At 61.2% G+C, this 57,671-nt stretch carries 50 protein-coding genes and 1 pseudogene (2 of these 51 running past the window's edge); 40 read left to right on the top strand and 11 right to left on the bottom strand.

What is annotated here, in order from left to right; all coding sequences use genetic code 11:
* Both Q8O69_RS08465 and Q8O69_RS08460 read right to left on the bottom strand, forming a co-directional pair.
* Positions 1–369: the beginning of an ABC transporter permease subunit gene (locus Q8O69_RS08465; protein WP_305591222.1), read on the bottom strand. 1,917 nt of this gene lie to the left of the window's left edge; only the first 369 of its 2,286 coding nucleotides appear in the window; its start codon is at positions 367–369; its stop codon lies beyond the left edge, outside the window.
* Between the two features lie 254 nt (positions 370–623).
* On the bottom strand, positions 624–1,595 hold the full coding sequence (locus Q8O69_RS08460) for a PstS family phosphate ABC transporter substrate-binding protein (RefSeq protein WP_305591220.1): 972 nt from the start codon (positions 1,593–1,595) through the stop codon (positions 624–626).
* A gap of 310 nt (positions 1,596–1,905) precedes the next feature.
* Here Q8O69_RS08460 and Q8O69_RS08455 point away from each other — a divergent pair, with 310 nt between their 5' ends.
* Positions 1,906–2,307 carry an acyl-CoA thioesterase gene (locus tag Q8O69_RS08455; RefSeq protein WP_160342913.1) on the top strand — a complete coding sequence of 134 codons (402 nt, stop codon included), beginning with the start codon at positions 1,906–1,908 and terminating at the stop codon, positions 2,305–2,307.
* A 201-nt stretch (positions 2,308–2,508) separates the two neighbouring features.
* Here Q8O69_RS08455 and Q8O69_RS08450 read toward each other — a convergent pair whose 3' ends face one another.
* A complete protein-coding gene (locus Q8O69_RS08450) occupies positions 2,509–3,609 on the bottom strand; it encodes a TRAP transporter substrate-binding protein (RefSeq protein ID WP_305591218.1) in 1,101 nt (366 codons plus the stop codon).
* Between the two features lie 196 nt (positions 3,610–3,805).
* Here Q8O69_RS08450 and Q8O69_RS08445 point away from each other — a divergent pair, with 196 nt between their 5' ends.
* From Q8O69_RS08445 to Q8O69_RS08310, 29 genes and pseudogenes are all read left to right on the top strand, one after another.
* On the top strand, positions 3,806–4,351 hold the full coding sequence (locus Q8O69_RS08445; protein WP_305591216.1) for a TRAP transporter small permease subunit: 546 nt from the start codon (positions 3,806–3,808) through the stop codon (positions 4,349–4,351).
* Positions 4,344–5,720 (top strand): TRAP transporter large permease subunit, encoded by a 1,377-nt coding sequence (locus Q8O69_RS08440; RefSeq protein WP_275960181.1) that lies wholly within the window; start codon positions 4,344–4,346, stop codon positions 5,718–5,720. Before Q8O69_RS08445 ends, Q8O69_RS08440 begins: the two co-directional genes overlap by 8 nt.
* 105 nt (positions 5,721–5,825) lie before the next feature.
* Positions 5,826–6,731: a D-hexose-6-phosphate mutarotase gene (locus tag Q8O69_RS08435; RefSeq protein WP_305591214.1), complete on the top strand. Its 906-nt coding sequence runs from the start codon at positions 5,826–5,828 to the stop codon at positions 6,729–6,731.
* A gap of 468 nt (positions 6,732–7,199) precedes the next feature.
* Complete coding sequence (tssA, locus tag Q8O69_RS08430) at positions 7,200–8,762, top strand: type VI secretion system protein TssA (RefSeq protein WP_305591212.1); 1,563 nt, start codon at positions 7,200–7,202, stop codon at positions 8,760–8,762.
* Between the two features lie 33 nt (positions 8,763–8,795).
* Positions 8,796–9,302: a type VI secretion system contractile sheath small subunit gene (gene tssB, locus Q8O69_RS08425; RefSeq protein ID WP_090379617.1), complete on the top strand. Its 507-nt coding sequence runs from the start codon at positions 8,796–8,798 to the stop codon at positions 9,300–9,302.
* 24 nt (positions 9,303–9,326) lie between these two features.
* The gene (gene tssC / locus Q8O69_RS08420) at positions 9,327–10,802 is read left to right on the top strand and encodes a type VI secretion system contractile sheath large subunit (protein ID WP_108489172.1); all 1,476 of its coding nucleotides are present in this window, start codon (positions 9,327–9,329) and stop codon (positions 10,800–10,802) included.
* An 8-nt stretch (positions 10,803–10,810) separates the two neighbouring features.
* Positions 10,811–11,218, top strand: coding sequence for a type VI secretion system baseplate subunit TssE (gene tssE / locus Q8O69_RS08415; RefSeq protein WP_305591209.1), 408 nt, complete (start codon positions 10,811–10,813; stop codon positions 11,216–11,218).
* A 9-nt stretch (positions 11,219–11,227) separates the two neighbouring features.
* Positions 11,228–11,503, top strand: coding sequence for a PAAR domain-containing protein (locus Q8O69_RS08410; RefSeq protein WP_305591207.1), 276 nt, complete (start codon positions 11,228–11,230; stop codon positions 11,501–11,503).
* Between the two features lie 30 nt (positions 11,504–11,533).
* Positions 11,534–13,324, top strand: coding sequence for a type VI secretion system baseplate subunit TssF (tssF, locus tag Q8O69_RS08405; RefSeq protein WP_305591205.1), 1,791 nt, complete (start codon positions 11,534–11,536; stop codon positions 13,322–13,324).
* A complete protein-coding gene (tssG, locus tag Q8O69_RS08400) occupies positions 13,288–14,295 on the top strand; it encodes a type VI secretion system baseplate subunit TssG (RefSeq protein WP_305591203.1) in 1,008 nt (335 codons plus the stop codon). The genes tssF and tssG overlap by 37 nt, the downstream gene beginning before the upstream one ends.
* Positions 14,296–14,300: 5 nt before the next feature.
* Positions 14,301–16,910, top strand: coding sequence for a type VI secretion system ATPase TssH (gene tssH / locus Q8O69_RS08395; protein ID WP_305591201.1), 2,610 nt, complete (start codon positions 14,301–14,303; stop codon positions 16,908–16,910).
* A gap of 10 nt (positions 16,911–16,920) precedes the next feature.
* A complete protein-coding gene (locus Q8O69_RS08390) occupies positions 16,921–18,432 on the top strand; it encodes a sigma-54-dependent Fis family transcriptional regulator (protein ID WP_305591240.1) in 1,512 nt (503 codons plus the stop codon).
* A 103-nt stretch (positions 18,433–18,535) separates the two neighbouring features.
* A pseudogene (locus Q8O69_RS22160) lies at positions 18,536–18,994 on the top strand (putative adhesin); the annotation flags it as partial.
* 168 nt (positions 18,995–19,162) lie between these two features.
* Positions 19,163–21,442 (top strand): type VI secretion system tip protein VgrG, encoded by a 2,280-nt coding sequence (locus tag Q8O69_RS08385; RefSeq protein ID WP_305591238.1) that lies wholly within the window; start codon positions 19,163–19,165, stop codon positions 21,440–21,442.
* On the top strand, positions 21,439–22,992 hold the full coding sequence (locus tag Q8O69_RS08380; protein ID WP_305591199.1) for a hypothetical protein: 1,554 nt from the start codon (positions 21,439–21,441) through the stop codon (positions 22,990–22,992). Before Q8O69_RS08385 ends, Q8O69_RS08380 begins: the two co-directional genes overlap by 4 nt.
* Position 22,993: 1 nt before the next feature.
* Positions 22,994–23,956, top strand: a complete 963-nt coding sequence (locus Q8O69_RS08375) for a PoNe immunity protein domain-containing protein (RefSeq protein WP_305591197.1) — start codon at positions 22,994–22,996, stop codon at positions 23,954–23,956.
* A 44-nt stretch (positions 23,957–24,000) separates the two neighbouring features.
* Entirely contained in the window at positions 24,001–24,144 is a 144-nt protein-coding gene (locus Q8O69_RS08370) for a type VI secretion protein (RefSeq protein ID WP_305591196.1), read from the top strand.
* A 19-nt stretch (positions 24,145–24,163) separates the two neighbouring features.
* Complete coding sequence (gene tagH / locus Q8O69_RS08365; protein ID WP_305591194.1) at positions 24,164–25,360, top strand: type VI secretion system-associated FHA domain protein TagH; 1,197 nt, start codon at positions 24,164–24,166, stop codon at positions 25,358–25,360.
* 5 nt (positions 25,361–25,365) lie between these two features.
* A complete protein-coding gene (tssJ, locus tag Q8O69_RS08360) occupies positions 25,366–25,848 on the top strand; it encodes a type VI secretion system lipoprotein TssJ (RefSeq protein ID WP_305591192.1) in 483 nt (160 codons plus the stop codon).
* 3 nt (positions 25,849–25,851) lie between these two features.
* On the top strand, positions 25,852–27,183 hold the full coding sequence (tssK, locus tag Q8O69_RS08355; RefSeq protein WP_160086100.1) for a type VI secretion system baseplate subunit TssK: 1,332 nt from the start codon (positions 25,852–25,854) through the stop codon (positions 27,181–27,183).
* A 2-nt stretch (positions 27,184–27,185) separates the two neighbouring features.
* Positions 27,186–28,067 (top strand): type IVB secretion system protein IcmH/DotU, encoded by an 882-nt coding sequence (gene icmH / locus Q8O69_RS08350; protein WP_305591190.1) that lies wholly within the window; start codon positions 27,186–27,188, stop codon positions 28,065–28,067.
* Positions 28,064–31,603 (top strand): type VI secretion system membrane subunit TssM, encoded by a 3,540-nt coding sequence (tssM, locus tag Q8O69_RS08345; RefSeq protein WP_305591188.1) that lies wholly within the window; start codon positions 28,064–28,066, stop codon positions 31,601–31,603. Before icmH ends, tssM begins: the two co-directional genes overlap by 4 nt.
* Positions 31,603–32,331: a PP2C family serine/threonine-protein phosphatase gene (locus Q8O69_RS08340; RefSeq protein WP_090379571.1), complete on the top strand. Its 729-nt coding sequence runs from the start codon at positions 31,603–31,605 to the stop codon at positions 32,329–32,331. Before tssM ends, Q8O69_RS08340 begins: the two co-directional genes overlap by 1 nt.
* Before the next feature lie 10 nt (positions 32,332–32,341).
* Positions 32,342–33,337, top strand: a complete 996-nt coding sequence (locus Q8O69_RS08335) for a serine/threonine-protein kinase (protein ID WP_305591186.1) — start codon at positions 32,342–32,344, stop codon at positions 33,335–33,337.
* A gap of 54 nt (positions 33,338–33,391) precedes the next feature.
* Entirely contained in the window at positions 33,392–35,440 is a 2,049-nt protein-coding gene (tssI, locus tag Q8O69_RS08330) for a type VI secretion system tip protein TssI/VgrG (protein ID WP_305591184.1), read from the top strand.
* Positions 35,441–35,457: 17 nt separating this feature from the next.
* Complete coding sequence (locus Q8O69_RS08325) at positions 35,458–35,928, top strand: hypothetical protein (RefSeq protein ID WP_305591182.1); 471 nt, start codon at positions 35,458–35,460, stop codon at positions 35,926–35,928.
* A gap of 38 nt (positions 35,929–35,966) precedes the next feature.
* Positions 35,967–38,804 carry a hypothetical protein gene (locus Q8O69_RS08320; protein WP_305591180.1) on the top strand — a complete coding sequence of 946 codons (2,838 nt, stop codon included), beginning with the start codon at positions 35,967–35,969 and terminating at the stop codon, positions 38,802–38,804.
* 10 nt (positions 38,805–38,814) lie between these two features.
* Positions 38,815–39,216 (top strand): lysozyme inhibitor LprI family protein, encoded by a 402-nt coding sequence (locus tag Q8O69_RS08315; protein WP_305591179.1) that lies wholly within the window; start codon positions 38,815–38,817, stop codon positions 39,214–39,216.
* A gap of 88 nt (positions 39,217–39,304) precedes the next feature.
* Positions 39,305–40,348 (top strand): tetratricopeptide repeat protein, encoded by a 1,044-nt coding sequence (locus Q8O69_RS08310; protein WP_305591177.1) that lies wholly within the window; start codon positions 39,305–39,307, stop codon positions 40,346–40,348.
* 39 nt (positions 40,349–40,387) lie between these two features.
* On the opposite strand, the gene Q8O69_RS08305 is transcribed toward Q8O69_RS08310, so the two are convergent.
* From Q8O69_RS08305 to purE, 5 genes are all read right to left on the bottom strand, one after another.
* Positions 40,388–40,921, bottom strand: coding sequence for a DUF3299 domain-containing protein (locus Q8O69_RS08305; RefSeq protein ID WP_305591175.1), 534 nt, complete (start codon positions 40,919–40,921; stop codon positions 40,388–40,390).
* A 34-nt stretch (positions 40,922–40,955) separates the two neighbouring features.
* Entirely contained in the window at positions 40,956–41,201 is a 246-nt protein-coding gene (locus Q8O69_RS08300) for a GlsB/YeaQ/YmgE family stress response membrane protein (RefSeq protein WP_275960155.1), read from the bottom strand.
* Between the two features lie 68 nt (positions 41,202–41,269).
* Complete coding sequence (locus Q8O69_RS08295; protein ID WP_305591173.1) at positions 41,270–42,028, bottom strand: ABC transporter substrate-binding protein; 759 nt, start codon at positions 42,026–42,028, stop codon at positions 41,270–41,272.
* Between the two features lie 51 nt (positions 42,029–42,079).
* Positions 42,080–43,165, bottom strand: a complete 1,086-nt coding sequence (locus tag Q8O69_RS08290; RefSeq protein ID WP_305591171.1) for a 5-(carboxyamino)imidazole ribonucleotide synthase — start codon at positions 43,163–43,165, stop codon at positions 42,080–42,082.
* A 146-nt stretch (positions 43,166–43,311) separates the two neighbouring features.
* Positions 43,312–43,803 (bottom strand): 5-(carboxyamino)imidazole ribonucleotide mutase, encoded by a 492-nt coding sequence (gene purE / locus Q8O69_RS08285; RefSeq protein ID WP_305591169.1) that lies wholly within the window; start codon positions 43,801–43,803, stop codon positions 43,312–43,314.
* Positions 43,804–44,107: 304 nt separating this feature from the next.
* Between purE and Q8O69_RS08280 the strand changes: the two genes are divergently transcribed.
* The 4 genes from Q8O69_RS08280 to Q8O69_RS08265 all read left to right on the top strand — a co-directional run bounded on the left by Q8O69_RS08280 (position 44,108) and on the right by Q8O69_RS08265 (position 48,667).
* Positions 44,108–44,902 (top strand): hypothetical protein, encoded by a 795-nt coding sequence (locus Q8O69_RS08280; RefSeq protein WP_305591167.1) that lies wholly within the window; start codon positions 44,108–44,110, stop codon positions 44,900–44,902.
* 101 nt (positions 44,903–45,003) lie between these two features.
* Positions 45,004–45,996 carry an AraC family transcriptional regulator gene (locus Q8O69_RS08275; protein WP_305591165.1) on the top strand — a complete coding sequence of 331 codons (993 nt, stop codon included), beginning with the start codon at positions 45,004–45,006 and terminating at the stop codon, positions 45,994–45,996.
* Between the two features lie 386 nt (positions 45,997–46,382).
* Positions 46,383–47,417 (top strand): histone deacetylase family protein, encoded by a 1,035-nt coding sequence (locus tag Q8O69_RS08270; protein WP_305591163.1) that lies wholly within the window; start codon positions 46,383–46,385, stop codon positions 47,415–47,417.
* Between the two features lie 131 nt (positions 47,418–47,548).
* Complete coding sequence (locus tag Q8O69_RS08265; RefSeq protein ID WP_305591161.1) at positions 47,549–48,667, top strand: polyamine ABC transporter substrate-binding protein; 1,119 nt, start codon at positions 47,549–47,551, stop codon at positions 48,665–48,667.
* An 80-nt stretch (positions 48,668–48,747) separates the two neighbouring features.
* Here the strand turns inward: Q8O69_RS08265 and Q8O69_RS08260 are convergent, their stop codons facing one another.
* Positions 48,748–49,653 carry a LysR substrate-binding domain-containing protein gene (locus tag Q8O69_RS08260; RefSeq protein WP_275960146.1) on the bottom strand — a complete coding sequence of 302 codons (906 nt, stop codon included), beginning with the start codon at positions 49,651–49,653 and terminating at the stop codon, positions 48,748–48,750.
* Between the two features lie 246 nt (positions 49,654–49,899).
* On the opposite strand from Q8O69_RS08260, the gene Q8O69_RS08255 reads away from it, so the two are divergent.
* The 3 genes from Q8O69_RS08255 to Q8O69_RS08245 all read left to right on the top strand — a co-directional run bounded on the left by Q8O69_RS08255 (position 49,900) and on the right by Q8O69_RS08245 (position 53,820).
* Complete coding sequence (locus Q8O69_RS08255) at positions 49,900–51,327, top strand: aspartate ammonia-lyase (RefSeq protein ID WP_305591158.1); 1,428 nt, start codon at positions 49,900–49,902, stop codon at positions 51,325–51,327.
* Between the two features lie 159 nt (positions 51,328–51,486).
* Positions 51,487–52,740: a dicarboxylate/amino acid:cation symporter gene (locus Q8O69_RS08250; RefSeq protein WP_305591156.1), complete on the top strand. Its 1,254-nt coding sequence runs from the start codon at positions 51,487–51,489 to the stop codon at positions 52,738–52,740.
* Positions 52,741–53,034: 294 nt separating this feature from the next.
* Positions 53,035–53,820: an ABC transporter substrate-binding protein gene (locus Q8O69_RS08245; protein ID WP_305591154.1), complete on the top strand. Its 786-nt coding sequence runs from the start codon at positions 53,035–53,037 to the stop codon at positions 53,818–53,820.
* A 149-nt stretch (positions 53,821–53,969) separates the two neighbouring features.
* Here Q8O69_RS08245 and Q8O69_RS08240 read toward each other — a convergent pair whose 3' ends face one another.
* Positions 53,970–55,451, bottom strand: a complete 1,482-nt coding sequence (locus Q8O69_RS08240; RefSeq protein ID WP_305591152.1) for a PLP-dependent aminotransferase family protein — start codon at positions 55,449–55,451, stop codon at positions 53,970–53,972.
* 91 nt (positions 55,452–55,542) lie between these two features.
* Between Q8O69_RS08240 and Q8O69_RS08235 the strand changes: the two genes are divergently transcribed.
* Genes Q8O69_RS08235 through Q8O69_RS08225 form a run of 3 tightly spaced genes read left to right on the top strand, consistent with a single transcriptional unit; the run spans position 55,543 to position 57,304 of the window.
* Positions 55,543–56,193, top strand: coding sequence for an FMN-binding negative transcriptional regulator (locus Q8O69_RS08235; protein ID WP_305591150.1), 651 nt, complete (start codon positions 55,543–55,545; stop codon positions 56,191–56,193).
* On the top strand, positions 56,190–56,633 hold the full coding sequence (locus tag Q8O69_RS08230) for a GNAT family N-acetyltransferase (RefSeq protein ID WP_305591148.1): 444 nt from the start codon (positions 56,190–56,192) through the stop codon (positions 56,631–56,633). Before Q8O69_RS08235 ends, Q8O69_RS08230 begins: the two co-directional genes overlap by 4 nt.
* Positions 56,633–57,304: a GNAT family N-acetyltransferase gene (locus Q8O69_RS08225; protein ID WP_305591146.1), complete on the top strand. Its 672-nt coding sequence runs from the start codon at positions 56,633–56,635 to the stop codon at positions 57,302–57,304. The genes Q8O69_RS08230 and Q8O69_RS08225 overlap by 1 nt, the downstream gene beginning before the upstream one ends.
* Positions 57,305–57,386: 82 nt before the next feature.
* On the opposite strand, the gene Q8O69_RS08220 is transcribed toward Q8O69_RS08225, so the two are convergent.
* Positions 57,387–57,671: the 3' portion of a helix-turn-helix transcriptional regulator gene (locus Q8O69_RS08220; protein WP_305591144.1), read on the bottom strand. It continues 534 nt past the right edge of the window; 285 of the gene's 819 nt are visible here — the last part of the coding sequence; its start codon lies off the right edge, out of view; it ends in the stop codon at positions 57,387–57,389.

The raw sequence follows: 57,671 nt of genomic DNA, 5'->3' as shown, positions 1-57,671 counted from the left end.
CAGCGGCTGCATCTTCTTCGCATCGAAGAACTGCACCTTACCGCTCTGATCCAGGCGCATGCCCATCTGGTTCTGTTCTTCCAGGGTCAGCAGCAGCGGCGCGGCGGCTTCATTCAGCCAGGCGACCTGCACCGGTTTGCGGCTTTCCAGGCTGGCGCCCTGGAACATCGGCATAACCACATAAGCCAGGTAAAAGAAGATCAGGGTGATGGCGCCGAGTACGGCCATACCACCGATGGATACCGCCCAGCGGGCGAAACGATCTTTCAGCGCGCGGATACGCCGCTTGCGCTGCAGGGCCGGGGTGTTGAAGTCCAGCCCGAGGGATTTCGATGTGGCGGTCATGGTTTCACTAGCCAAGTCATTCATAGGTAAGAGCGTCTCTGCGCAGCCATGAGCGCGCCATAGTGATTTCTGTCGCTATACGAGGCGCTAACTCTAGCCGCCCTATGTGACAGAAAAGTTACAGCGCTTTGACAAAGCAACGCCCACCTGTCGTAAACGGAGGTGGGCGTGCGACTTCTTTATGGTCTGCCATCCCTGGCGACCACCCTTCGGGCCGTCGCTGCGCGACGTTAAAAAGGGCTCCCGACCATTTTTTGGCGTCCTTGCCTGTACCGGGATTACTCCAGGCCCAGCTCCTTCAGGGTTTTCGCAGCCACTTTGCTTGGCAGCGGGATGTAGCCGTCTTTCACGACCACTTCCTGACCTTGCTTGGACAGCACCAGCTTGACGAACTCGGCGTCCAGCGGGCTCAGCGGCTTGTTCGGCGCCTTGTTGACGTAAACGTAGAAGAAGCGAGCCAGCGGGAACTTGCCAGCCAGGGCGTTTTCTTCGTTGGCGTCAAAGGCTTCGCCGCCTTTCTTCGACAGAGGCACAGTCTTCACGCTGGAAGTCTTGTAGCCGATGCCCGAGTAACCGATGGCGTTGATGGTGCTGGAGATCGACTGCACCACAGAAGCCGAACCCGGCTGCTCGTTGACGTTGGCCTTGAAGTCACCTTTGCACAGGGCTTCTTCTTTGAAGTAACCGTAGGTGCCGGATACCGAGTTACGACCGAACAACTGGATCGGCTTGGCCGCCCACTCGCCGGTCATGCCCAGGTCACCCCAGGTTTTGATATCGGTAGCGCCACCGCACAGACGGGTGCTGGAGAAGATCGCGTCAACCTGAGCCATGTCCAGGGATTTGATCGGGTTGTCTTTGTGCACGAATACCGCCAGGGCGTCGATGGCCACCGGCACGGCAGTCGGCTTGTAGCCGTATTTCTCTTCGAACGCCTGGATCTCGGCATCCTTCATCGCACGGCTCATCGGGCCCATGCTGGCGGTGCCTTCAGTCAGCGCGGGTGGCGCGGTGCTCGAGCCGGCGGCCTGAATCTGGATGTTGACGTTCGGGTATTCCTTTTTGAACTCTTCAGCCCACAGAGTCATCAGGTTGGCCAGAGAGTCGGAACCGACGCTGGACAGGTTGCCCGATACGCCGGAGGTCTTGGTGTAGCTCGGCAGAGCCGGGTCGACAGCAGCAACCGCAGTGGCGGTAGCCACGCCAGCGGCGACAAAAGTCATGGCCGCCATCAAACGCTTAAGTTTCATGCCTTACTCCTAGCAGACTAGTGTTGGATTGAACGGGGCCAAGTATCTGTAGGCCGCATGACGACTGTATGTAAGCAATGTGACAGTTAGATGAACGCTGCCGATGTTTTGCCGCAGTCGATGAAATGACTACAAAGTCCAGGCGGCCAAGTGCCATGGTCGCCCTGCGACTGCCGAGTCGCTATACTCGCTGCGCCCGCACTCCCGCGGGCCTGCTGGGCCGACCCGCGATAGCCGCAGAGCCTAACTCGCCGCCACCGCCAAGCCCCGCACCGCGCCAATAAAAACAACCGCGCCGCGAGCCTATCCGATGCACGATTTCGAACAGGAAGACCCCATTCCGCAAGGCGACCTGGCTTTGCAGATCACCGCACTGCCGCGTGAAACCAACGGTTTTGGCGATATCTACGGCGGCTGGCTGGTATCGCAGATGGACCTGGCGGGCACCGCCATGGCCAGCAAGGTGGCGGGCGGCCGCGTGGCCACCGTGGCCATCGACCGCATGGCCTTTCTGGTGCCGGTGGCGGTTGGCGCGCAACTTTCCTTCTATACGCAAACCGTGGAAGTGGGCCGCAGCTCGATCCAGATGCTGGTCGAGGTATGGAGCGATGACCCGCTGTCCAGCGAATGGCGCAAGGTCACCGAAGCAGTCTTCGTCTTCGTCGCCATCGACGGCAGCGGCCGCACTCGACCGGTGCCTGCGCGGCGCTGATAGCGGATGGTGAAACGAAAACGCCGGCTCAAGAGCCGGCGTTTTGCTGTGCGCTAAGAACCTGTTTCTGATCTCGCGAGCTAGAGCGAGACAAGGCAAAAACAGCCGAGGAAGCGGAGTTTACTGGTTGTAAATGAGCATTCCGAGGCTGTTTTTAACGCAGTATCGCCGACGCGCAGCAGATCCGAGACAGGTTCTAGATTAGCCGCGGATGTTGTAGATATCCTTCTCGTTCAGCTCGGCGTATTCGTACAGACGCTGCAGATAAGCCTTCTGCTGCGCCCACACCTTGCTCGCTACCGGATCGGCGGCGGCGCTGGCGTCGACCACTTCGGCGGCCACTTCCTTGAGCTTGGCCAGCACTTCGTCTGGCAGACGGCGCACTTCCACGCCTTCGCCTTTGAGCTGCTCCAGGGCTTCCATGTTCTTCGCGTTGTAATCGTCGAGCATGTCGCCGTTCACATCACGAGCGGCGGCACGGACGATGGCCTGCAGATCAGCCGGCAGGGTTTCCCAGGCCTTGATGTTGATATCCAGTTCGAAGGTGACGTTCGGCTCTTGCCAGCCCGGGGTGTAGTAGTACTTGGCGGCTTTATGCAGGCCCAGGGCCTGGTCGTTGTATGGACCGATCCACTCGGTGGCGTCGATGGCGCCGGTCTGCAGCGCGGTGAAGATCTCACCGGCCGGCATGTTGACCACGGTGCCGCCCATCTTGGTCAGCACTTCGCCGCCCAGACCTGGGGTACGCATCTTCAGGCCCTGGAAGTCGGCCACGCCGTTGATTTCCTTGTTGAACCAACCCGCGGTTTGCACGCCGGTCGCACCACAGGCAATCGGCAGTACGCCGAACGGTTTGTAGGTTTCTTCCCACAGCTGCATGCCGCCGCCTTTGTGCAGCCAGGCATTCATTTCCTGGGCATTGGGGCCAAATGGCAGGGCGCAGAAGAACTGCGCGGCCGGTACTTTGCCCTTCCAGTAGTAAGGCGCACCGTGGCCCATTTCGGCGGTGCCACGGCTCACTGCATCGAATACTTCCAGCGCCGGCACCAGCTCGCCAGCGGCGTAGACCTTGACCTTCAAGCGGCCGTTACTCATTTCTTCAACCAGCTTGGCGAAGCGCTCGGCACCGACGCCTACGCCGGGGAAGTTCTTCGGCCAGGAGGTGACCATTTTCCAGTTGAAGGTTTGGCTGCTCGCGCCTTCTTGGGGCTTACCAGCGGTTTCAGCTTCTTGTTTGCAACCGGCCAGTGCCGTGGCTGCAAGGCCTACGCCTGCTGCTGCGAGAATTTGACGACGTTTCATGCAAAGCTCCTTTATTGTTGTAGTGGTCTGACCACAGGATCACTGCGGACCCACCGCGCCTGAGTAACATAGGGGTAAGTGACTCTCAAGCCTAGCGGATACGACTAAAGTTGTAGTGCCATTGCCGCACGCGTACAGGCCTGCCTAGAATCGCCGGCCTGCCTGCCCACAAAGCCCATAACCATAAGGACTCATAATGTCCGATAAACCTCCTCTGCTGCTCAGCCTTGCCCGTCTGATCGATTCATTCAACGCCCATTTCGGCAAGGCCTGCGCCTGGCTGACCCTGTTTCTGGTGCTTGGCACCGCCATCGTGGTGGTCCTGCGTTACGGTTTCGGCATCGGCGCTACCGCCCTGCAGGAAGCTGTGCTGTACGCCCACGCACTGGTATTCATGGGCGCCGCCGCCTGGGTGTTGCAATGCAACGGCCATGTGCGCGTCGACATCTTCTACCAGAAGTTCAGCGCCAAACGTAAAGCCCTGGTCGACAGCCTCGGCACCCTGCTATTTCTGCTGCCGGTGTGCCTGTTCCTCGGTTGGGCCAGCTGGGATTACGTGAGTAATTCCTGGTCGACCCTGGAAGGTTCCAGCGAGTCCGGCGGGCTGAAATTCGTCTACCTGCAGAAGAGCATCATCCTGGTGCTGGTAGTCAGCCTGGTATTACAAGGAATCTCCGACTTGATCAAATTCGCCAATATCCTCACCGGCCGCATGCCAGCCGTGGAGGTGAACCATGGCTGAGTTGATGGCGATTCTGCTGTTTATCAGCATCTGCGCGGCTCTGATGGCCGGCTACCCGGTGGCCTTTACCCTGGGCGGTGTGTCGCTGCTGTTTGCCGGCATTGGCATCCTCACCGGCACCTTCGATGGCGGCTACCTGAGCGCCCTGCCCAACCGCCTGTTCGGCATCATGAACAACCAGACCATGCTGGCGGTGCCGCTGTTCGTGTTCATGGGCGTGATGCTGGAAAAGTCGCGGGTCGCTGAAGACCTGCTCGAATCCATGTCACGGCTGTTCGGCACCCTGCGCGGCGGCCTGGCGATTTCCGTGTGTGTGGTCGGCGCGCTGCTGGCGGCATCCACCGGGATCGTCGGCGCCACCGTGGTGACCATGGGCCTGCTGGCCCTGCCAACCATGCTGCGCCGTGGCTATGACCCGGCGATTGCCACCGGCACCCTGGCCGCCACCGGCACCTTGGGGCAGATCATCCCGCCGTCCATCGTGCTGGTGCTGCTGGGCGACGTGATGTCCAGCGCCTACCAACAGGCGCAGCTGAAGATGGGCATCTTCTCGCCGAAGACCGTCTCGGTCGGTGACCTGTTCGTCGGTGCGCTGATCCCCGGCTTGATGCTGGTGGGCATGTATATCCTCTACATCATCGGCGTGGCGATCCTGCAACCGAAGAAGCTGCCGGCCCTGCCGCAGGAAGAGCTGGGCCCGATCGAGTGGGGCAAGCTGATCAACGCCCTGGTACCGCCGCTGCTGTTGATCGGCGCGGTACTCGGCTCGATCCTCGCCGGCTACGCCACCCCGACCGAAGCCGCTGCACTCGGCGCCCTCGGCGCGATGCTGCTGGCCTTCTACAAGGGCAAGCTGAACTTCGGCCAACTGCGCCAAGTGGCCTACGGCACCACCGAAATCAGCGCCATGGTGTTCCTCATCCTGATCGGCGCCTCGCTGTTCTCCCTGGTGTTCCGCGGCTTCGGCGGCGAAGCGATGATCGAGGACATCTTTGCCCAGTTGCCCGGCGGCGTGCTTGGTGCGTTCTTCCTGGTGATGGTGGTGATCTTCCTGCTCGGCTTTATCCTCGACTTTATCGAGATCACCTTCGTGGTGGTGCCGATTGTCGGCCCGGTATTGCTGGCCATGGGATTGGACCCAGTGTGGCTCGGCGTGATGATCGCGCTGAACCTGCAGACCTCCTTCCTCACGCCGCCGTTTGGCTTTGCGCTGTTCTACCTGCGCGGCGTCACCCCGGCATCGGTGCCCACCAGCACCATCTATAAGGGTGTGCTGCCGTTTATCATGATCCAGATCCTGCTGCTGGTGATTGCCTACCAGTTCCCGGGGCTGATCACCTGGCTGCCGGAACAGGTCTACGGCAAGTAAGCCTGACTCCAGCCAAAAAACGCCCGTCACTGACGGGCGTTTTGCTTTCTGCGCGCAAGCTGGGCTCCAATAGCCTTCTTTATTCTTCCTTCTACGAGTACGCCGATGGCCAGATCCCATGTTGAACGCCTTGAACTGGACGAGCTGACCTGCTGGCGCGCGCGCTATGGCGCCTATGAACTACTGATCAGCCAGCAAGGCGCGCAAATCCTCAGCTACCAGACGGATGATCAACCGCCGCTGATCTGGCTCAGCGAGCAAGCGGCCTACAAGCGCGGCCAGGGCGTGCGCGGCGGCGTGCCGGTGTGCTGGCCCTGGTTCGGCAGCCTGCAACGCAACCCGCCGGCAGTGCAGGCCATGCATCTACAGCCAGAAACTGCGCCTGCCCACGGTCTGGTGCGCAACCTCGACTGGCAGCTGCAAGGCATCGATAGCCGCGATGACGGCATCCACCTGGAATTTGTCTACAACAGCGCCACCCAGCCACTGGCCGACTGGCCCCACGCCGCCGAACTGCGCTTCTCCATTCGCCTGGATGAGCGTCTGCATATCCAGCTGAGCAGCCGCAACCTGGGCGACACGCCGCTGGCGATCAGCCAAGCGCTGCACAGCTATTTTGCCGTCAGCGATGTCCGCAACGTCGCGGTCGAAGGCCTGCACGGCTGCCGCTATATCGAAACCCTGGAAGACTGGCAGCAACGCCAGCAGGACGGCCTGCTGCAGTTCAGCGGCGAGACCGACCGTATCTACCTCGATACCCCGGCGCAGCTGAGCATCCTCGACCGTGCCTGGCGGCGGCGCATCCAGCTGCACAGCAGTGGCTCGAATTCGGCCGTGCTGTGGAACCCCTGGACCGACAAGGCGCAACGCCTCTCACAATTCGCCGCCGACGCCTGGCCCGGCATGCTCTGTATCGAACACGCCAATGTGCTGGACGACATCCGCGTGCTGGCGGTGGGCGAGCAGCACCAGCTCGATGTGAGCCTCTGGGCTGAACCCAGCAGCGCTTAACCGACCAACGGCTCACCCCTTCCCCGCGCCGAGCCCGTTCGGGCTCGGCCTCAGCGCAGCCGTCACAGACCAATCCGGCAAAACCTGCACTGCATCACACTAACTTGCAGCAACCAGACAACTTTTGTGACGTGCCACTAATTTGCCAGTAAGCAATTACTTACATATATAGAGCCATATCCCTACATAACTTTTCAGACCCGTCTTATTGTGACGAAATACTCACAATTTTTAGGAACTATCGTTCCAGTTATTAATCGTCGAATATCGCTCACTGTTACATATTTCACACTTTCAACGGTTGTCCGACACTCTTCATGGGGCTAGGATGCCCACCTCACTAGGACGTGCGCAACTTGTTGCACATTTAAGTGCGCAACTCCTTGCGCACCCACAGCGCGGCAAGATGGTATTCAGAAGCACCACCTGCTTCTTCGAAGTTACCCGCAGCGATAATCGAGTCATGGAATGACCTATTCAAACAAACTCACGGCTCATTATTTAGAGCTGGCCAAACTTCCTATTAATGAAGGGAACTTTGCCGGTAATGACGTGCGTTATTCCAGCGAATACGAAGTTCTCGAAAATGAGCTGGGCAAGGCCACGGCGCTGCACGAAACGGCGGCGATTGACTGGCAAAAAGTCCGCGAAAACAGCGAGATACTGCTTAGCGGCCACTCCAAGGATTTGCGCGTCGCCGCCTGGCTGATCTGGGGGCTTTACCAACGCGAATCCTTCCCCGGCCTGCAAGCCGGTTTCAGCCTGCTGCACTACCTGTGCCTCAATCACTGGGTCGAACTGCACCCCCGCAAACCGCGCACCCGCGCCGCCGCCATCAGCTGGCTGATTCCACGCCTGGAGCAGGCGCTGGCCGAGCACGTACCAATTGGCGAGCAACTGGCGCTGTTCCGCAGTCTGGCCGAACAACTGCGCGCCCTGGAAGCCTGCCTGGCCGAACATCTGGGTGAAGATGCGCCACTGCTGCTGCCGCTGTGCCGTCGCCTGGATGAGCTGGTCAAGCGCGCCAGCCAGGGTCAGCCAGAGCCCGGCTCGGTCGGTGCGGCGATTGCTCAGGTCAAGCAGGCTGCCAGCCAGATGCTCACCCCCGGCGCGCCGGTGGAAAGCGAAAAGGAAGCGCACAAGAGCCTGCGTAGCCTGCAAGACCAGGCCCGTCCGCTCTGCGCTTATTGGCTCAAGCAGAAAGCCAGCGACCTGCGCGCCCTGCGCCTGGCGCGCACCCTGCTCTGGCTACCCATCGACAGCCTGCCGGAACGCAATGCCGAACAGATAACCGCGCTGCGCGGTCTGCCGGCGGACAAGCTGGCCAGCTATCAGGAGCGCTACCAAAACGGCCAATACGCCGATCTGCTGGTCGACCTGGAAGCCAGCATCGCCCGCGCGCCGTTCTGGCTCGACGGCCAGCATCTGGTCTGGCAGTGCCTGCACGAGCTGGACGCCGAGCAGGCGATGCGTGAAGTGGAAATCCAGCTCGCACTGTTTATGCAGCGCATGAGCGGCCTGGAAGAACTGCGCTTCCACGACGGCAGCGCCTTCGCCGATGCACAGACCCGCGCCTGGCTCAGCTCCCACGTGATGCCGCATGTGCAGGCCCCGGTCAGCGACAACGCCCCCGTAGCCAACGACGGCAACGCACTACCGGCCTGGGATATCGCCCTGCAGGAAACCCTGCCCAAGCTGCGCAAGGACGGCCTGAAATCCGCCGTGCAGCAACTCAAGCTCGGCCTGGCCAAGGCGCGCGGTGGCCGCGAACGCTTCTTCTGGCAGCTGACCCTGGCGCGCCTGTGCTACAGCGCAAAGAAATACGAACTGGCCAAAACCCAACTCGAATCGCTCGACCAGACGCTACAGGCCACCGGCCTCGGCGACTGGGAACCCGATCTCGCCCTGGACGTACTGCGCATGCTGCACAGCTGTTGTGAGCTGTTGCCGCAGAACCACGCGGTACGTGAAAGCAAGGAAGAGATCTACCGCAGGTTGTGCCACCTCGATCTTGAAGTGGTACTGGACTAGGCCCTCGGGCCATAACCGTAACGGAGAATGACCATGGCCAAAGAAGGCTCGGTAGCCCCCAAGGAACGCATCAACGTCACTTTCAAACCCGCCACCGGCGGTGCTCAGGAAGAGATCGAACTGCCACTGAAACTGATGGTTCTGGGTGACTTCACCCAACGCGCCGACGATCGCAAGATCGAAGACCGCAAGCCGATCAGCATCGACAAAAACAGCTTCGACGAAGTGCTGGCCAAGCAGGAACTCAACCTGACCTTCGCCGTGCCTAATCGCCTGCAAGACGACGCCGAAGGCGACGACATGGCGGTGCAGCTGCGCATCAACTCGATGAAGGACTTCAACCCGGCCAATGTGGTCGATCAGGTCCCTGAGCTGAAAAAACTAATGGAACTGCGCGACGCCCTGGTTGCTCTGAAAGGTCCACTGGGCAACGCCCCGGCCTTCCGCAAGGCAATCGAAAGCGTGCTGGCTGACGACGACTCGCGTGACCGCGTACTCGGCGAACTCGGCCTGGCTGCCCAAGGCAAGCTGGACTCCTGATTCAATTAACAAGGAAGCTAATTCATGAGCACTAGTGCAGCAGTAGAAAGCGGTCGCAGCGCCGCCGACCTCGGCATCCTCGACCGCATCATTGCCGAGACCAAACTGACTCCGGACGACGAAGCCTATGACATCGCCAAGCGTGGCGTGTCGGCCTTTATCGAAGAGTTGCTGAAGCCGCAGAACGAAAATGAGCCCGTGAAAAAGGCCATGGTCGACCGCATGATCGCGGAGATCGACGCCAAGCTCAGCCGGCAGATGGACGAAATCCTCCACAACGCTGAATTCCAGGCGCTGGAATCCTCCTGGCGTGGCCTCAAGCTGCTGGTGGATCGCACCAATTTCCGCGAAAACATCAAGCTGGAGATCATCAACGCCTCCAAGCAAGATCTGCTTGATGACTTCGAAGACAGCCCGGAAATCACCCAGTCCGGCCTGTACAAGCACATCTACACCGCCGAATACGGCCAGTTCGGTGGCCAGCCGGTCGGCGCACTGATCGCCAACTACTTCTTCGACCCGAGCGCTCCGGACGTCAAGACCCTGCAATACGTTGCCAGCGTCGCCAGCATGTCCCACGCACCGTTTATCGCCGCTGCCGGTCCGAAATTCTTCGGCCTGGAAAGCTTCACCGGCCTGCCGGACCTGAAGGATCTGAAAGATCACTTCGAAGGCCCGCAGTTCGCCAAATGGCAGAGCTTCCGCGAGCAGGAAGATGCTCGCTACGTCGGCCTGACCGTACCGCGCTTCCTCCTGCGCAACCCGTACGACCCAGAAGACAACCCGGTGAAGACCTTCGTCTACAAAGAGAACGTCGCCAACAGCCACGAGCACTACCTGTGGGGCAACACTGCCTACACCTTTGCTTCCAAGCTAACCGACAGCTTCGCCAAGTTCCGCTGGTGCCCGAACATCATCGGCCCGCAGAGCGGTGGCGCGGTAGAAGACCTGCCGCTGCACCACTTCGAAAGCATGGGCGAGATCGAAACCAAGATCCCGACCGAAGTGCTGGTCTCCGACCGTCGTGAATACGAACTGGCCGAAGAAGGCTTTATCGCCCTGACCATGCGCAAAGGCAGCGACAACGCCGCGTTCTTCTCCGCCAACTCGGCGCAGAAGCCAAAGTTCTTCGGCATCAGCGAAGAAGGCAAGACCGCTGAACTGAACTACAAGCTCGGCACCCAGCTGCCGTACATGTTCATCATCAACCGTCTGGCCCACTACCTGAAAGTGCTGCAGCGCGAGCAGATTGGCGCCTGGAAAGAGCGCACCGACCTGGAACTGGAACTCAACAAGTGGATTCGCCAGTTCGTTGCCGATCAGGAAAACCCGAGCTCCGAAGTACGTAGCCGTCGTCCGCTGCGCGCCGCTCAGGTGATCGTCAGTGATGTAGATGGTGAGCCGGGCTGGTACCGCGTCAGCCTCAACGTGCGCCCGCACTTCAAGTACATGGGTGCCGATTTCACCCTGTCGCTCGTCGGCAAGCTGGACAAGGAATAAGCATCCTTATGTCAGGTTACGGAAGCCTATTCGAACGCCTCGGCGGTGAAGCCAGCCAGCGCGCTGGCTGGAGCCGCGAGGTCGCCGCCATGGCGTCGGTGGCTACCCACCTGGCGAAAATGCTCAGCACCCGGGCGGGCAGCGTGCAAACGCTGCCCGACTACGGGTTGCCCGATCTCAACGATATGCGCCTGTCGCTGCACGATTCGCTGCAGCAGGCGCGTATCGCCATCGAACGCTTTATCGAAGCGTACGAACCGCGTTTAAGCGACGTGCGGGTGATTTCCCTGCCCCGCGATAACAACCCACTGAGCCTGGCCTTTGCCATCGAAGGCCTGCTGGAAGTGGACGGCCTTAAACGCCAAGTCAGTTTCTCCGCGCGCCTGGACGGCAGCGGACAGGTCAAGGTCAATTAAGGAGAGCCCATGTCCGGTAAACCCGCAGCCCGCGTCAGCGACCCAACCGCCTGCCCGATCCCCGGCCACGGCCCCAATCCGATTGTCGCCGGCTCCCCCGACGTGCTGTTCGACAGCCTGCCGGCCGCGCGCATGGGCGACCCCACTGGCTGCGGCAGCACGCTGGCCAGCGCGGTCATCCCCACCGTGCTGATCAACAACAAGCCCGCCACCGTGCTCGGCACCGTGGGTAGCCATGGCAATCCGGTGATCGCCGGTTCCGGCACCGTGCTGATTGGCGGCTAAGCCGACACAGCCACAAGGACGAACTGCTGAATGTCTTTTAACCACTACTACCAGAGCGAACTCACCGCCCTGCGCCAACTCGGCAAGCGCTTTGCCGAGCGCAGCCCGGCGTTGGCGCCGTTTCTTGGGCAGAGCGGGCGCGACCCGGATGTCGAGCGGCTGCTGGAAGGCTTCGCCTTTCTGACTGGGCGCCTGCGGCAGAAGCTTGATGACGAGCTGCCGGAGCTGACCCATTCGCTGATGCACTTGCTGTGGCCGAACTATATGCGCCCGCTGCCGGCGTTCAGCATGTTGCAGTTCGACCCGCTTAAACGCCCTGGCGGTGCCTTGCTGGTGCCACGCCATACGCCGGTGGAATCCAAGCCGATCCAGGGCGTGACCTGCCGCTTCCGCACCGCCTTTGCCACCGAAGTGCTGCCACTGGCCCTGAATGGCCTGGATTACTCGGTCAAGGGTGATGGTGCGCTGCTCAGCCTGCGCCTGGCGATGAGTGCCGATGGCCATCTGGGTGATCTCGACCTCAAGCAGTTGCGTCTGCACCTGTCCGGTGAGCGCTATATCAGTCAGCTGCTGTACCTAAGCCTGCTGCGCCACCTCGGCGGTGTGCAGCTGGTGTTGCTGAATGCGGCCGGCAAGCCCTTACAGGGCGCGGATGATCGCCCATTGCTGCCACTGCAGCTGCCGGCCAGCAACGTTCAGCCGGTGGGTTTTGCCGAAGATCAGGCGCTGATTCCCTACCCGCTGAACACCTTCCGTGGCTACCGCTACCTGCAGGAATATTTCGCCTTCCAGGACAAGTTCCTGTTTGTCGACCTGCTCGGCCTGGATGTGCTCAAGCGCGTGCCCGAAGACGTGCTCAAGCAGGCGCGCGGCATCGAGCTGCGTTTCGATATCCACAAGGCCGGCGTGCAACGTATCCGCCCGACCCTGGATAACGTGCGCCTGTACTGCACGCCGGTGGTCAACCTATTCGCCCATGACGCCATCCCGATTCGTCTGGACGGCAAGCAGGATCAGTACCTGCTGCTGCCCTCAGAGCTCGACTCCGAGCATTGCGGGGTGTTCTCGGTGGATCGCGTCACCGGCTGGAAGCCCGGCGGCAAGGGCTATGAAGAGTACGTGCCGTTCGAATCCTTCGAGCACGACGCCAGCTTCGATGTGCCCCTGGCGCGCCCGCACTACAGCGTGCGCCAGCAACCTTCGCTGCTCGGCGACGGTCTGGAAACCTACCTGAGCTTCGGCCTGCGCAACCTCGATCAGCACGAAACGCTGTCGATCGAGCTGACCTGCACCAACCAGAACCTGCCACGTCAGCTGGGCCTCGGCGATATCTGCATGCCCTGCGAGGACACCCCGGACTTCCTCACCTTCCGCAATATCAGCGCGGTCACGCCGAGCTATGCGCCGCCGCTGCACCGCGACTTTCTCTGGAAGCTGATCAGCAATATGTCGCTGAACTACCTGTCGCTGGCCAACGTCGACGCGCTCAAGGTGATCCTCGAAACCTACGACCTGCCGCGCTACTACGACCAGCACGCTGAGAAGGTCAGCAAGCGCCTGCTCGACGGCCTGAAAAGCATCAGCCACCAGCACGTCGACCGCCTGCACCGCGGCCTGCCGGTACGCGGCGTACGCACGCAATTGACGATCAACCCCGAGGGTTATGTGGGCGAGGGTGACCTGTTCCTCTTCGCCACCGTACTCAATGAATTTTTCGCCCTGTATGCCAGCTTGAACTCGTACCACGAGCTGCGCGTACAGAGCACACAGGGAGAGGTGTACCAATGGACGCCGCGCATGGGGCTACAGCCCCTGCTCTAAACCGGCTTAGCCGGGGCATCCGCGAGTACAGCCTGTTTCAGGGTGTGCAGCTGGTGCTGGAACGCTTGCACGCTGCCCATCCTGAACTGGATGAGGAGGCGCTGTATCAGCGACTGGAACTGCAGGCCAACCCGAGCATGGGGTTCCCCGGTAGCGATATTGATCGCGTGCAATTCTTCGAAGAGCACGGCGAACTGCGCGCCCGCTTGCGCATCAACCTGGTCAGCCTGTTTGGTGCCGGCTCGCCACTGCCAGCGTTCTATGGCGAGCAGGCGCTGGGCGACAGCGAAGATGGCAACCCGACCCGCGACTTCCTCGACCTGTTCAACAACCGCCTGCAGCGTCTGTTGCTGCCGACCTGGCAGAAATACCGCTACCACACACGCTTCCAGAGCGGCGCGGTCGACCCATTCTCCGCGCACCTGTTTGCCCTGATCGGCCTGGGCGGCGAAACCATTCGCAGCGCCTCCGAGCTGAACTGGAAGCGCCTGCTGCCCTACCTCGGCCTGCTCAGCCTGCGCGCCCACTCGGCTGCGCTGATCGAGTCGGTGCTGCGCTACTACTTCAAGCACGCCGACCTGCATATCGAACAGTGCCTGGAGCGCCAGGTGGAAATCCTCGGCGAGCAGCGCAACCGCCTCGGCCTGGCCAACAGCCAGCTGGGTGAAAGCCTGGTGCTCGGTGAGTTCGTGCGTGACCGCGGTGGCAAGTTCCGCATCCATGTACGCCAGCTGAACTGGGATCGCTTCCATGAATTTCTGCCCATCGGCAGCGGCTACCAACCGCTCTGCGCGCTGGTGCGCTTCACCCTGCGCGACCCGCTGGATTACGACATCCGCCTGGAACTGCGCCAGGACGAAATACGCGAATTGCGCCTCGGCGCGGACAACCCCTGCCTGCTCGGCTGGACCACTTGGCTGGGGCGTGAAAACGCCGACGGCGTGGTCACCCTCGGCAGCAAAGCTCATTAAGGAAGATGGAAATGATCAACGTCGATTTACAGCAACTGGTTCAAGCCCTCGACGCTGCCAGCAAATATGACCTGGAATGCGCCGCCGAGCGTTGCGTAGTTCGCGGTGGCAGCAAGATTCTGGTGGAAGACCTGTTGCTCGGCCTGCTTGAGCGTCCTGAAGGCTTGCTGCCCCGCGCCTTGCAAGATGCCGAAGTGGACGCCGGCGAGCTGACCCGCGCGCTGCAACCGCGTGGCGAACACAGCGAATCGCGCAACCCGGTGTTTGCCACCGAACTGGTGCAATGGCTGCAGGACGCCCTGCTGGTTGCCAGCCTGGAGCTCGGCCAGAGCCAGGTCGATGAAGCCGCGCTGATCCTCGCCCTGCTGCGCAATCCGATGCGCTACGCCGGCAGCCACTATCAACCACTGCTGGCCAAGCTGAATGCCGAGCGCCTGCGCGAATTCGCCATGGCCCAGCAGCCGCAAACCGCCGCTGGCAAACCTGCAGCCGGTGGCGAATCGAACCTCTCGCGCTTCACCCACAACTTCACCCAGCAAGCCCGTGACGGCAAGCTCGACCCGGTGCTGTGCCGCGATGGCGCGATCCGCCAGATGATCGACATCCTCGCCCGCCGGCGTAAAAGCAACCCAATCGTGGTCGGCGAAGCCGGTGTCGGCAAAACCGCCATCGTCGAAGGCCTGGCCCTGCGCATCGCCGCCGGTGAAGTGCCGGCCGCACTCAAGGGTGTCGAACTGCTATGCCTGGACCTCGGCCTGCTGCAAGCCGGCGCCAGTGTCAAAGGTGAATTCGAACGCCGCCTGCAGGGCGTGATTGATGAAGTGAAGGGTTCGCCCAAGCCGATCATCCTGTTTATCGATGAAGCCCATACCCTGATCGGTGCCGGTGGCCAGGCTGGCAGTGGCGACGCGGCCAACCTGCTCAAGCCCGCCTTGGCGCGTGGTGAGCTGCGCACCATCGCCGCCACCACCTGGAGCGAATACAAGAAGTACTTCGAGAAGGACCCAGCCCTGGCCCGTCGCTTCCAGCCGGTACAGCTGCATGAGCCGACCGTCGATGAAGCCGTGACCATCCTGCGTGGCCTGGCGCCTGTTTACGAGAAAAGCCACGGTATCTACCTGCGTGATGACGCCGTGGTCGCTGCCGCCGAACTCTCTGCGCGCTACCTGGCTGGCCGTCAGCTACCGGACAAAGCCGTCGATGTACTCGACACCGCCTGCGCCCGTGTACGCATCAGCCTGGCCGCCGCCCCGGAAGCACTGGAGCGTCTGCGCGGCGAAATCGCCGAAGGTGAACGGCAGAGCGAGGCCATGGGCCGCGATATGGAAGCCGGCCTGAAAATCGACAGCGAAATCCTCGAACAACTCGAAGCACGCCTGAGCCAGGCCCGCGCCGAACTGGAGCAGATCGAAACCCGTTGGGCGGTGCAGCGCGAGCTGGCCGAACGCCTGCTGGAATTGCGCAAGCAGTGCGCCAGCCTGCGCCAAAACCCTACCGAAGCCGAGAACAGTGACGGCCAGGCCGTACAGCTGGAGCAACTGGAAGGCGAACTGCGCGCCGTGCAAGCCGAGCTGGCCAGCGCTCAGGTGAATGAACGCCTGGTCAGTTTTGAAGTCTGCCCACGCCTAGTAGCCGAAGTGATCAGCCACTGGACCGGCGTGCCGCTGAGCCAGCTGGCCCGCGAGCACAACAGCAAGGTGCTGACCTTCGCCAGCGACCTTCGCCAGCGAGTACGCGGCCAGGAGCAAGCCATCGCTGCGCTGGACCGCTCGATGCGCGCCACCGCCGCTGGCCTCAACCGCGCCGATGCGCCGGTCGGCGTATTCCTGCTGGTCGGCCCCAGCGGCGTCGGTAAAACCGAAACCGCACTGGCCCTGGCGGATCTGCTGTATGGCGGTGAGCGCTTCCTCACCACCATCAACATGTCCGAGTTCCAGGAGAAGCACACCGTTTCCCGGCTGATCGGCGCACCGCCCGGCTACGTCGGCTATGGCGAAGGCGGCATGCTCACCGAAGCCGTGCGGCAGAAGCCCTATTCGGTGGTGCTGCTCGATGAAGTGGAAAAAGCCGATCCAGACGTGATGAACGTCTTCTATCAGATCTTCGACAAGGGCGTGGCCAACGACGGTGAAGGCCGCGAGATCAACTTCCGCAACTGCCTGATCCTGATGACCAGCAACCTCGCCAGCGAGCGCATCGCCAGCCTCTGCCAGGGCGGCCAGCGCCCGGATGCAGAAGACCTGGAGCAGGCGATTCGCCAGACCCTGACTCAGCATTTCAAGCCGGCACTGCTCGGTCGCATGCGCGTGGTGCCGTACTACCCGATCAATGGCGAGGTGCTCAACGAGCTGGTCGGCCTCAAGCTCGCGCGTTTCGGCGAGCGCCTGCAGCGCCGTCAGCTGCAGTTCAGCCATTGCCCGGCGCTGCTGGAAAATCTCGCCGAACGTTGCAGCCACAGCGACAGCGGCGCGCGCCTGATCGATCACCTGATCGACCAGCACCTGCAACCGCTGGTGGTCGATCGCCTGCTCGACGCCATGGCCAGCGGCGAAAGCCTGCAACGCGTGCACGCCACCCTGGACGGCGAAGGGACGGTGGTCTGTGAGTTCGCTTAATGTGTCGCTGATGTTCAGCCAGGTGCCGCAGCCACTGCGCTATGCCGAAGCGTTGTTGCAACGCTTCGCCACGCTGGCGCGCGCGGCCAATAGCGACGCCCTGCTCGGCGGCCTGGTGGAAAGCGCCGCGCAGCTGTCGGGCAGCGAATTGAGCCAGCTGTACCTACTCGACGACACCCACACCCGCCTGACCCTATCCGCCGAATGGCAGGACGGCCTGCTGCAGCCGCGCGCGGATGCCAGCCTGTCCAGCGACTACGACGGCGAACAACTGCTGCAGTACTGCCTGTGCCAGAACCAGACGCTCAGTCTCAATGAACTGGACAGCAGCCTGCACCAGACCGGCTTCCTCCCCGAGGCACAAAAACCTTGGCGCAGCCTGCTGTGCCAACCGCTACTGGATGAGCAGAAAGGCGTCACCGGCCTGCTGTTGATTGCCAGCCAGCGCTCGAGTGAGCTGCAGGGCTTTGCCGACTCGCTCGGCCATCTGGGCAGCTTTGTTGTCGCCCAACTGCATCTGCTGCAACGCCTGCGTTCACCGCGCAGCGAGCAGCCGGTTGCCGTGGTCAGCACGCCCTGCGCCAGCGGCTATGGCTTGATTGGCGACAGCCCGGCGATGCGCAGCGTTTACCAGCTGATCAGCAAAGTGCTGCACAACCCGGTCAGCGTTTTGCTGGCGGGCGAAACCGGCACCGGCAAGGAACTGGTGGCCCGCGCCATCCACGATTGTGGTTTCCGCCGCAGCAAAGCCTTTGTCGTGCAGAACTGCGCCTCGCTGCCGGAAAACCTGCTGGAAAGCGAGCTGTTCGGCTACCGCAAAGGCGCCTTCAGCGGCGCTGACCGCGACCATCAGGGCCTGTTCGATGCGGCCAATGGCGGCACCCTGTTTCTCGATGAAATCGGCGATATGCCGCTGAGCCTGCAAGCCAAACTGCTGCGCGTATTGCAGGAAGGCGAAGTGCGCCCACTGGGCTCCACCGCTACGCACAAGGTCGACGTGCGCATCGTCGCCGCTACTCACCACAACCTGCGCAACCTGGTGGAGGAAGGCCGTTTCCGCGAGGACCTGTTCTATCGCCTGGCGCAGTTCCCCATCGAACTGCCGGCCCTGCGTGAGCGCGATCAGGACATCCTCACTCTGGCGCGCTACTTCGCCGACAAGGCCAGCAGCTTTCTGCAGCGCAATCAATGCCGCTGGGCCGACAGCACCCTCGATCACCTGGCCCGCTACCCCTTCCCCGGCAACGTGCGCGAGCTCAAAGGCCTGGTCGAACGCGCCGTGCTGCTGTGCGAAGGCGGCGAGCTGCTGCCGGAGCACTTCGACCTGCGCCAGGCCGGCAGCAACGATGACCCCGGCATGAACCTGCGCGAACGCATGGAGCGCGTCGAACGCAGCCTGCTGCTCGACTGCCTGCGCAAGAACCGTGGCAACCAGACCAGCGCCGCCTGCGAGCTGGGCCTGCCGCGCCGCACCCTGCTGTACCGCATGCAGCGGCTGAATATCAGCCCGGCTGACGTGTAAGGCTTAAGGAGAAGAGCATGTTCAACGTCGCCAATCAGAGTTACGTCAATCCCCTCAGCGCTGTGCTTGTCCAGCCGCAACGTGGCCATGTAGGAGTCTTCGCGTGAAACCTACTCCAGCGAATGCAACTGCGCTTGGCGAACACTTCTACCTGTTCCAAAAAGCGCCAGGACAACCGAGCAAGAAATTGATCATCACCAGCCACGGTGCCTATGTGCCAGGCATGCACCTGTCCGTGCCTGCTAACAGCTCGCTGGTGTTCTATGGACCGGATGGCAAGACCCTGCAAGACCCTGGGCTGGGCAATGTGATGCGCGGCGAAGTTGAGGTGCACGAGCGCAAGGGGCCGGGTACGACCACCCGCAACTATTTGGTTTCCAAATACAGCGACGACCAGTACTCGAGCATTGCCTATGGTGCCAAGCTCGAAGGGGTCGACATCCTCACCGTGCGCAACCGCAAAACCCCGACTCTGCTACTGCAGAACAGCACCATTGCCCTGAGCGATGTTTTCAATGAATTGAGCAAGAACGGCCTGCAGTACGACGAGATCCACTGTGTGTTTTGCCGTAATTTTCTCTTTCACCCCAAGCCCGAAACGCATATTGCTCCGGCCGTGACGCCGACAACATCGGTTGCAGCGGTCGCCTCCAACTCCAGAAGCAGTGCGGTATCAGCCTCTGCAGTCGTTCGCGCCTTGACTGGCAACGCCGCCAACCTTGCCACAAGCCTGGCGCCTAACCGCTTCACCCTGGCGATTGATGGCCTCAGCCACGATCTGCAGGTGCTCGAATTTACCGGCCGTGAAGCCATCAGCCAGCCGTTCGTGTTCGAGTTGACGCTGATCAGCGAGCGCCCCGATCTCGATCTGGAAAGCCTGCTGCACCAACCGGCATTTCTTGCCTTTACCCAAGACGGCGGAGGAGTGCATGGCCTGGTCTACCGCGTCGCCCAGGGTGATTCCGGCAAGCGCATGACCCGCTACCACATCACCCTGCGCCCGCAGCTGGCGTACCTGGCGCATCGCATCAATCAGCGGATTTTCCAGCACCTGAGCGTGGAAAAAATCATCAGCCAGGTGCTCGAAGAGCACGGCATTCAGAGCAATGCCTACAAATTCCAGTTCGGCCCCAGCGTCTATCCGGACCGCGAATACTGCGTGCAGTACGACGAAAGTGACCTGCACTTTATTCAGCGCCTGTGCGAGGAAGAAGGCATTCATTACCACTTCCAGCACAGCGAACAAGGCCATGTGCTGGTCTTCGGCGATGATCAGACGGTGTTCCCCAAGCTGGCGCCCACCGCGTACCAGCAGGACAGCGGCTTGGTTGCCGACGAGCCAGTAATCAAGCGCTTCGCCCTGCGCCTGGAAACCCGCAGCAACCGCGTCACCCGCCGCGACTACAACTTCGAAAAGCCCAAACTGCTGATGGAAGCGGCCTTCAACAGCGAGTTCCAGCCCGACCTCGAGGACTACGATTACCCCGGTAGTTTTGTCGAGCGCGAACGCGGCAAGCACCTGGCCAAACGCAACCTTGAACGCCACCGCAGTGACTACGAACTGGCCAGCGGTGAAAGCGATCAGCCGCTGCTGGTCAGCGGCCACTTCCTAAGCCTCAGCGAGCACCCGCGCGGGGACTGGAACCAGCTCTGGCTGCTGACGGAAATCAGCCATGAAGGCAAGCAGCCGCAAGTGCTGGAAGAGTCAGTAACCAGCCACACCCAGGTCAGCGACGGCTTCCAGCAGGGTTACCGCAACCGCTTCAGCGCCACGCCCTGGGATGTGCTGCATCGCCCAGCGCTGAAGCACCCGAAACCCAAGGTACTCGGCAGCCAGACCGCCGTGGTCACCGGGCCGGCGGGTGAAGAGATCCACTGCGACCAGTACGGCCGCGTCAAAGTGCAATTTCACTGGGACCGCGAAGGCCAGGCGGATGACACCACCAGCTGCTGGCTGCGCGTGTCCTCCAGCTGGGCCGGCGATGGCTACGGCGCTATCGCCATCCCGCGCATCGGCATGGAGGTGCTGGTGACCTTCCTCGAAGGTGATCCCGATCAGCCGCTGGTCACCGGTTGCCTGTACCACGTCGCCCACATCGTGCCCTACGCCCTGCCGGCGAACAAGACCCGCAGCCTGTTCAAGACCCTGAGCAGTCCAGGCGGTGGTGGCTACAACGAGCTGCGCATCGAAGACAAGAAAGGCGTCGAACAGATCTACCTGCACGCCCAGCGCGACTGGGATGAAAACATCGAAAACGATCAGAAGATCCGCATCGGCAACGAACGCCACGACACGGTGGAAGCCAACAGTTACAGCCAGTTTCTAGCCGAAGAACACCGCACCACCCACGCCGACCGCAAAGTGGAAACCCACAGCAACGACCACCTCACGGTCGGGCAGAAACAGCATGTGAAAGTCGGCGTCGGCCAGTTCGTCGAAGCCGGCAACGAAATCCACTACTACGCCGGGAACAAAGTGGTGATCGACGCCGGCATGGAACTCACTGCATCGGGCGGTGGCAGCTTCCTCAAACTCGACCCAGGCGGCGTCACGCTCAGCGGCGCGACGATCAAGATCAATTCGGGTGGTGGCCCGGGCAAAGGCTCGGGCCTTGCTATCCTGCCGCCCACTATTCCAGGGGCAGCGGATGCGGATAAAGCGGGCAATCTGCTTGATAGCGCCAATGCCAACACCACTTGGTTAGAGTTGAACCTGCACTACAAAAACCTGGAGCCCGTGCCCGGTGCAGCTTACCGCGTCGAGTTTGCAGATGGCTCTGTTCGTGAGGGCGTTTTAGACACGGACGGCTTCGCCCGGCTAGAAGATGTACCGCCTGGGCCGGCCAAGGTGTGGTACGGCGAAGACCCGCGCCCATTCGTGCGCAAGTCGGTCAAGGCAGTCGACGTTACCGATGCAAGCATTGAGGACGACTTGCGCAAGCTTGGACTGGACCCCAGTCAAGTTGATTTACAGCAATTGGTTGAGCAAGCAGCAGGGAGGCTGGCATGAGCACTGGAGAAAAGCAGGCGGCATACAACGAAGCATTAACCGAGCTGGCCAAAGGCATTGCGCTCGGTGCCGTACCCTTTCTAGGCCAAGCCATTGATGCCTATGACACGGTTGAGGCGTCTATTCATCTCTACAACGAGAAGACGGCTCAGGGTAAAGAAGATGCCCAGTTTGACTTGTTATTGGCCATCATCGGTTGGATTCCAGGACCGGGCGACGGCCTGAAAAAAAGCCTGCGTATTGTCAACCGGGACCCTCAACGCTTTGCACCTGTGTTGTTTGATCTGCTGCGCTTTGTTCTGCAGGAATGTGGCGTCAAAACCAGCCCGGAAGAGCTGTTGGCACAGGTATTCAACGCAGGCGCCCTGCGTGCCGAACTGGACGAAATCATCACTGGGGTAAAAGGCTCATCTGCATTCAAAAGCCTGCCCGCATGGATGCAGAGCGCCGTATTGACGGTGCTTTCTACTTCACGAGACAGCATGCCTGCTCTTGTCGGGATCGTCGAAAAACGCCTGACCAAGTGGAAACGTATACAACGCAATAGCGCGGCGGCATCGGCTGGAAGAGGTCAACGCCAAGGGCAAAAGCCCGCCGCCAAAGATGGGCAAGTGGCCGCAGATGGCAAAGACGGGGCGAGCCAAACTCATTCCAACAAAATCGATAATTCCAACCTCGGCACCCAAGCACTCTCCAGCCTGACCAACGAAGGTTTAGGCGTCAGCGGCGAACATATCGCCGACTACATTTGCGCCGAAGAATTCGGCTGGGGCAAAGACTGGGATGGCCACGACAAGGGAGCCGAAGGCCAGTGGCTGGAAGGCAAGCCCAGCGCCAGCAAGATGGGCAAGCTTTCTAAAGGCGGCAGCCCTAAATCGCCCCATGTGCTTTACAAACTAACCGACGGCGCCAACGGCACAGGTATCGATGCTGTTTGGCGGGCCAATCCTGCTACGAACGGTGGGAAGAAATTCGCCATTGTCGAAGCAAAGGCGAGCAAGGATGAGGACGCTCCAAAGTTCCTGCGCAAGCTGAACAATACGCGCAAACCAGGCATCACCTCCAAGTTAGGAGTTTCAGGCCTGGCTGATCCAAGTGAATTGCTGGAGCCCATTACACAAGACAACCCCGAGTCCGCACCAAGCAAGCGGCCAGGGGGACGGAGCAGTGGAAAATCATCCGGAAAGAGCGCAAATAACGCTCCAAATAAGCGCTCCGCTAATACCGCTGAACCAAGCCCCAAGGCAGTCCAAGTGCAGATGAGCAAGGAGTGGGTCGCTGCCTGCCTGAGAAAACAAGTAGGTGCTCACCTATATCGAGAAGTGATCCTCTCTTACAGCAGGCACTTGTTCTTCGCTCCGCTATACCACCCGTCTGGCAGCCCAAAGAACCATGCCCAAGTACGACTCGCTGGTGGAACTGACGCCGATCATAGCGAGCATTCCGCTTTCCACTACAGCGAGCAGGACGTCAAGAAAGCGGTGAACAAACGTAAGAGTTCACTCAGCAGAAAGTACGGCAGCATGCCGTCCCTGAAGATCGAGGCCTGATATGAACAGAAGACAACCTTTCATAACTGAAAGCTACTACAAGAGCCTTGTCTCCCTTTATGACTCATCAGAAGAGTTCTGGCACGACAAAGACCTGGAAGAAGACGCTCCAGGTCAGGAGGCATCGCTTAAAGCCTACGAATACAAGCAGGATGCGTTAAGCGCGCTAATCATCCGCTACACCGCTGGAGAACCAATAGAGTCACTTATCCAACCGCTCGAAAAGGTCATTCTCAACTTCGAGCGCTACCAGAGTGCCCTCGCCGACTACGAGCAAGTAACCAATATCTCTCCCCTCGCGATCGACGATTGGCCTGGACAATACGAAGAGTGCGTACAAGTTATAAGCCTCTGCATTCTGCTGCATCGAATCGACTTGCTGCAGCGCTTTGTCGCCTTGTTAGACAACGCCGGTTATGCCGGTGAAGACACGCTGTATGAAGATCTACTACGCAAAGTTTTACCTGGTCGCAATGACTTGGATGAGTGGTATCACGATCTTTATACGCCGCTAATCCGAGCTATTTATGCACCCACCAAAGAAGAGGCATCCGCATTACTGAAGCTCTATTGCGATCAGTGGTACAGCGCTTTTGAAGACAAGCAAACCAATTGGCATGACACCCACCTAGATATCGACGGTGACGAGGGTAGTTATTACGGCTACTGGGCCTTCGAAGCCGCTGCCATTGCCTTTCTTTACGACATCGACGACAGCGAAGTCGACCATATGGTCTACCCCAAAGACTTGGTCGCTTACGCCCGTAATTTCAGTTCGTCGCCTAACTCTACGCAGATCGGCCGCATCGAATCCGGGCAGCCATGTCCCAAAGCGGGCTACTGGTTTACCCCGGCTCAGGCCAATTCCCGACGGGTCTTCAAGCAAGGCGAAATCATGCCGGCTTTCGACGGTTCACGCTGGGGCGCGACGCTTTGGTATTGGTCCGGCGAAGACCATGCCTGATATCTGCTTACCCACCTTTCGCACTTAAAAGAGAAGAGCAACTGATGCTGAAACGTTATTACCCAACCGCCCTGCTCGCCCTGCTCGCCCTGGCTCTATGCCTCTCCGCCTGCAGCGGCAATTACAAGTTCAACGATGACGAATACCGCCCCCTCGGCGAACCGCAAGCAGTGAAACGCGGCAACTGACCGCAAGGAGTTAACAACCATGGAACTGGTCTTCGATGTGGTCAGTGCACAGCAGTTCGTGCCAGGTCTATTGACCACCAAAACCTTCAAGCAGGCCGGCGGCATTATTGGTCGGGCGGAGGAATGCGACTGGGTGATTCCGGATCGCAAGCGTGTGCTGTCCAGCCGGCATGCCGAGGTGAGCTATCGCAATGGCTCCTTCTACCTGACCGACACCAGCAGCAATGGCATCCAGCTGAAAGACAGCGGCGCCAGCCTGCGTAAGGGTGAGGCCCAGCGTATCGAGCATGGCAGCGTGTATTGCTTCGGCGATTTCGAGTTGCGTGCGCGGCTGATTCAGGACCCGGCAATGTTCGCTGGCGACATCGGCCGTGCGCAGCCCGCCGGCAGCATCATCCCGGACGATGCCTTTCTCGATCTCGACCCGCTGACCGCCATCGACCAGCAGGAGCGCGTATACGCCGAGGTCGATGACCTGACGGCGATTCTGCGTCCGCATAACGTGCAGGCTCAGCAGCGCGATTACGCGCAGATCGATGAAGAAAACCTGCTGGTGCCTGCGCTGGTGATGCCAACGCCTGAACCGCAACCCAAGCGTGCGCCAGAACCGGTACGCCTGCCGCCGACCTTCTGGGAAAAATTCGGCGAGGCCCTCGGGGTCAAGTTGGATGACCTCGATGACGATGCCCGCGAAGCCCTGGCCATTCACAGCGCCAAGCTGCTCAAGCAGAGCATCGGCAGCCTGCAGCAAAGCCTGCGCACGCGCAGCGAGCTGAAGAACGAGCTGCGTCTGGCCCTGACCACCGTGCAAAGCGCCGGCAATAACCCGCTCAAGCACACCGCCGACAGCAGCGAAGCGCTGAGCGCCCTGCTGCGTGGCGGCAAGGCCGGGCAACTGAGCGCCGAGCAGACCATCAGCCGCAGCTTCCGTGACCTGCAAGCGCATCAGGTGGCGCTGCTCGCCGCCAGCCGCGCGGCAGTCAAGGGCATGTTCGAGCAATTGTCGCCGGAGCAGCTGAGCCTGCGGTTCGAGCGCGAAGGTCGCAAGCCGCTGATCGCCACCGCCGGCAGCCGCTGGCGCGCCTACCGTCGTCTGCACAGCGCTCTGGAGCAGAACGACGACTGGAGCGACCGCCTGTTCGCCCGCGACTTTGCCAACACCTATGAAGAACAGGTTCGCCTGATCGCCACCCTCAACAACGACGTTCAAGGATGATCTCCATGCACCGTTTCACCTGTCTGGCCCTGTTGGCCGCCCTGCTCAGCCTGAGCGGCTGCGCGGCGCTTTCACCTTATTCGGATATGACCAAGCTCGACCTGACCCTCAACGGCAGCGATGAGCTCAACCCGGACCTCAATGGCCGCCCTTCGCCGATCGTTCTGCGTCTGATCGAGCTGAAGCACCCGGTAGCCTTTGAAACCGCTGATTTCTTCTCGCTCTATCAGCGCCCCAAAGAAGCCCTTTCGCCGGATATGGTGGTGCTCGAAGAGCTGGAACTGCGCCCGGGCGAGCAACGCGAAATGAAACTGTCGGTACAGCCGGGAAGCCGCTATGTCGGCGTGCTGGCGGCCTACCGCGACCTGCCGGAAAGCAACTGGCGCGTGGTGATTCCGTTGCAGGAGCAGGAACGCAACAGCAGCGTGCTGACCCTCGATGCCCTGGGCATCAAGGCCCAGGATGACGCCAACAAGGAAGAGGAATAAGCCATGGCCATGCATAAAGTGGTCTGGCAGGAAGGCATGTTGCTGCGCCCGCAGCACTTCCAGCAGAACGACCGTTATTACGACTACCAGCTGAAAACCCGTACGCAGAAGCTCGACAGCTATGCCTGGGGCTTTTTCGAGCTGGAGATCGACCGCCAGTTCCTCAATATGGGCAAGCTGGTGGTGAGCAAGGCCAGCGGCATCCTGCCCGATGGCACCCTGTTCGACATCGGCGCCGAGCGCGAGCCGCTGGCCCTCGACGTGCCGCCAAACACCGGCAACACCCCGGTGTACCTGGCCCTACCGCTGGTCACCGGTAACCATATCGAGAGCCGCCGCCCGGAGCAGCAGGACGTGCTGGCGCGCTTTACCGCCTTCGATGAGGAAGTCACCGACTCCAACGCCGGCGACAGCGCATCGAGTCAGGTCAGCTGCGGCCGCCCGGATTTCCGTCTGCTGCTCGGCGAGCAACAGAGCGACCAGGCCTACGTCAAATTGCAGCTGTGCGACGTACTCGATACCACCCCGGACGGGGTGATCAGCATCGACCCGGAATTTATTCCTACCTACGTCAACTTCCAGGCTTCCGGCTACCTGCTGAGCTGCCTCAAGGAAGTGATCAGCATGCTCGCCCACCGGGGCGACATCCTCGCCGAACGTATTCGCGCCACCGGCAAGGTAGGCGGGGCGGAAGTCGGGGATTTCATGATGCTGCAGCTGATCAACCGTTTCGAGCCGGTGCTGCGCCATTACCTGGGCATCGAGCAGGTGCACCCGGAGCAGATCTACCGCGAATTGCTCGGCCTGCTCGGTGAGCTGGCGACCTTCTCCAGCGAGATCAAACGCCCGCGCCTGGAAGGCCGTTATCTGCACAGCGACCAAGGCGTGAGCTTCCGCAAGCTGATGGATGCGATCCGCCAGGTGCTGTCGATGGTGCTGGAACAGCACGCCATCGAAATGCTGCTGCAACAGCGTCAGTACGGCATTCAGGTGTCGCCGCTGCACGACCACAAGTTGCTCGCCACCTCCACCTTCGTCCTCGCCGCCAGCGCCCAGTGCGACTCGGAAGAACTGCGCCAGCGCCTGCCGGCACACCTCAAGGTCGGCCCGGTGGAGCAGATTCGCCAGCTGGTCAACCTGCACCTGCCAGGCATCAAGGTCAAACCGATGCCAGTGGCACCACGGCAGATTCCCTTCCATTCGGGGAAAACCTACTTCGCCCTGGAACTGGGCTCCGAGGAACTGGCGCAGCTGGAACGCTCCGGCGGCTTCGCTTTCCACGTGTCCGGCGAGTTCTCCGGGCTTGAGATGAAATTCTGGGCGATCAGGAACTGATTATGACGACCAAGGAAATGGAATACGGCCAGGACGACAAGACCGTCATCCTCAACCGCAAAGGTGATGCCCCCGCGCACAGCCCGCTGACTGACTTCGCCGCACCGCCGAAATTCGAGCAGCTGGAAGAGCGGATGATCTACGCCGCGCGCCTGCGCCCGGCCGAGAGCTTCAATATCAGCCTCAACCCGCTAGTGGCTGCCGCCGCCACCCTGCTCTCGGAAGTGGTGCGCCTCAAGCACAGCTTCGACAGTGAAGACATGCACGCGCTGAACCAGCGCCTATCCAGCGCCATCAAGCTGTTCGAGCACCGCGCCCTGCATGAAGGCGCGGAAAGCAGCCAGGTGATGGCCGCGCGTTACGTGCTCTGTACCGTGGTCGATGAGGCCGTGGTGACCACGCCCTGGGGCAACGAGAGCGAGTGGTCGCAGATGAGCCTGCTGTCCTCGTTCCACAACGAAACCTTCGGCGGCGAGAAGTTCTTCCAGCTGCTCGAGCGCCTGTCGCGCAACCCGGTCAAGCACCTGCCGATGCTCGAGCTGATGTACCTGTGCCTGTCGCTCGGCTTCGAGGGCAAATACCGCGTGCTGCCGCGCGGCATGCTCGAACTGGAAGCGGTGCGCGACAGCCTCTATCGGCAGATCCGCCAGATGCGCGGTGACGTACCGCGCGAGGTTTCGCCGCACTGGCAGGGCCTGAAAGACACCCGCCGGCGCCTGGTGCGCATCGTGCCGTGGTGGCTGGTGGCGCTGTTCACCCTGGTGTGCCTAGTGGTGATGTATGGCGGTTTCGCCTGGGTATTGGGCGAGCAGCGCGAAACTATTTTGCAGCCGTTCGAGCAACTCGACCCGTCTGCGGGTGTAAGCATGGATGATCTGAAATGAAGAGTTTTTTCGGCAAGTTAGCCGCATTTTTCCGCAAGACCTGGGTATGGAGCCTGTGTCTGGTATTGGTTCTGGCGCTGCTGGTGTGGTTTGTCGGCCCGCTGCTCGCGGTCAACGATTATAAGTTCTGGGAATCGGCCACCAGCCGCCTGCTGAGCATCAGCGGGTTGTTCCTGATCTGGGGCCTGGCCATGGTATTCGCCAGCTGGAAGGCCACCGCCCGCAAGAAGGCTGAAGAGGATGACGCCGACGCCCAGGAGCGCCTGCGCCGCGAAGGCCTGATCAACGAAGAACAGCTTGAGCTGCGCAATCGCTTCAAGCAGGCCCTGCACACCCTCAAGCGCTCCAGCCTGTACCGCGGCCGCAGCGAGAAGTGGCGCAATGAGCTGCCCTGGTACCTGCTGCTCGGCCCACAAAACAGCGGCAAGACCAGCCTGCTGGATTTCTCTGGCCTGGATTTCCCGCTCAATCGCGGTGACCAGCAACGCCTGACCAAGGACGTTTCCGGCACCCGTTACGCCGACTGGTATTTCGCCGATCACGCCGTGCTGATCGACACCGCCGGGCGCTACCTGACCCAGCCCGACCCGGCCATCGACAGCCGCGCCTGGGACACCCTGCTGGGCCTGCTGCGCAAACGCCGCGCGCGTCCACTGAACGGCGTGCTGGTGAACATTCCGGTGGAGCAGCTGCAAGGCGGCAGCGAAATCGAACTGGAGAACCTCGCCCGTCAGACCCGTCAGCGCCTGCAGGATATTCACCAGCGTCTGGGCGCCGATGTACCGGTGTACCTGGTGCTGAGCAAGGCCGACAAGGTGCTGGGCTTCGATGAGTTCTTCGACCAGCTGTCACGCGAAGAAAGCGACCAGGTACTCGGCGCGAGCTTCCGCAAAGAGCAGAACGCCACCGACGTGCAGGTGATCCGCCAGGAGTTCGAAGAACTGCTGCGCCGCCTCAACAGCCAGGTGATCCTGCGTATGCACCAGGAGCGCGACACCCAGCGCCGTGGCCGCATCCTCGATTTCCCGCACCAGCTGGGCCTGCTCGGCGAGCGTCTGTGCCTGTTCAGTGAGCTGGCCTTCAGCGGCAACCGCTACCAGCGTGCCAGCCAGCTGCGCGGCTTCTACCTGACCAGCGCGCCGGAACTGAACGACCAGCTCGACCCAAGCACCAGCAGCATCGGCCGCAACCTCGGCCTGTCGAGCAGCGCCCTGCCGACCTTCCGCACCGGTCGTGCACGCTTTATCAATCACCTGCTCAGCCGAGTGATCTTCCCCGAAGCCGACCTTGCCGGCCTCGATCAGAAGGAAGTCCGTCGTATCGACTGGGGCCAGCGCGCCATGTATGCCACCGCCCTGGTGGTGCTCGGCATATTCGGTGTGGTCTGGGCCGGCGGCTTCTCCGGTAACCACGGCCGCCTGGAGCAACTGCGCACCCTCGCTCAGCAACTGACCCAGCAACACAACAGCCTTGGCGCTCAGGACGATGCCCTGCGCACTCTCAAGGCGCTGGATCACAGCTACGCCGCCACTCAGGTGTTCCCGCCGGTGGATGAGGTGTCCTACCTGCAACGCGGCGGTCTGTACCAGGGCGAGAAAGTCGACCCGACGCTGCAACAGGCCTACCGCGCCGAGCTGGAAAACCTGCTGCTGAGCCGCGTCGGTCGTCAGCTGGAGGCGCAAGTCCGCGCCAATCTGGGTGACCGTGAGCGCCTGCTCAACAGTCTGCGTGCCTATCTGATGCTCAATCTGGAAGAACGCCGCGACAAGGCCTTCCTGCAGGAGTGGCTGGCGGCCGACTGGTCGCTGCGCTACGCCGGCAACAGCGTCGGTCAGCGCGGCCTGAATGAGCACTTCGAGCGCCTGCTGTCCGAGTCGTTCGCGCCTTATTCGCTGAATGAACCGCTGGTGGCCCAGGCTCGGCAGATCCTGCGCAGCGAATCGCTGGCCAACGTGGTCTACCGCATGCTCCGTGATCAAGCGCGCAGCCTCCCGGAATATCGCCTGAGCCAGAAACTCGGCCCGCAGGCCGGGCTGTTTGTCGGCAGTGACTACGCCATTCCGGGTTTCTATACCCAGGTTGGCTACCAGAAAACCTTCACCGCCAAGGGCGCCGACCTGGTGCGCGACCTGCTGCGCGACAACTGGGTACTCGGCGAAGGCGACACCCTGAGCAGCAACGACCTCAGCCGTCTGCTGGTGGAAATGGAGCAGCTGTACTTCCGCGATTACGCCAACTACTGGGGCGAAGCCCTCGCGCAACTGTCGCTGGACCCGATCGGCAGCGCCGGTCAGGGTGCCCTGCAACTGGCCGGTCTGACCGCCGCCAACTCACCGCTGCTGCAACTGCTGGTGGAAGTGCGCGACAACACCCGCTTCAAAGGCATGGCCGAAGCCGCCGATGATGCCGGTGCCGCCGCCGAAGCGCTGGAAGGCGCCAAGGGCAAGCTGGGCAAAGTCGCCAAGCTCGCCGGCGCTGCCGCCGAACAGGCGCAAGCGGCACTGGTGAAAAATCTGCCGGATACCGCGCGTAAAACCCTGGAGCGCCGCTTCGAACCGCTGCACCGTTTGCTTGATGAAAACGGCGGTGCCGGCCCGGAGCTGGCCACTACCCTGCAGGCGCTGGATGCTCTGCAACTGCAACTGGCCAGCCTGGCGCACGCCAGCGCTCCGGAGCAGGCCGCGTTCGAACTGGCCAAGGCGCGTATGGGCGGCCAGCGTGATGCGATCAACCAGGTACGCAGCAGTGCCGCGCGCCTGCCGCAACCGGTCGGCAACTGGCTCGGCCTGCTCGCCGAAGACAGCTGGATGCTGGTGCTCAACGACGCCTATCACTACCTCAATCAGCGTTATAAGAGCGAGCTGTACGCCGCGTATGACGGCTCGTTGAAGCAGCGTTATCCGTTCAGCGCACACAGCGAAAGCGATGTGGCGATTGCCGATTTCCGCGAGTTCTTCAAGGCTCAGGGGATTGCCGAGCGCTTCTTCGACAACTACCTCAAGCCGTTCGTCAGTGGCACCGCCGGCCAGTACCAACTGCGCCGCGTGGATGGCCGTGGCCTGCCGTTGTCGCGCGAGTTCCTGCTGCAGATGAGCCACACCCAAACCATTCGCCGCAGCTTCTTCGCCGAGAACCCCAACGAGCCGAAAGTGCTGTTCAAGCTGGAACCCTACTCGCTGGATTCCAGCCTGGGCCGCGCCGACTTTCGCTTCGGTAACCAGCAGATGGAATACCGCCACGGACCAATCGTGCAAACCGCCTTCAGCTGGCCGGCCGAAGCCAATGAAGGGCGCACCAGCCTGGTGGTCGAAGAGCTCGGTGGACGCAAAGTGGGTATCGAGAAAAACACCGGCCCCTGGTCGCTGTTCCGCCTGCTCGACCTGATGAGCGTGGACTACCACAGCGGCCGCGACGTGCTGATGCTCAAGGCCGACCTCGGCGGCCTGCGCGCCAACTACCTGTTGCACAGCCAGCGCTCGCCGAACCCGTTTGATCTGGACCAGCTGCGCAGCTTCAAACTGCCGGCCACGCTCTGATGCAGGAAGTTGCCAACCTCTGGCGCAGCGCTGCGCGTACCGATACCGGCAAGGTGCGGGCGCGCAACGAGGATGCCTTTCTGGCCCTGCCGGAGCAGGGCCTGTGGGTGGTTGCCGACGGCATGGGCGGGCACCAGAACGGTGCCCTGGCCAGCCGCTTGATTGTCGAGCAGCTGGCCGAGCCGAGCGCAGGCGATTTGCCGCAGCGTCTGGATGAGCTGCGCAAGCGCCTGCACTCGCTCAACCGCCGCCTCGGTCAGGAGCTGACGGTCACCGCCGCCCATCCGGACCCGGTGATCGGCAGCACGGTGGTGGCGCTGCTGATCGAGGGCGACCGCGCCGCGTGCGTGTGGGCCGGCGACAGCCGCTGCTACCTGTGGCGCGGCAGTCGGTTGTATCAGCTCAGCCGTGATCACTCGCTGCTGCAGCAGCTGATCGATGAGCAGCAACTCAGCCCAAGCGAAGCTGCTCGGCATCCGGCAGCGCACGCCCTCACCCGCGCCATCGGTGCCAGTGACGAGCTGAAGCTGGAAATTCTCGAACTCGATGTGCTGCCCGGCGATGCCTTTCTGCTGTGCAGCGATGGCCTCTACCAGGGCCTGTCGGCCGATGCTCTGGGGGCTGCGCTGAACCTGCCGTCACCGCAGCTGACCCTGAATCGTTTATTCCAGCAGGCCCTCGACGGCCCGGCGCGGGACAACCTGAGTGCGGTGGTGATCCGCCGATGAGGACTCACGGATGAGTGAACAGCTGCTCGACGAACTGCAGCAGGCCAGCAGCCCGGCCAGCGACCTGACCTACTTCGCCCTGGCCGCGACTGCCGCCAAACCGGCAGCGCAAGCCCCGCGCGAAGTACTCAGCGAACTGCCGGAAGTGCTTGGCGGCCGTTACAAGATCGAGCGTCTGCTCGGCGTCGGCGGCATGGGTGCTGTGTATCGCGCCCGTGACCTGCTGCGCGAACAGTTCGGTGACCCCGAGCCCTATGTCGCGCTGAAAACCCTCAGCGATGACTTCGCCGAATACCCAGACGCCAACTCGCTGCTGTACAGCGAGTTCGCCCTTACCGCGCGGCTTAATCATCCGCATGTGGTGCGCCTGTTCGGCTTCGAGGTGGATGTGCCAAGCCAGCGCGCCTTCCTCACCCTGGAGCTGCTCAAGGGCCTGACGCTTGATCAACTGCTCAGTGAACGCCCCGAGGGCCTGCCCTGGAGCGAATTGCAGGAAATCGCCATCGCCCTGCTTGATGCCCTGAGCTATTCGCACAGCCTCGGCGTGCTGCATGGAGACCTGAAACCCAGCAATGTGATGCTCGCCGAAGACGGCCTGCGCCTGTTCGATTATGGTCTCGGCCAGCCCGTGGAAGGTCTGTTACCCGGCCTGCCGCGCCTGTGCCGCAACCGCTTTACCGCCTGGACGCCGCGCTACGCTGCCCTGGAATTGCTCGACGGTGCGCCGCTTAGCGCCGCTGCCGATGTCTATGCCCTGGCGTGCGTGCTGTATGAGCTGGCCAGTGGGCGCCACCCGTTCCGCCGACAGAGCGCCAAACAGGCCAAGGCCATGGAGCTGGATAAACAGCTGCAACGCCCCGAGCAGTTACCGGCGCATTGCTGGCCCGCCCTGCGCACCGCGCTGGCGTTCGATGAAGCGCAGCGCAGTATCAGCTGCGCGCAGCTGCTTGAGGTATTTCGCCAGCCCATGCCCAGCGGCTGGCGGCGCTGGCTACGGCGCAGTTGAACGCAGCACGCGGACAGCAGCATCAATGGATGATCTTTTAACAAGGAAATGACTATGTTCAATCCGGCCAATGAAACCCACTTCAGCCTGAGCATCGAAGGCCTTGAGCACGACCTGCAAGTGCTCGAGTTCAGCGGCCGCGAAGCCATCAGTCAGCCTTATCGTTTCGAGGTGGAACTGATCAGCGAGAACGCCGATCTGGATCTGCAAAGCCTGCTGCATCAGCGCGCCTTTCTCGCCTTCAGCCCCGATGGTCTGGGCATTCACGGCCTGATCTATCAGGTCGCCCAGGCCGAATCCGGCAAGCGCCTGACACGCTACAAACTGAGCATCGTGCCGCAGCTGAGCTACCTGGCCCTGCGCACCAACCAGCGGATTTTCCAGCACCTGACGGTGCCGCAGATCGTCGCCCAGGTGCTGCAAGAGCATGGCATCGTCGAAGGTGGTTACCAGTTCCAGCTCGGCCCAAGCGTCTACCCCAAGCGCGACTACTGCGTGCAGTACGACGAGAGCGACCTGCACTTTGTCCAGCGCCTGTGCGAGGAGGAAGGTATTCACTACCACTTCCAGCACAGCGAGCAGGGTCATGTGCTGGTCTTCGGTGACGACCAGAGCGCCTTCGGCAAACTCGGCCAGCCCACTGCCTACCTGCAGGACAACGGCATGACCGCCGATGAGCCGGTGATCAAGCGCTTCGCCGTACGCCTGGAAACCCGCACCAGCCGCATCACCCGCCGCGATTACGACTTCGAGCAACCGCGTCTGCTGATGGAAGCCGCTTTCAAGGAAGATCGCGATCCCGAGGCCAAGCCGCTGCCGGACCTTGAGGATTACGACTACCCCGGCCGCTTTGTCGACCGTGCGCGCGGCAAGCACCTCAGCCAACGCCACCTCGAACGCCACCGCGCCGACTACCGCCTGGCTGAAGGCCGGGGCGATCAGCCAAAACTGCTCTGCGGGCACTTTCTCGAACTCTCCGACCACCCGCGCCAGGACTACAACGACCTCTGGCTGCTGCACGAGGTCATCCACCAGGGCAAACAGCCGCAAGTGCTGGAAGAGTCGGTCACCAGCCATACCGACGCCAGTGATGGTTTCCAGCAGGGCTACCGCAACCACTTCACCGCCACACCCTGGGACGTACCCTTCCGCCCGCCATTGGCCCATCCAAAACCCAAGGTGCTCGGCAGCCAGACCGCCGTGGTCACCGGCCCAGCGGGTGAGGAAATCCACTGCGACGAGTACGGCCGGATCAAGGTGCAATTCTTCTGGGACCGCGAAGGCCAGGCCGACGACACCACCAGCTGCTGGCTGCGCGTGGCCTCCAGCTGGGCCGGTGATGGCTACGGCGGCATCGCCATTCCACGCATCGGCATGGAAGTACTGGTGACCTTCCTCGAAGGCGACCCCGACCAACCGCTGGTAACCGGTTGCCTGTACCACGCCGAACACGTCGTGCCTTACGACCTGCCGGCGAACAAGACCCGCACCTTATTCAAAACCCTCAGCACACCGGGCGGGGGCGGCTACAACGAGCTGCGCATCGAAGACAAGAAAGGCGCCGAACAGATCTACCTGCATGCCCAGCGCGACTGGGATGAAAACATTGAGCACGACCAGAAGATCCGCGTCGGCAACGAACGCCACGACACCGTCGAAGCCAACAGCTACACCGAGCTCAAAGCCGAAGAAAACCTGACGGTGAAAACCGAGCGCAAGGTCGAGGTCAAACCCGACGACCACCTCACCGTCGGCCAGAACCAGCACATCAAACTCGGCACCGCCCAACTGACCAATGCCGGCCGCGAAATCCACCTCAAGGCCGGACAGAAAATGGTCATCGAAGCCGGCACCGAACTGACCCTCAAAGCCGGCGGCAGCTTTATCAAACTCGACCCCGGTGGCATCACCCTGCTCGGCCCCCTGGCCAAAATAAACGCCGGCGGCGCACCGGGTAAGGGCTCGGGGATCAAGATCAAACCACCGGTGCTGCCGGGTGCGGCGGATAGCGATAGGGCGGGGAGTTTGTTGGATGAGGCGTTGGTAGGAGGCCTACTCAACCCCAAAAAGAAAGTAAAAAGAACCATGAATTTTTCAGGCTGAGGTGAATAGTGAACGCCATGACCCAAACAAACACACCTGGGAGCCGATACCTCGTCGGCCAGGTAATCGTATTCATTCTGTCCTGTGGCTACCTAGCGGGTTGTACGGCTCTTGAACTTGAACCTATTACCTATCAGGAAGCCGTTTCCCAGTATCAGGAGGGCGGCGGCATCGAGAATTACCGCTGCGCGCTAGTTCCGGCTGATAAGCAGTACCAACCGCAGGCTGATGCTCAACCAATCGCCGTTGAGATCGATGAAGTGCTGTTCGTCAAGATCGATGGATTTGTTCATGAGCTGCAGCAGCGCGAGATTAATGAAACGCTCACTGCCTATGCCTTCGAGGCGATGAGCGCCACCCTTACCACTGTTAGCCAGTTCAATCAGTCCGAGTACAACGAGTCAGATGACCGTCACGTTGACTTTACCTTCGAATCTGCCGGCCAGACGGCCACCTATAAGACCTTCGGAGCGGCCTGCGGCCTCTGACCGTTGAATACGATCACAACCTTCCAATAGGACAAGTCATGACAGGGCGTCGCTATAAAATAGTTGAGAGTGTTGGCAGCCGTATTGAAGATGTGAATAGTTACGACGATCTCGCCAAACACCATCCCTCCTCAGGGCGTGAGCCGAATCGAGACTACGAAACCATCAATGGTCAGCTAGAAGAAGTGCGTCATATCGGTGGTCGCACGCTTATCAAGAAGGACTTCGTGTTGCTCGTCGAGGGCAGTAATCGATCCATCCCAGTTCCAAGTCCGCTGGCTGGCTATGCAAAAACGAGTCGCGCCTACGGAACGCTGAAAATCTATGACGCCCCAACTAATGGCCAGCTGATCGGGCAGATTCTGCACCTCCACCCCACCTTCAAGGTCAACGATGGGGACGCCATCACCTACGGTCAGCACATTGGCCTTCAGGCGGGAACGGACAGAGCAGGCGCGCAGAGCTACGCCATCCACGTTCACGCCGAACTTGAGGAAGGTGACTTCAAACGCTATATCGCGGATATGGTGAACGGCACACTGAACCCGGACGAGGCAAAGCCAACCGTCGCCGAGGGCAGTAAAAACGGTGCCAAGGGCGATTGGTGTTACCCCTTTGCCCCGATAGCGGGCCATTCACTGCAACACCTGACCGCATTAAGCAAAGCCAAGGGCGGCTTTTACCCGATTGGTGGAAATGGTTTGTGGCATGGCGGCATTCATCTGGACAAAGGCACATCCGATGCATTCGACCAGAGCCGTATCAACTGCATGACCCACGGCGAGGTAGTCGCTTACCGTGTAGACGAGGAATACCCCGTCAGCACTTACAACGGCACACCGCCGTTTCAGATACGCGCACCGTTTTCCACCGCCTTTGTCCTGGTTAAACATACGCTCCAGGCCAAGGCGCCCGCCACCGAAGACGCATCGAAATCCCAGCCACCGGCGTTGACGATCTACAGCCTGTACATGCACCTCAAGTGCTGGAAAGACTATCTCCAGAACGAAAAGCTGGAACGCCCAGCGTTCTGGGGCTCCGACCTATACACCGTCAATACCCGCAGCAACGAACTCAACGTTCGGGGCGAGGCCAAGAGCAACGCACCCATCGTGGGCAAACTCACCAAGGGTGCCCAGATTCGTGTCTCAGGTGAAGGTGCATTCCTCAAGCTCGAGGAGGTCATCAGCGGCAACACCGAGCCGGTATTGACGCCAAATGAAGACGGAACGCTGCCAGGCTATGTCTCTTCAACCTTTCTGACGCCTAAGGCACAACCCAAAGCCATGGGCTCTATCGTGTTGCTGGACCCGCCAGTGCCAATCAAGGCAGGCGATCTGATTGGGCATGTGGGCAAATACCAGAATCAAAGCGACGGTTCGCCTCAGGAACTGTTGCACTTTGAAGTCTTCAGTTGTGATGACGTCCCTGCGTTCATCGGCCAAAGCCGGACGTGGGCGCAGAACCTGCCGAATGAAGAAAAGACCCTACTCAAGGTCCATGCGGGGGCCAGCAAACTGATCCCTCACCGCGAAGACATCAAGAGCGGCAATCCGCCGAAGCTAAGCGATGCAGGCGCCGAGATCGGTGTTGACCTGATTCTGCCGCAGAACTTGCTGGATGCGTTGCCGGCTGAGGCCAAGATCAAGGTCGCGGCCAGCAACACGGCAACCGGCTGCACACCCGAGACCAATTGGTGGCGACTCGATAATCTTCTGGCCGACAAGGATGGACAGCCCATCAATGGCTGGTTGTCGGAACAGGAACTTATTACAACCCGCCACAGCCCATGGGAATGGGAGGGCTTCGACTTTGTCGAAGATACCGACACGCCACGCTCGGGGCTGGCCTACTACCTCAACACGGCACGCCGCTTATCCGATGATGAAAAGGCCAGTTACCAGGGTGCGATCGACCAGTCCGACAAAGGTCCTGTACGCACCCGTCTCTACGACATCATCGACAGTAACCGCGACGGAAAAATGACTTCAAAAGAGATCCAGGCTGCGCTGAAAAAACCATGGCACGCTCAATCCATCTCGCAGCTTGTCACGCAGCATGACAGTGAGTGGTTCTGGGATTCCTCGCGCTGGGACGAACTCGATGACCTGATGGGCCACAGCCCCGACGATCCCAACCAGGATTGGGTTGAGGAGAAGAGTCGTATCAGAACGTTGAGTTGGTGGAACGATGTCGCAGGAAAGCACGGAATTAATACAGATGGGAAGGCATGGCATGTGCAACCACTGGCTCTTATCGGTGCATTCAATACAGCGGCCAAGATCAATAACGTTATTAAAGAAGGTCAAATCACATTTGACGCAGAGGGGAATGACATTCCCACCTCTCCATTCTTCAGCCGTGTTATTCACTGGCCAGGAAATGATCTTTCAGGCGTGACGTTAGGCCGCGGCTATGACATGGGCTCCCGAAGCGAATCAGAAGTTTATAATCATATGAAAAATGCTGGGATCAACCACGATCAGGCAACCAAAATTGCCAAGGGTCATGGGAAAAAAGGTACGGCCGCACAACAATTTGTAAGAGATAACAAAACGAGCATTGGAGAAATAACCACCGAGCAGGAAATAATTCTGTTCAACACTATCTATCCAGATTACGTAGCGCGGGCTGTTAATAATTACAATCACTGGACTGCAAGCGAGCCCGGTAGGACAGAGTGGGGGGGCCTTACCCAAATCATTCGGGATGTGCTGGTCGACTTTGTATACCAAGGTTTCACAAAGGGCCCAAACCCTATGAAAGCGGGCATGAGAAATGATAAAGAAGAATTAATACGTTATATAGAAAATACACCCGCCATTAGCCAGTACGAGCCAGGTCGAAATAGAGCCAGGTACCTCAGAAATAACTAGAGCACCCAACATGAAAAAAATATATCCATTCGCATTATTCTTTCTTGCATTTCCAGTACTCAGCGATACCGTTGAAAGCCCATGTGGAAAAATTGAAGCATCTCAACAAATAGCACAATGTGCTGAATATAAAAAAGACCAATCTGACAAGACGCTAAACTTATCTTACAAAGAGACTTTAGATCGAATAAAGCATCAATACGAAAAATCGCCATTGCTAGCCGATCAATATATTTCTCTGCTGAGAGGCGCACAAAGAGAATGGATAAAATTACGAGACGCAGATTGCAAACTGGAAGCCTTTGAAATAGAAGAAACCACAGAAGCGTACCAAGCAACAATTAACAACTGCATTTCAAGGATGAGCGACAATAGAACAAATTATTTGAAAAACATAGCTCCTGACATATGAATGCCAACAGCCATTCATAGAAAGCGCAGTTTTTCGGTACTGCAGAATCCGAAGGGAGTGAACACAACCCAATGACGCAGGTACTAAATTGCACATCAACAAACTCAGCCTGCTGCATTTTTCACTCGCCTCAACCTTGGTGCTGGCCTGCGCTATTGCGAACGCCGAAACGATACGACCTGAGGGACTGTCCTCACTACAAGAACTGCGCCTTGTAGATAGTAACGACGCACGCTCCCAGCGCCTGCTGATTACAGACCTTGCAGGCACTACGGTTGTTGATTCGGATAAAGCCCTGCCCCGCATCGAAAACTCGTACTCGCCCAATAGTTACGACGGCTACATGGCTGACCTGGCCGCCGAACACCAGGGAAAAGTATCGGTTACCGATCTGCAAGGTGAGCGCTATACCCTGCTCTCGCCCTCGAGCCAAGCGGGAGACTATCTGGTTCTGATCACCAGAGAAGACGGGAATGGCGCCTACAATTTCAACCTGAAATTCAAGTACGACAGCGCCACAAAGTCCTTCGACCTTACACAGGTCCTGTTGAATGAAAACAGCACCGAGTGCGAGCAGTCGCGGCTCAGTACGTACGTAATCGACAAGCAACATCTTGCCTTCACGTCGATAGCCGACTTCGACGGTACCCGTGCATTCGGCAAGCTGAAAGATCTGCGCTTTGAACATCAAACATCAGGGGCCGCGTCAGAAAAATTGATGTCGCAGACCGAGTCCGACAATTTCAACGCTGCGCTGCAAGCGTACAAAGCTGGCGACCGTGAAGAATTGAAGACTCTTGTCAGCTATTTCATTGCAGGTGAGGGCGATGGCACATGCAATCCTGGAAAATACATCGTTGAAAAATATTACTTCCCTAAAAAAATCAGCTGGTCCAATGACCTTGGTTTCCTATTCGAGCAGTCGGGGTATTACCAAGAAGCCGCGGAGCTACTGAAACACATCACGCAGAAGCACCCAGACAGAGTGGTCGCCTACTTGAATCTGGCGGATGCTTATTGGGCGCTAGGAAAGAAAGAGCCCGCTCAAAAAGCGTACAACCAGTATCACGAAAAAATGATCGAAGCCGGAAAACAGACGAAAATCCCGGAACGCGTCCAATCGAGAAAGTGAGTAATCAATATGTGCCGGAAGAGCGCCGGCACATATTGGTTATAGGTCGCCTTCCTCAACCACCCTTACCAACTCCGCCTCCAAGGCATAAGCCGCATCCGCCAGCTCGTTATTGACCTGTTCGATCTTCAGCGTGCCGCTGACCCAGAGGGGGTTGTAGATGTCTTCGAGTTCGATGCCTTTGGGGTAGCGCACCAGCACCAGCTGATTCGGTGGCGGCGGCGGGACGTGGATGCAGGCGCCGGGGTAAGGAACCAGGAAGAACAGCGTGCTGTGGCCCTTGCTGTCGGTTTCCAGTGGTACCGGATAGCCACCCAGGCGCACCGCCTTACCATCGAAGGCGGCGACGGTTTTCGTCGAGTACATCACCGCTGGCAGGTTCTGGTCCTGCTGTTTAAGGCCGCCGGGGGTGTAGAAGCCGCTGTCCTGCTCAAGCCCCTGGTGGCTGATCTCGGGCATCTCCTCCAGAGCCTGGCGGTCCTCCGGCGGCATCAGCTCAAGCCAGTCGGTTTCCGGCAATTCGGCGCAGGCCAGGGTGCTGATAAGCAGCAGGGGTAACAGCAGATAGCGCATCGGCGGGCTCACATAGCAGCGGAGTGAAAGGGCATCAGTCCTTTCTGACAGCGGCGTAGATTACCAGCAGCACCACCGCGCCGATCACCGCGCCGATAAAACCGGCGGATTCGCCCACCTTGTAGATGCCCAGCGCCTGGCCGCCGTAGGTGGCGGCAATCGAGCCGCCGACGCCCAGCAGGATGGTCATGATCCAGCCCATGCTGTCGTTACCGGGTTTGATAAAGCGCGCGATCAGACCGACGATCAGGCCGATAAAGATGATGCCGATAATGCTCATGCGAGCCTCCTGAATGGACGGTGGGATTTACGACCGTTGATCTGACCACGGGAAAAGCTGGCAGTTCGCTACTCTTCGGTCTCTGGCGGTGCGACGCCATAGAGGTGGTAGATGCGGGCAATCTCGCCACTCTCGCGCATGTCGCGCAGCGCCTGGCCTAGCTGTTCGTAGAGGGCCGTTTTCTCGCCCCGATAGTGGCGCATCGACGCACCGTAATAGTTACCAAGGGACTGCTCGTACTGGAAGTCGGCATAGCTGTAATCGCGGAAGCCGATCTTGTGGAACTGCGCTTCGATGGCTTCGGCGTCCAGCACCACCATCACATCCAGGCGCCCGGCGCGAAACATCCCGGCCAACAGGTAGTCGTCGGTGGCCAGGCTTTTTTGCAGGGTGTTGTCGCCATCGAACTGATCGAAGTAGGCGGTGCCGCGTTTGACCCCGATCACCTTGCCCTGCAGGTCGGCATAGCTGCGCAGGCTGGCCTGCTGCCCCGCCTTGACGATAAAGCGGATGCTTTTGCGCTGGGTACCGATAGACGGCAGAAAGTGCACGTAGTCCATACGCTCGGCGGTGAACAGCACGCGCGGCACCAGGTCGATACGCCCGGATTTGAGGTCTTCCAGACTGCGCACAAAGGGCGCGTAACGCCATTCGATGCGCGCGCCGACGCGTTGCGCGGCCGTATCCAGCACCTCGATCAGTGGACCGACGGGCAACGAGTCGAGGGCCTGCATCTCCGGCGGACGCTCGCGGTAATCGGCGCGTAACACCTGTTCGGCATGGCAAAGCGGCAGGAAGAGTACAGACAACAGCAGCAGATACTTCATGACGAAGCTCTTGTGTATGGCCTACGCAGGAGCTTAGTCACAAAGCCGGCTTCAGGCCTTGGCGATCAGTGCCTCGACCACGGCGATCTGCTTGTCCAGCGTGGCGCGATCCGCACAGCGCAGGGTGGCGTGACCGACCTTGCGGCCGACCTTGAAGGCCTTGCCGTAGTGATGCAGGCGGCAGTCGTCGATGGCGATAACCTGCTCCACCGGCGGAACCACACCGATAAAGTTGAGCATGGCGCTCTCGCCGACCTTGGCAGTCGAACCCAGCGGCAGGCCGGCGACGGCGCGCAGGTGGTTCTCGAACTGGCTGCACTCGGCGCCTTCAATGGTCCAGTGCCCGGAGTTGTGCACGCGCGGAGCGATTTCGTTGGCTTTCAGGCCGCCATCGACTTCGAAGAACTCGAAGGCCAGCACACCGACGTAGTCGAGCTTGGTCAGCACGCGGCTGACGTAATCTTCTGCGAGCGTCTGCAGCGGGTGATCGGTGCTGGCGATGGACAGCGCCAGCACGCCGCTGTCGTGACGGTTATGCACCAGCGGGTAGAAGCGCGTTTCGCCATCACGGGCACGCACTGCCACCAGCGACACTTCGCCAGTGAAGGGCACGAAGCCTTCGAGGATGCATGGCACGCTGCCCAGCTCGGCAAAAGCGCCGACGACATCTTCGGCCTTGCGCAGGACCTTCTGGCCCTTGCCGTCGTAGCCCAGGGTGCGGGTCTTCATCACCGCCGGCAGGCCGATGCTGGCCACAGCGGCGTCAAGATCAGCCTGCGATTGGATATCGGCAAAATCCGGGGTGGGGATGCCGAGGTCCTTGAACATGGATTTTTCGAACCAGCGATCACGGGCGATGCGCAGGGCTTCGGCACTCGGGTACACCGGGACGAACTGCGAGAGGAAAGCCACGGTTTCGGCCGGCACGCTTTCGAACTCGAAGGTCACCAGATCGACTTCATCGGCCAGCTGACGCAGGTGATCCTGATCGCCGTAATCGGCGCGGATATGCTCGCCCAGCGCTTGCGCGCAGGCATCCGGCGCGGGGTCAAGGAAGGCGAAGTTCATCCCCAGCGGCGTGCCTGCCAGAGCCAACATGCGGCCCAACTGGCCGCCACCGATTACACCAATTTTCATAACAAAGCCCCTTTCAGCAGGTGGCGAGACCAAGCAGTTGAACGTTGCCCGCAGCGCAGGAAGCGGAGTTTACGCCGGTAAATGAGCATTCCGAGCAGCGGACAGCGTTCAAGTGCGCCGTGTCGCAGCCCCTGATGGAATGGGCTTTAAGCCTCACGCGGGTCCGGATTCTCCAGCACGGATTCAGTCTGCTCGGTACGGAACGCTTTCAGCCGCTCATGGAACTGCGGGTGCTGGTGACCGAGGATGCTTGCGGCCAGCAGCGCGGCATTGATTGCGCCGGCCTTGCCGATGGCCAGGGTGGCGACCGGAATACCGGCGGGCATCTGCACGATCGACAGCAGCGAATCGACACCCGAGAGCACCGCCGATTGCACCGGCACACCGAGTACCGGCAGGTGGGTCTTGGCCGCACACATGCCCGGCAGATGCGCTGCACCGCCGGCACCGGCGATGATCACCTGAATGCCACGGCCGTCCGCTTCTTCGGCGTACTGGAACAGCAGGTCCGGGGTGCGGTGGGCAGAAACCACCTTCACTTCATACGGAATGCCCAGTTTGTCCAGCATCTCGGCGGTGTGGCTAAGGGTGGACCAATCGGACTTGGAGCCCATGATCACGCCAACCAGTGCGCTCATCGTCGTGCCTCTTCTTCATCAAGTGCCCGTAGGCGCTGCAGAAACTAACAAGCCACGCTGGAAACCAGGCGTGGCTTGTTAGTGTATGAATTATGGCGGTGCGGACCGCCAAAGGCCGCGCAGTATACCGTAAAGCCTGGGCTGGGGTGCACCCCGGCACGCCGTTTGTCGCGGGCCGCCCACCGCGACACCAGGCGGCAGGTCAAGGCAACGCCGGGCGAACGCCACGAGCAGACCTGGCGCACAAATCGCGGCCGGAGGCCTGGCTATACTGGGCACTCTTTTAACGACCAAGGACACCACCATGACAAGGCTGTCACTGCTACTCGCCGCCTCGCTGTTCACCCTCAACGCCAGCGCCCTGGAACTGGCCAAATACCCACAAGTGTTCGCTGCCGGCAAAGGCATCAGTGTCACTGTCGCGCCCAGCAGCGACGGCAAGCAGGCGCTGATCCAGGTCAGCGGCATCAATCACCCGCTGGATGAAGTGGTGCTACTGAGCACTATCAGCGAGCGCGGCAACGATGAGCGCGATTACACCACCACCCTCAATGGCAGCGCCTACAACATGCTGGTCAAGCGTCAGGGCTGGGGTGGCGAGCGCTTCCAGCTGTACCTGCCCAATACCGACGGCTTTGAGCTGGGCTTCGACGAAACCAAGAGCAAAGAGGCCAAACCCGCCAACCTGTTGGCCTTATATGAGCAGCAAAAGAAAAAGGGCATTCAGGACAAGCTGAGCCGCTTCGACCGCGAGCAGCGCGTGGCCGACTTCAGCGCACAACTGCAACAGATCGACCAGGACGCCTCGAAGGCCTGCGGCACCACGCTGGTCACGGAGGTTGAGTGGAACGCCATCGACGACGACAAGCTCAAGCGCCTCAGCGTGCCGAGTTTCTGCGGTGAAGTGGTCAGCCAGCTGGCCAATCTGTGCCAGAACGGCGATGAGCAAAAGGCTGCCGCCAAAGGCCTGAAAACCGTGCAGTGCAGCTTTGACGCAGAGCTCAAATTGCGCGAAAGCGATGCAGGCCTGGTGTTCACCACCCATGAAAAAGCACCCAATCAGGGCGACTTTATCAACGCGTTCCTGCGTAATCGCTAAACCTGGTTAGCCCGCAGCGGCCCGGATAGCCCCGGACTGCAGCGGTGCCGCGGCATAGTTCTTGCCTCATTCAGGCATTCTGAACTGTTGTGGTTGCCCCGATGTTGCACGCCCACCTGACCACCCTGCATGTGGTTTCGCAGATCCTGGAAATCTTTGCCACACAAGTCGAACTGACCGAGCCGCTATTGGCCGGCAGCGGTATTGCTATGGCTGATCTGGCCTGCGCCGACACGCGCATCACCCGCACCCAGGAATTGCAGGTCTGCGCCAATGCCCTGCAGCTACGCAGTGATCTGGGCCTGGAGCTGGGCCGGCGCATGCATGTGTCGGCTTATGGCATGGTCGGTTACGCCGCACTCTCCAGTGCCACCTTTGGTGACGCCTGGCGGCTGATGCTGCAGTACCCGGCGCTGCTCGGCACCTACTTCAAGCTGGATATGCACCTAGAGGGCAAGCTGGCCTGGGTCAGCGCCAGCGACTATCAGCACGCACCCGCGCTGGAAGTCTTCAACCTGGAAATGTGCCTGGCCTCGCTCAAATTGATCAGCGACGACCTGCTAGGGCAACCTCTGCCGCTCAGCGCCGCGCAGTTTCGCTACAGCGAGCCGGACTACAGTGCGCGCTACCCGCACAGCTTCGCCTGCCCGCTGCAGTTTGACGCGGCACGCAACGCCTTCGCCTTTCCCGCCAGCTGGCTGCAACACCCACTACCGCTGGCCGATGCGGTGACCCACCGGGAAATGCTTGAGCGCTGCCGCAAGCAAAACAGCGAGTTCAACAGCCGCCAGGCCTGGCTCGCGCGTATCCGCCAGTTATTGACCGAGCAGCTCACCGCGCCACCCGGCCTGGAACAGCTGGCGCAGCAGATGCACTGCTCACCGCGCACCCTGCGTCGGCATCTGCAGGAATTGGGCACCCACTATCAGGAACTGCTCGATGAGCTGCGTTTTGAGCGGGCAAAAACCCTGCTTGGCCAAGAGGAATGGCCGATCTGCCGGATTGCCGAATACCTCGGCTTTAGCGAAACAGCCAGTTTTCGCCATGCCTTCCAACGCTGGAGCGGCGTGCCGCCAAGCCGTTTTCGTGCCTGACCCTGCACCGCGCGGTGGCAGGAATTTGTGGGAGGGGCTTTCGGCTCCGGCATCCTGCTTCGCAATCCACAGGGATGTGGTGAATGCCGCAAGCCGGCCGGGAGCCGGCGCGGCGCTACCTCCTGCATCCCTGCAGTCGTATCCGCGACAACCGCTTTTAAAAGCTCGCCGCTAAAGCGCCTCCTACGAAATGCCAAGGCGGTCGCGCAATTTATGGCTGCCATCCCTGGCAGCCACCCTGCGGGCCATCGCTGCGCGACGTTAAAAATCGCTCCCGGCGATTTTTTTGGCCATTTCGATCCCCTTTTGGCCGTTGTCAGCGTTCTTTCGCAGCGCCATACGGGCGAACAATGGCTGCCAGAACAACAAGCCTGGGAGCCACCTGCATGCTGACCTTTTACAGCGACGACCATCACCTGCACCACGGCAGCTGCGAGCTGATCGACGGCCAGCTGATGCCCTGTTTCGAGAAGCCACAACGCGCCGACCATATCCTCCAACGCGTCAAGGATCGCCAGCTCGGCGATGTGCGCCCGCCGCAGGACTTCGGCCTTGCGCCGATTGAGCGCATCCACAGCGGCGCGTATCTGGACTTCTTCAAGGGTGCCTGGGAGCGCTGGCAGGCGCAGAACGGCAGCGGCGATCTGCTGCCCTTTACCTGGCCGGCGCGGACCCTGCGCGCGGTCATCCCCAGGGATTTGCACGGCCAGCTCGGTTACTACAGCTTCGATGGCGGTGCGCCGATTACCGCTGGCACCTGGCAAGCGGCTTACAGTGCCGCGCAGGTGGCGCTAAGCGCCCAGCAAGCAATTGCGGGCGGCGCCCATAGCGCCTTCGCCCTGTGCCGCCCGCCGGGCCATCACGCCGCTGGCGAGCTGATGGGCGGCTACTGCTACCTGAACAACGCCGCCATCGCCGCCCAGGCGTTTCTCGACCAGGGCAAGCAGCGCGTGGCAATCCTCGATGTCGATTACCACCACGGTAACGGCACCCAGGACATCTTCTACACCCGCAATGACGTGCTGTTCGCCTCGATCCACGGCGACCCCGCCGACGAGTTCCCGTTCTTTCTCGGCTATACCGATGAACGCGGCGAGGGTGCCGGCGAAGGCTGCAACTTCAACTACCCATTGGCCATGGGCAGCCCCTGGGAAGTGTGGAGCGCAGCACTGGATGAAGCCTGCCAACGCATCGCCGAATACGGCGCCGAAGTGATTGTGGTGTCGCTGGGCGTGGACACCTTCAAGGACGACCCGATTTCCCAGTTCAAGCTCGACAGCCCAGATTACCTGGCCATGGGCAAACGCATCGCCGCACTCGGCCTGCCGACGCTGTTTGTGATGGAAGGCGGTTATGCGGTGGAGGCCATCGGCGTCAACGCGGTCAACGTGCTGGAGGGGTTCGAGGCGGGCACTCCGTAGGGTGGACGACGCTGTTTTCGTCCACCGCTAGCGCGCCACATACCTGTGGTGGATGGATAAAGCGCCATCCACCCTACGCCCCGTGACTTCTGGCACGACACAAGAATGACAACAAAACTGGAGTGACCCTGATGAACAGACTCACCCGTAACCTGGCCACCACACTCTGCGTCGGTGCCTTACTCAGCGGCCTTGGCCAAGCCCAGGCACAAACGCCCGAGAAGCCGCGCGAACTGCGCGTGTACAACTGGGCCGACTATATGCTGCCCTCGGTGCCCAAGGAGTTTCAGGAAAAAAGCGGCATCAAGCTGACCTGGGATGTGTTCGACACCAACGAAGCGCTGGAAGCCAAGCTGCTGACCGGCAACTCCGGCTATGACCTGGTGGTGCCGACCAACACCTTCCTCGACACCCAGATCAAGGCCGGGGTGTTCCAGAAACTCGACAAGAGCAAGCTACCGAATTGGCAGCACCTCGACCCCGGTCTGCTGCAGCTGATGACCGCCAACGACCCCGGCAACCAATACGCCGTGCCCTACATGTACGGCACCGTGCTGATCGGCTTTAACCCGGACAAGGTCAAGGCCGTGCTCGGCGCCGATGCGCCAGTGGACAGCTGGGACCTGATCTTCAAGGAAGAGAACATCAGCAAGCTCAAGCAGTGCGGCGTGGCCATGCTTGATTCGCCCGGCGATATCCTGCCCATCGCCCTGCACTACCTGGGCCTCGACCCCAACAGCACCAAACCCGAGGACTACGAGAAAGCCAGCGCGCTGATGCTGAAAATTCGCCCCCACATCGCCTACTTCCACTCCGCCAAGTACATGACCGATATCGCCAACGGCGACATCTGCGTGGCCATCGGTTACTCGGGCAGCTTCTACCAGTTCGCCAACCGCGCCAAGGAAGCCGGCAACGGCGTGGTGGTCGACTGGCGCCTGCCGAAGGAAGGCGCGCCGCTGTGGTACGACTCCTTCGCCATCCCGAAAAGCGCGAAGAACGTCACCGAAGCCCATGAGCTCCTCAACAACCTGCTCGAACCAGCAGTGGTGGCACCGATCAGCGATTTTCTCGGTTACCCCAACCCAAACAAAGACGGCATGCCGCTGGTGGGCGCAGAAATCCGCGACAACCCCGGCCTGACCCCAACCGCCGAAGCGCAGAAAACCCTCTACGTGCTGCAACCGCTGCCGCAGAAGATCGAACGCGTACGTACGCGGGTGTGGAACACCATCAAGTCGGGTACCTGAAGCAACGCAGGATGCCTATTCCGTAGGAGCGGGCCAAGCCCGCGAAACCACAATATCGCGGGCATGGCCCGCTCCTACGCTCAGCGGCCGACCTCGCCGCTTTCCAGTTTGCGCCAGAGCAAGCGCACCGAAGCCTTGCGCACCAGGGCGCAGCGGTACAGGCGGATTTCCAGCGGCGCTTGCCACTGCTCATCGCCGCACACCACCAGCTCGCCTCGAGCCAGTTCAGCGGTCACGCTCAGCCGTGGCACCCAGGCCACGCCCATGCCCTGCAAGGCCATGCTTTTCAGGCTGTCGGCCATCGCCGTTTCGTACACCGTGGTCGAGCGCAACGCCCGTTGGCGTAGCAGCAGGTTGACCGAGCGACCGAGAAACGCCCCCGCACTGTAGGCCAGCAGCGGCACACTCTGGCCGCTATTGAGGTCGAACAGCGGCGCGCCGTCTTCGCCCACCGCGCACACCGGGAGCATTTCCGTGCGGCCCAGGTGCAGCGAGGGGAAGATTTCCGGGTCCATCTGCAACGCAGCGTCGGGGTCGTAGTAGGCGAGGATCAGGTCGCAGGCGCCTTCGCGCAGCGCATGCACCGCTTCGCCGACGTTGGTCGCCACCAGACGGGTGGTCAACGGCAGACCCTCGCGGCGCAGGCGGGCGATCCATTCGGGGAAAAACCCCAGGGTCAGCGAGTGCGCGGCGGCAATCTGCATCACCTCGCCCTGCTGGCCTTCAAGGTTATGCAGGTGACGCACCACCTCGCCGAGCTGCTCGACCATGCTCCGCGCCGTGACCAGAAACAGCTGGCCGGATTCAGTCAGCTCGATGGGTGTGCAGGCGCGGTTGACCAGGGTCAGGCCGAGCATGTTCTCCAGGCTGCGAATCCGCCGACTAAACGCCGGCTGGGTGACAAAGCGCTTTTGCGCCGCCTGGGAAAAACTGCGAGTGGCGGCCAGGGTGACAAAGTCTTCCAGCCATTTGCTTTCAAGGTTCATCGTCACTCCTGTTTTTGTAGGGTGGATGACGCTCTTTTCATCCACCACCCAGCCGGCATTCGCTTGTGGTGGATGGGTAAAGCGTCATCCACCCTACGTCTACGTTTGCTACCACATCGCGGTCACGCCAAGGTTATGCCGATTATGCATGACCCAGCGCTTAACAGCATTGGCCAGCATCAAGCTGCAGCCCCTAACCTACGGGCCATCGCGGCATATGCCGTATTTCCTGAGATGACCTTGATCATGTCCCCTGCTGCATCTACTCGCCTCGAAAAAGACCTGCTCGGCACCCTCGACGTTCCTGCTGACGCCTATTACGGCATCCAGACCCTGCGCGCCGTGCAGAACTTCCGCCTGTCCGGCGTGACGCTGTCGCACTACCCGAAACTGGTGGTTGCCCTGGCCATGGTCAAGCAGGCCGCTGCCGACGCCAACCGCGAGCTGGGCCACCTGTCCGCCGCCAAGCACACGGCAATCAGCACCGCCTGCGCACGCATCATTCAGGGTGAGTTTCACGACCAGTTCGTGGTCGACATGATCCAGGGCGGGGCCGGCACCTCGACCAACATGAATGCCAACGAAGTCATCGCCAATATTGCCCTCGAAGCCATGGGCTTCGAGAAAGGTGACTACAAGCAGCTGCACCCGAACAACGACGTGAACATGGCGCAGTCGACCAACGACGCCTACCCCACCGCCATCCGCCTCGGCCTGCTGCTCGGCCACGACAGCCTGCTCACTGCCCTGGACAAGCTGATCCAGTCGCTCGCTAAAAAGCAGCTGGAGTTCGGCCACGTACTGAAGATGGGCCGCACCCAACTGCAGGACGCCGTGCCGATGACCCTCGGCCAGGAATTCCGCGCCTTCGCCACCACCTTGGGTGAAGACCTGCAGCACCTCAAGCTGCTCGCCCCGACCCTGCTCACCGAAGTGAACCTGGGCGGCACCGCGATTGGCACCGGCATCAACGCTGACCCGCAGTACCAGCTGCTGGCGGTCAAGCGCCTGGCGATCATCAGCGGCCAGCCGCTGACCCCGGCCGCCGACCTGATCGAAGCCACCAGTGACATGGGCGCCTTTGTACTGTTCTCCGGCATGCTCAAGCGCACCGCAGTGAAGCTGTCGAAGATGTGCAACGACCTGCGCCTGCTCTCCAGCGGCCCACGCACCGGCATCAATGAAATCAATCTGCCGCCGCGCCAGCCAGGCAGCTCGATCATGCCCGGCAAGGTCAACCCGGTAATCCCGGAAGCGGTCAACCAGGTGGCCTTTGAAGTGATTGGCAACGACCTGGCGCTGACCATGGCAGCCGAAGGCGGCCAGCTGCAGCTGAACGTGATGGAGCCACTGATCGCCTACAAGATATTCGACTCGATCCGCCTGCTGACCCGCGCCATGGATATGCTGCGCGAGCTGTGCATCGACGGCATCACCGCCAACGAAGCGCGCTGCCGTGAACTGATGGAAAACTCCATCGGCCTGATCACCGCACTCAACCCCTATATCGGCTACGAAAACGCCACGCGCATTGCCAAGGTGGCGCTGGAAACGGGCCGCGGCGTACTGGAGCTGGTGCGCGAAGAGAAACTGCTGGGTGACGCCGAACTGGCCGACATCCTGCGCCCCGAGAACATGATCGCGCCACGCCTGGTACCCCTGCTACCGGGCTGACCCACAGAGCACCACACGCGCCGTATCCGCCAGGAACGGCGCGTTTTTTGTAACCAGCGCCCAGCATCTGGGTAACTGGTTTTCCGCCCTCGCCTGCCGGGCGGCACCGCTCAAGGCCGCACAGACGGCCCCACAAAAACGATAATCCGGGTGATAACCATGAGTCAGAGCAGTACTTCTTCCCTAAGCTTTTTGCGGCGCATGCCGCTGTGGCAACAAATCCTTATCGGCCTCGGCCTTGGCGTACTGACCGGCGTGCTGTTCAAGGCCGACGCCCTGGTGCTGGCGCCCATCGGCACGCTGTTCCTCAATGCAATCAAGATGCTGATCGTGCCACTGGTGTTCGTCTCACTGGTGGCCGGTATCACGGCCATGAGCGACAGCGCCAAACTCGGCCGCATCAGCGTCAAGACCATCGCCATCTACCTGATCACCACCGCCTTTGCGGTGAGTATCGGCCTGCTGTTCGGCGCCCTGTTCACCCCGGGTGAAGGGATGAATATGGTGGCCAGCGGCGTGCAGGAAACCAAGCAGGCGCCGTCGCTGGTGCAGATTCTGGTGGGCCTGGTACCGACCAATCCGGTGGCCGCCTTCGCCGAAGGCAATATCCTGCAGATCATCGTGTTCGCCATCGCCCTGGGCGTGAGCATGAACCTGATCGGCGAAAAAGCCGCGCCGGCAGTCAAGCTGTTCGACAGCCTGGCCGAGGTGTTCTACAAGCTCACCGACCTGGTGATGCGCTGCGCGCCCATCGGCGTATTTGCGCTGATCGCCGGCGTAGTGGCCTCCCACGGCATCGAAGTGCTGCTGCCGCTGGCCGGCGTGATCGGGGTGATCTACCTGGCCAGCATCACCCATATGCTGCTGGTGTATGGCGGCCTGCTGGGCTTGCTCGCGCGGCTTAGCCCGCTGCGCTTCTTCAAGGGCGTGGCGCCGGCATTGGCCGTGGCCTTCAGTACTTCAAGCAGCGCCGGCACCCTGCCGGTGTCGATTGAATGTGCGCGCAAGAACCTCGGCGTGTCCCAGGGCGTGGCCGGTTTCGTGCTGCCGGTGGGCGCGACCATCAATATGGACGGCACCGCCATTTATCAGGGCGTACTGGCGCTGTTTATCGCCCAGGCCTTCGGCGTCGACCTGAATGCCGGCCAGTATCTGATGATCATCCTCACCGCCACCCTGGCCTCGATCGGCACCGCCGGTGTACCTGGCGCCGGGTTGATCATGCTCGGCCTGGTGCTGACCTCGGTCGGCCTGCCGCTGGAAGGCGTGGCGCTGATTGCCGGTATCGACCGCATCCTCGATATGGCGCGCACCACGGTCAACGTCGCCGGCGACCTGATGACCACCACCTTGGTTGGCAGCAGCGAGAAGGAGCTGGATCGCGAGATCTACAACAGCGACAACGCGCAGTAATAGCTGCGGACTGAGCAAGGCAACCCGATGCCAGTGACTACAGCGGCTGAGCGTTTACCGACATCACCGCTTAGTCACGCAACAACAGGCGGCAGCAGGCAACCCCTGCGCCCCTGGCACCGAACAGCCCGCCTGGTCAGCGTCGTGACGACGTCCTGTGTCGGCATACACCCCTTCGCCACCGCGCTGACCAAGCGGGCTTCCTGATAGCAACAGCCGTGGCATCCGCCAGCCTCGCCTCACCAGGGCGGCTGGCGATGCCACTCCCAGACAACAATAAAAAGGCAGAAACCCATGCTGCAGCTTCTTCAACACCTGTGGAACAAACCTGGCAACGGCCTGGCCGCTCTGCTGCTGAGCCTACTGTTCAGCCCCCTGAGTCAGGCCGCCTTGCCGCCCGATTACAAGATGGTGCTGCTGACGGAAAACTTCCCGCCGTTCAACATGGCCGAGCACGGCAAGAATTTCGCCCGCGATGCGCAGATCCAGGGCGTCAGTGCCGATACCGTGCGCGAGATGTTCAAGCGCGCCGGCATCGACTACAGCCTGACCCTGCGCTTCCCCTGGGACCGCATCTACCAACAGACCATGACCACCGCCAACCACGGCCTGTTCTCTACCTCCATGAGCGAGGCGCGCAAGCCGCTGTTCAAGTGGGTCGGGCCTATCGCCCAGTACCAGAGCGTGCTGGTCGGCCGTAAAGGCAGCCACCCGCAACTGAGCACTCTGGAACAGGCCAAGGCCTACCGCATCGGCGCCTACCAGAGCGCGGCGGTCAGCCAGCATCTGGAGCGCCTGGGTTTCACCCCGCAAAACGCCCTGCGCGACCAGGAAAATATCCGCAAGCTGCAACGCGGACAGATCGACCTATGGGCCACCTCCGACCCGGTGTGGCGCGTGTACGCCAAAGAGCAGGGCGCCGATGATCTGCAAACCGTGCTCAGCTTCGAAACCTCGCAGCTGTACCTGGCGCTAAACAAGGACACCCCGGACGAAGTGATCGAGCGCCTGCAGGCAGCCCTGGAACAGATGCGCAGCGAAGGCTACGGCAGCTGCGCGAAAAATCCCGAGCTGTGTTGAATGCCGTTCACTTAAGACCAGTCCTGCGCTGCCCTTGCCAGGCAAGCGGCATTGGTTCGGGATTTGAGCCCGTAGGATGGGTGGTAACCCATCAGCCAGCAGCCAGTTGATGGGTTACCACCCATCCTACGCCTGAGCACCTCGCACGGCTAAAGCTGCCAGGCCTTGCGCAATGCCTGCAGGGCCTCGGCGATTTGCGCTTCGGGCACCGCGGCAAAACCCAGCACCAGCCCGGCGCGCTGGTCTTCTGGGGTGCTGCTGTCGGGTAGCCAGTAGCTACTGAGCGCACTTATCTCCACCCCAACCCGTGCGGCGGCGCTGATCAGCGCACGCTCGCGGGCCAGGCTGTCGACCCGCACGCACAGATGCAACCCGGCCTCCACCACCGGCAACGGCGCGCAGCCCGGCACCGACTCGGGCCAACCGGCCAGCAGCGCGTCGCGACGACTGCGGGCGGCCGTGCGCATACGGCGGATATGCCGTTGAAAATGCCCGGCGGCGATAAATTCGGCCATCACCGCCTGGGTGCCGATTTCCGAATGGCGCATATCCAGGGCGCGGCGTTGGGCGAAGGCTTCGGCCAGGGCTGGCGGCAATACCAGATAACCCAGACGCAACGCCGGAAAGGCAATCTTGCAGAAGGTGCCGACATACAGCACCCGGCCCTGGCGGTCGAGAGCGGCCAAGGGCGCCAGCGGCGTGCCGCTGTAGCGGTACTCGCCGTCGTAATCGTCCTCGATGATCAGGCCATCATTGCGCTCGGCCCATTCCAGCAGCTGCAGACGCCGCGCCAGCGACAGGGTGACGCCGGTCGGGTATTGGTGCGATGGCGTCAGGTAAACCAGCCGGCACCCTTCGACCTGTTCCAACGCAGCGGTGTTCATGCCTTCATCATCCACCGCCACGCCGCACAGCTGCGCTCCAGCTATCGCCAGGGCATGGCCGGCGGCGCGGTAGCCGGGGTTTTCCACGGCCACCCGTGCGCCAGGGGTAACCAGCAGTTGCGCGCACAGGCTGATGGCCTGCTGCGCGCCATTGGTTACGACGATCTGCGCCGGGTCGCAATGCAGGCCACGGCTGTTGCGCAGGTAGGCGGCGATCAACTCGCGCAGCTGCCAATCACCGGCCGGGTCGCCATAGCCCAGCCGCGCCGGCGATGGTTTGCGCCAGAAGCGCGCGGACAGGCGCGCCCAGGTCTCGAAGGGAAACAGATCAAAGGCCGGCACGCCAACGCGAAACGCCCGTGGCGCGCCGCTTAATGGCGGGTTCAGATGATGGCTCTGCAATAGCTGCAAAGCCGCACTCTGCGGGCTGCCGGACGGTTGCACTGGAGGCGCTGGAGCCGGCCGCGTCGCCCCGCTCAACTCGGCCACATAAGTGCCGGCCCCGATCCGCCCTTCGATATAACCCTCGGCATACAGCTGATCGAAGGCGCGGGTCACGGTGTTGCGCGAGATGCCCAGCAGGCTGGCCAGATCGCGGCTGGCCGGCAAGCGCGTGCGGCGTTGCAGACGACCATCGAGGATGCGCTCACGCAGCGCCTGATACAGCTGACGCGCCAACCCCTGCTGTGGGTCGAGCTGGATGCCAGAGAGATCGACCGGCAGCGGCGCAGCGGACGAAATGGCCATAGCGATTGGCTCCATAAAAGTCGCAGAAAGTGGATCTTACAACAGACCAATACGCTGCCTAGTATGGCTTCACCAGCTCAGGAGCCCGCCCATGTACACGCCCGCCGCCTTCCGCCAGGACGACCTCGCCACGCTGCACCAGCAGATGCACGCCACGCGCCTGCCGACGCTGGTCAGCCACGGTAACCAGGGCCTGCTCGCCAGCAATCTTCCGCTGCTGCTGGAAGCAGGCGAAGGCCCCTACGGCACGTTGTACGGTCACTTTGCCCGCGCCAACCCGCAGTGGCGTGACCTCGCCGAAGGCAGCCCGGCGCTGGTGATTTTCCAAGGAGCGGAGGCCTATATCAGCCCGTCCTGGTACGCCGCCAAGGCCGAGCACGGCAAGGTGGTGCCGACCTGGAACTACATCAGCGTGCAGGCCCATGGCCGCGCCGAAGTGTTCGATGACGCCGAGCGCCTGCTGCAGCTGGTCAGCCGCCTCAGCACGCTGCATGAAGCCGAGCGCCCGCAACCCTGGGCAGTCAGCGATGCACCGCGCGAGTACATCGACAGTATGTTGCGCGCCATCGTCGGCTTCGCCTTGCCCATCGAACGCCTGGAGGGCAAATGGAAGCTCGGGCAGAACCGCAGCCAGGCCGACCAAACCGGCGTGCGCGAGGGCCTGCACGCCAGCCATGACCCGCGCGACCGCGCACTGGCCGCACAAATCAATACCCAACACCTAGCCAAGGAAGCGCCATGAGCATTGAAATTCGTCCCGTCAGCAGCGCTGATCACGCCGCCTGGCTACCGCTGTGGCGGGGCTATCTGCACTTCTACCAAAGCGAGCTGCCCGCCGAGGTCAGCGCCATGACCTGGCAGCGCTTTCTCGACCCAAGCGAACCCACCCATGCCGCCCTCGCCTGGCGCGACGGCCAGGCCGTGGGACTGGTGCAGTGGATCTTCCACCGCACTAATTGGTCGGTGGAACACAGCTGCTACCTGCAGGATCTATTTGTCGGCGCCGATCAGCGCGGCGGCGGCATCGGCCGGCTGCTGATCGAACACGTCTATGCCCAGGCCCAGGCAGCCGGCTGCAGCCGCGTGCATTGGCTGACCCAGGAAACCAACTACCCCGGCCGTCAGCTCTACGACCGCATCGCCGAACGCTCGGGTTTTATCCAATACAGGAAGCTCTTCTGATGACCATCGACCTCACTCACTGGCAGCCGCGTCCGGCACCCGATCAGCGTGAACTGCCTGGACGTTTCGTCCACCTGGCGCCCCTCGACAGCGCACACCACGGCGATGACCTGTGGGCCGCGCTGCAGGGACCGGACCCGGCACTGTGGGACTACCTGCCCTACGGCCCGTTCAACGTACGGGCCGAGTTCGATACCTGGTTGGCCGGCAACGCCAGCAGCCGCGACCCGCTGTTCTACGCAGTGCTCGACAATGCCAGCGGAAAAGCCCTGGGGCTGTTCAGTTACCTGCGCATCACGCCGCAGGACGGTTGTATCGAGATCGGCCATGTCGCCTTCGGTGCGCCCATGCAGCGCACACCCGGCGCCACCGAGGCGGTCTACCTGCTGGCCCGACACGCCTTCGACGACCTCGGTTACCGCCGTCTGGAATGGAAGTGCGATGCCGCCAACGCCCGCTCGATGCGCGCCGCCGAACGCTTCGGTTTCACTGCCGAAGGGCTGTTTCGCCAACATATGGTGCGCAAAGGCCGCAACCGCGACACCGCCTGGTTCGCCATCATCGACGGCGACTGGCCGGCAGTACGCGAGGCTTTCCAGCGCTGGCTGGCGGCGGATAACTTCAACGCCAACGGACAACAGAAACAGCGCCTGGAAGATACGAGGAAATAAACAGTAGGTTGGCGTTGAGCGCAGCGAAGCCCAACGCTGCGCCCGGCCTCGACGCGTATGCGGCTTGGGCCACCCGTATCGCTTATTCGATCTCGAACAGGCCGTTCTTTAGCGGGCCCACCGACAGGCGCTGGCGCACATCGTCGTCGATGCGCGGATCATCCGGGCGATACAGGCGTACCTGGCGGTAGGCGCTGATGCGGTTGATTTCGGTGCCCAGGTATTCCCAGACCACACGGGTGCAGGCGGGGCTGCGCCGGTCACCGCTGGAGACGCCGGTTTTCAGGCCATTCAGGCGGGTAATACGGCTCTTGTAGCTGGGGATGAGGATGGTCTGGCTCATCTCGTTGAGGGTCAGCGATTCGTA

It is taken from the genome of Pseudomonas sp., from assembly GCF_030690725.1.
Lineage (GTDB): Bacteria > Pseudomonadota > Gammaproteobacteria > Pseudomonadales > Pseudomonadaceae > Aquipseudomonas.
The sequence above is the reverse complement of the archived record's forward strand: the minus strand, read 5'-3'. Positions and strand labels throughout refer to the sequence as shown.

What these genes read in the sequence shown, in the direction of transcription:
- Q8O69_RS08460 (WP_305591220.1), bottom strand. Translation starts at nt 1,595, where the DNA reads ATGAAACTTAAGCGTTTGATGGCGGCCATGACTTTTGTCGCCGCTGGC.
- Q8O69_RS08335 (WP_305591186.1), top strand. Translation starts at nt 32,342, where the DNA reads ATGAGTGAACAGCTGCTCGACGAACTGCAGCAGGCCAGCAGCCCGGCC.
- Q8O69_RS08325 (WP_305591182.1), top strand. Translation starts at nt 35,458, where the DNA reads ATGACCCAAACAAACACACCTGGGAGCCGATACCTCGTCGGCCAGGTA.
- Q8O69_RS08450 (WP_305591218.1), bottom strand. Translation starts at nt 3,609, where the DNA reads ATGAAACGTCGTCAAATTCTCGCAGCAGCAGGCGTAGGCCTTGCAGCC.
- Q8O69_RS08440 (WP_275960181.1), top strand. Translation starts at nt 4,344, where the DNA reads ATGGCTGAGTTGATGGCGATTCTGCTGTTTATCAGCATCTGCGCGGCT.
- Q8O69_RS08305 (WP_305591175.1), bottom strand. Translation starts at nt 40,921, where the DNA reads ATGCGCTATCTGCTGTTACCCCTGCTGCTTATCAGCACCCTGGCCTGC.
- Q8O69_RS08320 (WP_305591180.1), top strand. Translation starts at nt 35,967, where the DNA reads ATGACAGGGCGTCGCTATAAAATAGTTGAGAGTGTTGGCAGCCGTATT.
- tssG (WP_305591203.1), top strand. Translation starts at nt 13,288, where the DNA reads ATGGACGCCGCGCATGGGGCTACAGCCCCTGCTCTAAACCGGCTTAGC.
- Q8O69_RS08245 (WP_305591154.1), top strand. Translation starts at nt 53,035, where the DNA reads ATGCTGCAGCTTCTTCAACACCTGTGGAACAAACCTGGCAACGGCCTG.
- Q8O69_RS08225 (WP_305591146.1), top strand. Translation starts at nt 56,633, where the DNA reads ATGACCATCGACCTCACTCACTGGCAGCCGCGTCCGGCACCCGATCAG.
- tssA (WP_305591212.1), top strand. Translation starts at nt 7,200, where the DNA reads ATGACCTATTCAAACAAACTCACGGCTCATTATTTAGAGCTGGCCAAA.
- Q8O69_RS08315 (WP_305591179.1), top strand. Translation starts at nt 38,815, where the DNA reads ATGAAAAAAATATATCCATTCGCATTATTCTTTCTTGCATTTCCAGTA.
- Q8O69_RS08370 (WP_305591196.1), top strand. Translation starts at nt 24,001, where the DNA reads ATGCTGAAACGTTATTACCCAACCGCCCTGCTCGCCCTGCTCGCCCTG.
- tssJ (WP_305591192.1), top strand. Translation starts at nt 25,366, where the DNA reads ATGCACCGTTTCACCTGTCTGGCCCTGTTGGCCGCCCTGCTCAGCCTG.
- Q8O69_RS08250 (WP_305591156.1), top strand. Translation starts at nt 51,487, where the DNA reads ATGAGTCAGAGCAGTACTTCTTCCCTAAGCTTTTTGCGGCGCATGCCG.
- tssE (WP_305591209.1), top strand. Translation starts at nt 10,811, where the DNA reads ATGTCAGGTTACGGAAGCCTATTCGAACGCCTCGGCGGTGAAGCCAGC.
- tssM (WP_305591188.1), top strand. Translation starts at nt 28,064, where the DNA reads ATGAAGAGTTTTTTCGGCAAGTTAGCCGCATTTTTCCGCAAGACCTGG.
- Q8O69_RS08275 (WP_305591165.1), top strand. Translation starts at nt 45,004, where the DNA reads ATGTTGCACGCCCACCTGACCACCCTGCATGTGGTTTCGCAGATCCTG.
- tssB (WP_090379617.1), top strand. Translation starts at nt 8,796, where the DNA reads ATGGCCAAAGAAGGCTCGGTAGCCCCCAAGGAACGCATCAACGTCACT.
- tssF (WP_305591205.1), top strand. Translation starts at nt 11,534, where the DNA reads ATGTCTTTTAACCACTACTACCAGAGCGAACTCACCGCCCTGCGCCAA.
- Q8O69_RS08260 (WP_275960146.1), bottom strand. Translation starts at nt 49,653, where the DNA reads ATGAACCTTGAAAGCAAATGGCTGGAAGACTTTGTCACCCTGGCCGCC.
- Q8O69_RS08445 (WP_305591216.1), top strand. Translation starts at nt 3,806, where the DNA reads ATGTCCGATAAACCTCCTCTGCTGCTCAGCCTTGCCCGTCTGATCGAT.
- tssK (WP_160086100.1), top strand. Translation starts at nt 25,852, where the DNA reads ATGGCCATGCATAAAGTGGTCTGGCAGGAAGGCATGTTGCTGCGCCCG.
- icmH (WP_305591190.1), top strand. Translation starts at nt 27,186, where the DNA reads ATGACGACCAAGGAAATGGAATACGGCCAGGACGACAAGACCGTCATC.
- tssI (WP_305591184.1), top strand. Translation starts at nt 33,392, where the DNA reads ATGTTCAATCCGGCCAATGAAACCCACTTCAGCCTGAGCATCGAAGGC.
- Q8O69_RS08295 (WP_305591173.1), bottom strand. Translation starts at nt 42,028, where the DNA reads ATGAAGTATCTGCTGCTGTTGTCTGTACTCTTCCTGCCGCTTTGCCAT.
- Q8O69_RS08280 (WP_305591167.1), top strand. Translation starts at nt 44,108, where the DNA reads ATGACAAGGCTGTCACTGCTACTCGCCGCCTCGCTGTTCACCCTCAAC.
- Q8O69_RS08235 (WP_305591150.1), top strand. Translation starts at nt 55,543, where the DNA reads ATGTACACGCCCGCCGCCTTCCGCCAGGACGACCTCGCCACGCTGCAC.
- tagH (WP_305591194.1), top strand. Translation starts at nt 24,164, where the DNA reads ATGGAACTGGTCTTCGATGTGGTCAGTGCACAGCAGTTCGTGCCAGGT.
- Q8O69_RS08240 (WP_305591152.1), bottom strand. Translation starts at nt 55,451, where the DNA reads ATGGCCATTTCGTCCGCTGCGCCGCTGCCGGTCGATCTCTCTGGCATC.
- Q8O69_RS08375 (WP_305591197.1), top strand. Translation starts at nt 22,994, where the DNA reads ATGAACAGAAGACAACCTTTCATAACTGAAAGCTACTACAAGAGCCTT.
- tssH (WP_305591201.1), top strand. Translation starts at nt 14,301, where the DNA reads ATGGAAATGATCAACGTCGATTTACAGCAACTGGTTCAAGCCCTCGAC.
- Q8O69_RS08290 (WP_305591171.1), bottom strand. Translation starts at nt 43,165, where the DNA reads ATGAAAATTGGTGTAATCGGTGGCGGCCAGTTGGGCCGCATGTTGGCT.
- Q8O69_RS08340 (WP_090379571.1), top strand. Translation starts at nt 31,603, where the DNA reads ATGCAGGAAGTTGCCAACCTCTGGCGCAGCGCTGCGCGTACCGATACC.
- Q8O69_RS08265 (WP_305591161.1), top strand. Translation starts at nt 47,549, where the DNA reads ATGAACAGACTCACCCGTAACCTGGCCACCACACTCTGCGTCGGTGCC.
- Q8O69_RS08435 (WP_305591214.1), top strand. Translation starts at nt 5,826, where the DNA reads ATGGCCAGATCCCATGTTGAACGCCTTGAACTGGACGAGCTGACCTGC.
- Q8O69_RS08270 (WP_305591163.1), top strand. Translation starts at nt 46,383, where the DNA reads ATGCTGACCTTTTACAGCGACGACCATCACCTGCACCACGGCAGCTGC.
- Q8O69_RS08410 (WP_305591207.1), top strand. Translation starts at nt 11,228, where the DNA reads ATGTCCGGTAAACCCGCAGCCCGCGTCAGCGACCCAACCGCCTGCCCG.
- Q8O69_RS08380 (WP_305591199.1), top strand. Translation starts at nt 21,439, where the DNA reads ATGAGCACTGGAGAAAAGCAGGCGGCATACAACGAAGCATTAACCGAG.
- Q8O69_RS08300 (WP_275960155.1), bottom strand. Translation starts at nt 41,201, where the DNA reads ATGAGCATTATCGGCATCATCTTTATCGGCCTGATCGTCGGTCTGATC.
- Q8O69_RS08390 (WP_305591240.1), top strand. Translation starts at nt 16,921, where the DNA reads ATGTTCAGCCAGGTGCCGCAGCCACTGCGCTATGCCGAAGCGTTGTTG.
- Q8O69_RS08230 (WP_305591148.1), top strand. Translation starts at nt 56,190, where the DNA reads ATGAGCATTGAAATTCGTCCCGTCAGCAGCGCTGATCACGCCGCCTGG.
- tssC (WP_108489172.1), top strand. Translation starts at nt 9,327, where the DNA reads ATGAGCACTAGTGCAGCAGTAGAAAGCGGTCGCAGCGCCGCCGACCTC.
- purE (WP_305591169.1), bottom strand. Translation starts at nt 43,803, where the DNA reads ATGAGCGCACTGGTTGGCGTGATCATGGGCTCCAAGTCCGATTGGTCC.
- Q8O69_RS08455 (WP_160342913.1), top strand. Translation starts at nt 1,906, where the DNA reads ATGCACGATTTCGAACAGGAAGACCCCATTCCGCAAGGCGACCTGGCT.
- Q8O69_RS08255 (WP_305591158.1), top strand. Translation starts at nt 49,900, where the DNA reads ATGTCCCCTGCTGCATCTACTCGCCTCGAAAAAGACCTGCTCGGCACC.